Genomic DNA, 56451 nt, shown 5'->3' with positions numbered 1-56451 from the left:
GAGAACCGGGGGCTGATGTGCTGCTGCCGGGCCTGCTGTCTGCTGTTCACGGAGGACGGGGCCCGGCTGCGCTACCGCACGGTGCCCGACCGGTATCTGAGCTTCGACGGGGTGCCGTTGGACGCGCGGGCCTGGGACGAGTTGCAGATCCCGGTGGGGCTCGCGTTCCTGTTCCGCAACTCCGTCCAGGACCGCGTCGTCGCCTTCTACCCCGGCCCCGCCGGTGCGACGGAGTCCGAACTGCCCCTCGACGCCTGGGCGTTGCTGGTCTCGACGGTTCCCGAGCTGGCCGTCGTGTGCCCGGATGTCGAGGCGCTGCTCGTGCGCCGCACCGAGCGGGACGGGCGGGCGGGCGTGGCCTCGTGCCACCTGGTGCCGATCGACGCCTGCTACGAACTCGTCGGCAGGCTGCGGGCGTTGTGGCGTGGCTTCGACGGGGGCCAGGAGGCGCACGCGGCGATGGACGCGTTCTTCGAGCGGGTCGAGAGCCGCAGCAGGCCCGCCCGGGCGGCCACCGGGGACGGTGCCTCATGAGCCGCCCCGCGGTGCCCGGGCCACAGTTCTCGGTGCGGGATGTCGTCGCCGAGCCGTACAGCGCGGCGCCGCAGCTCACGGCGCGGCTGCGGATCGAGGACGCCGAGCCGGTGCACGCGATCGTGCTGCGCTGCCAGGTCCGGGTCGAGCCGCAGCGCCGCCCCTACGACCGGGCCGAACAGGAGGGTCTGCGGGGCCTGTTCGGGGAACGGGAGCGCTGGTCGGACACGTTGCGGCCGTTTCTGTGGATGCAGTGCCACACGACGGTGCAGGGTTTCACCGGCGCCACCGAGGTGGACCTCGCCCTGCCCTGCACCTACGACTTCGACGTCGTCGGCTCCCGCTATCTGCACGCCCTCGGGGCGGACGGCACGATCCCGGTCAGCCTGCTGTTCTCGGGCACCGTCTTCGCCAAGGGCGCGGGCGGGCTCACGGTGCGGCAGGTGCCCTGGGACCGCGAGGCGCGGTACGAGTTGCCGGTCGCCGTGTGGCGGCAGCTCATCGCGTTCCATTTTCCGAACTCCGGCTGGATCAGGCTGGATCACGACATGCTCGCCCGCCTCGCGGACTTCCGGGAGCGGCGCGGGCTGATCAGTTGGGACGACACGGTGCGGACTCTGCTGGACTCGACGGGCGGGGCGGCGAGCGCCGTCGCCGCCGGTGAACTCGACGAGGTGGCCCGGTGATCCCCGCGACCCCGGTGGACCTCGATCAGGTGCGTGAGATCGCCGACGCGGTGCTGTACGAGGGCTATCTGCTCTACCCGTACCGTGCCAGCGCCCACAAGAACCGCTCCCGTTGGCAGTTCGGGGTGCTCGGGCCGCCGTGCGCGAGTGCCGGGAGCTTCGCCGAGGAACCCGACCTGGCGATGCAGTGCCTCATCTCGGTGCCGGCCGACGCGCCGGTCCGGCCCCAGGTGACGGTGCGGCTGCGTTTCCTCCAGCACCAGGTGCGTGAGGTACGGCAGTTGACGGCCGACGGCGACCTGCTCGCCGTTGCCGAACTCACCGTGGCCGGGGTGCGGTTCCTCAGCTGGGACGAGGCCGTCGAGTGCGAAGTCGACCTGGGGGCCGTCCCGTTGAACGGCACGACCCAGCAGCTGTGCACGATCCCCGGCGGCGAGGACAGCGAACCGCTGAGAGACGAGCACGGGGTGACGGTCGGCGCCGTCGTCCGGCGTCGGGAGCCGCTGGCGGCGCGGGTCGTGACCCGCACGACGAAGGACGACGGGTTCGTGCGGCTGTCGGTGTCGGTGGAGAACGAGCACGCGGGGACCGTCGACGGCAAGGACGCGGCGCTGCGGGTCTCGCTGATCGGCACGCATCTGCTGCTCCAGGCCCGGGGCGCCGCGTTCGTCTCCCTGCACGAGCCCCCGCAGGCGGCGGCACCGGCTGCGGCGCGGTGCGTGCAGCGGCGGTGCTGGCCGGTGCTGGCCGGGCCGAAGGGTGCCACGGACACGCTGATCGGCGCCCCCATCATCCTGTACGACCACCCGGAGATCGCCGAGCAGAGCGCGGGCGCCCTCTTCGACTCGACGGAGATCGACGAGATCCTGACGTTGCGCGTGATGACGATGACGGACCCGGAGAAGGCGGAGGCCCGGGCCACCGATCCCCGGGCCCGCGAGATCATCGACCGCTGCGACGCGATGACCCCCGCCGAACTCCAACGGCTCCACGGCCTCCTGCGCGACCCGCACGGCGAACCGACGGCCCCGGCCGTCGGCGGCGACGCGCGGGACGCCGAGCCCGTCGCCTTCGACACCGGTGGCGCCCCCTGGTGGGACCCGGCGGCGGACGCGAGTGTGTCGCCGGGCTCGGACCATGTCGTGATCGACGGGGTGCGGGTCGCCCAGGGAAGTCTGGTGCGGGTGCATCCGGCCCGGCGCGCCGACGCCCAGGACCTGTTCTTCGCCGGCCAGGTGGCGCGGGTGACGGCGGTGCTGTCGGACGTGGACGGCGGCACCCACGTCGCCCTCGTCCTCGTCGACGACCCGGCGGCCGATCTGCACGACTGGTACGGCCGTTACTTCTACTTCACCCCCGACGAACTGGAGCCGCTGCCGGACGGCGACCCCAGGCAACCCCTCACCGATCCATCGGAGTTCCGGAAGGAGAACCCCTCGTGAGATTTCTCGGACTGGTCACCACGGGTGTGGCCGCGGCCCTGGCGGCGGTCGCCGTCGCCGTCGGCGTCCGCTCGATCCCCGACATCCGCAGGTACCTCAGAATGCGCTCCATGTGAGCGAGACCGGTGGCGTGCTCGTCGCGGGCATCGGCAATCTCTTCCTCGGCGACGACGGTTTTGGCCCGGAGGTCGTGCGGCGGCTCGCCGCCGACCCCGGCGCGCCGCTGCCCACCGAGGTCCGGGTCGTCGACTACGGCATCCGGGGCATGCACCTCGCGTACGACCTGCTCGCCGGGTACGACGCGCTGGTGCTGGTGGACGCGTACCCGGGTGGCGGGCCGCCGGGCGAGGTGACGGTGCTGGAGATCGGCCCGGACGACCTCGGCACGGGTGAATTCGACGCGCACGGCATGAGCCCCGTCGCAGTCCTGGCGAATCTGGGCAAACTGGGCGGTACGCTCCCGCTGACCCACCTCGTGGGCTGCACCCCCGCCGAGGTCGACGAGGGCATCGGCCTCAGCGCACCGGTCGCCGCGGCCGTCCCCACGGCGGTGTCGGCGGTCCACGCACTGGTCCGCCGACTGACGGCGACCGAAACCCCCACACCCGCGCCCGCCCGGTCCCGGAGGTCCTGATCATGTGTCTCGGCATTCCCGGCCGGGTCGTGGAGCCGGTCGAGGGATACGGCGGCCATCTCGCCCTCGTCGACGTCCAGGGCGCCCGCCGCCGCGTCAACGTCGGCATGCTCGACACTCCCCCGGCCAGCGGCGACTGGGTCCTCCTCCACATGGGCTTCGCCCTGGAGATCATCGACGCGACCAAGGCCGCCCAGGCGTTGTCGGGCCTGGAGATGATGGGCAGCGGGGAGCGGGCGGAGGCAGCACCGGAGGCGCAGGGTGAGGCGACGGCCGGGGATGCGTTCGAGATCGGGGATGCGTCCGAGGCAGAGGCCGGGGCCGGGGTCGCGGCGGGGGCGGCGGCCGGGGGTGAGGATGCCGGTGCGGTTCAACGGGCTTTTGTGCGGCGGCTGTTCGAGGTGCGCGGGGTGGTCCAGGGGGTCGGGTTCCGGCCGTTCGTCTATGTCACCGCCTCCGGGCTCGGGCTCACCGGGTCGGTGGGCAACACCGGGGCCGGGGTGGTCGTGGAGGTGGAGGGTCCGCCCGAGGCGGTGACGGAGTTCGGGCGGCTGGTGCGGGCCGAGCCGCCGCCGCTCGCGGTCGTGGAGTCGGTGACCGTGACGGAGCTTGCGCCGGTCGGCGGCAGCGGGTTCACCATCGAGGACTCCAGCGTCTCCGGCCGGGTCCGCACGCTGGTCTCCCCCGACATCGCGACCTGCGACGACTGCCTGGCCGAGCTGCGCGATCCGGGCGACCGGCGCCACCGGCACCCGTTCATCACCTGCACCCACTGCGGGCCACGGTTCACGATCGTCACCGGGCTGCCCTACGACCGCGCGGCGACGACCATGGCGCCGTTCGCGATGTGCGAGGCGTGCCGGGCGGAGTACCGCGATCCGCGCGACCGGCGTTTCCACGCCCAGCCGATCGCCTGCAACGCCTGCGGCCCACGCCTCGAACTGGTCACCCAGGACGGAGCGCCTCCCCTGTACGGCGACGAAGCGCTGGGCGGCGCACGGCAGTTGCTCGCCGCGGGGCAGATCGTCGCGGTCAAGGGACTCGGCGGTTACCACCTCGCGTGCGACGCCCGTGACGAGGCCGCCGTGGCCCGGCTGCGGCGGCGCAAGGACCGGGGCGGCAAGCCGTTCGCCGTCATGGTCGCGAACCTCCACGTCGCCGAAGAACTGGTCACTCTGACGGAGGGTCAGGCCGCGCTGCTCACCGGCAGCAGGAAGCCGATCGTGCTGCTCCCGCGCCGTACTCCCGCACCCGGCAAGGGAGTTGCCGACTCGGTGGCGCCCGGCAGCCCGGATCTCGGCCTGCTGCTGCCCTACACCCCCCTGCACGTCCTGCTCCTCGGTCTCGACGGCGACGAACCCGGCCCCGACGCGCTGGTGTTGACCTCCGGCAACCGTTCCGGCGAGCGGATCGTCACCGACGACGCGCGGGCCCTGACCGAGCTGGCGCCGTTGGCCGATGCCTGGCTGCGGCACGACCGGGCGATCCAGGTGCCGTGCGACGACTCGGTGAGCCGGTTCGTCGCCGGCGCCGAACTGCCCGTGCGCCGCTCGCGCGGTGACGCGCCGCTCCCCCTCGCCCTGCCCTTCGAGATCCCGCCGCTGCTCGCGGCAGGCGCCGACCTGAAGAACACCTGCGCGCTGGGCGAGGGCCGGTACGCCTGGGTCAGTCAGCACATCGGCGACCTGGACGACCTCTCCACGGTCGAGGCGCTGACCCGCACCGCGGAGCACCTCGCCCTGCTGACCGGGGTGGCGCCGGAGCAGCTCGTGGCCGACCGGCACCCCGGTTACCGTTCCGGCGCGTGGGCCCGCGCGCACGCCAAGGGCCGGGCGGTGCGGACCGTGCAGCACCATCACGCGCACCTCGCGGCCGTCATGGGCGAGCACGGCCTCGGGCCCGGCGAGCGGGTCATCGGCTTCGCCTTCGACGGCACCGGGCACGGCACCGACGGCGCGGTGTGGGGCGGCGAGGCGCTGATCGCGGGCTACAAGTCGTTCCGGCGGGCGGCGCATCTGGCGTATGTGCCGCTGGCGGGCGGTGACGCGAGCGTGCGGCGGCCGTACCGGATGGCGCTCGCCCAGCTGCGGGCCGCCGACGTCGCCTGGGACCCGGACCTGCCGCCGGTCGCGGCCTGTCCGACGGCCGAACGGGGCGTGCTGGAGCACCAGTTGGCGACCGGGTTCGGGTGTGTGCCGACGTCGAGCATGGGGCGGCTCTTCGACGCGGTGGCGTCCCTCGCGGGCGTGCGGCACGAGGTCGGCTACGAGGCGGAGGCGGCGATCGTGCTGGAGGGGCTGGCGCGGGCGGCGCAGCCGGAGGACGCCGCGCACGCCTACGCCTTCGGCATCCGCCCGGCGCCGGGCCCCGGCGAGGCGGTCGTCGCCGACCCCGGGCCGGTGATCCGGGCGGTGGTGGCCGACGTACGGGCGGGTGTGGCACGGGAGGTGATCGCCGCGCGCTTCCACACGGCCGTCGTCCGGCTCACCGTCGACCTCGCCGAACTGTGCCGGGAGGAGAGCGGCCTCGACGTGGTGGCGCTGGGGGGCGGGGTGTTCCAGAACGCCGTGCTCCTCGAAGCCGTTCAACACGCGCTGTCGGCACGGGACTTCACCGTCCTGCGGCCCCGGCTGCTCCCACCCAACGACGGGGGTCTCGCCTTCGGCCAGCTGCTGATCGCGGCGTCGGGCGGCTGACCCGGCACCCACACCCACCGGGCACCCGGCACCCGGCACCCACACCCGCATCCGACATCCGACGTCCGACATCCGACATCCAGAGCCGACGACTGCACCACCCCCACTCCCACTCCCACCCACACCCACACCCACACCCGACGATCGCAGAGAAGGAAGGCGTTATGTGTCTGGCAGTTCCGGGGTGCGTCCTGAGCACCGCCGAGGTCGACGGGACGCTGATGGCGCAGGTCGACTTCGGTGGCGTGCGCAAGGAGGTCTGCCTCCAGTACGTGCCCGACGCGGCGGTCGGCGAATACGTCGTCGTCCATGTCGGCTTCGCCATCCAACGGCTCGACGAGAAGTCGGCGCTCGACACCTTGGCCACCTTCGAGCGGCTCGGGCTCCTGGAGGAGGAGTTCGGGGACGGTTTCGAACTGGCCGCCAGACAGCGGGACTCGGTGGAAGGAACCGACCGGTGAAGTACCTCGACGAATTCAGTGACCCTCAACTGGCCCAGCGGCTGCTGGACCAGATCCACGCGGCGTCGACCCGCCCGGTGGCGATGATGGAGGTCTGCGGCGGTCAGACCCACTCGATCATCCGGCACGGCATCGACCAACTGCTCCCGGACCAGATCGAGTTGATCCACGGTCCCGGCTGCCCGGTCTGTGTGACGCCGTTGGAGATCATCGACCGGGCGCTGGCGATCGCCGCCCGTCCCGGTGTCATCTTCTGCTCGTTCGGCGACATGCTGCGGGTGCCGGGCAGCGGGCGGGACCTGTTCTCCGTGAAGAGCGCGGGCGGTGACGTCCGGGTCGTCTACTCGCCGCTCGACGCGCTCACCATCGCCCGGGAGAACCCGGACAAGGAGGTCGTCTTCTTCGGGATCGGCTTCGAGACCACCGCCCCGGCCAACGCGATGACGGTGTATCAGGCGCAGCGGCTGGGGGTGCGCAACTTCTCGCTGCTGGTCTCGCACGTCCTCGTCCCGCCCGCGATCGCCGCCATCATGGAGTCCCCCACCTGCCGGGTGCAGGCGTTCCTGGCCGCCGGGCACGTGTGCAGCGTGATGGGCACCTCGGAGTATCCGGCGCTGGCGGCGAAGTACCGCGTGCCCATCGTCGTCACCGGGTTCGAGCCGCTGGACATCCTCGAAGGCATCCGCAGGACGGTCCTCCAGCTCGAAGCGGGCCGGTTCGAGCTGGAGAATGCCTACCCGCGTGCCGTGCGCGCCGAGGGCAACCTCCCCGCCATGGAGATGCTCCGGGACGTCTTCGAGGTCACCGACCGCACCTGGCGCGGCATCGGCATGATTCCCCGCAGTGGTTGGCAACTGTCGGAGAAATACCGGGAGTTCGATGCCGAGGCGCGGTTCGACGTGGGGTCGATCCGCACGTCCGAGTCGTCGCTGTGCCGGTCGGGCGAGGTGCTCCAGGGGCTGATCAAGCCGCACGAGTGCCCGGCGTTCGGCAAGGAGTGCACGCCGAGGAATCCGCTGGGCGCGACGATGGTGTCCTCCGAGGGCGCCTGCGCCGCCTACTACACCTACCGACGGCTGGAACTGGTCGAGGCGACGTGACTGAGACGACGAACCACGCACCGGCCGCCGACACCGTCGCGCCGGATTTCGAGAACTGGGTCTGCCCCGTCCCGTTGCGCGAGAGCCCGACGGTGCTGATGGGGCACGGCGGCGGCGGGGCGATGTCGGCCGAGCTGGTCGAGCATCTGTTCCTCCCGGCGTTCGGCGCGGCGGCCGCGTCCGAGCTGGGCGACTCCGCCGTGCTCAGCGTCGGCGACGGGACCCGGCTGGCCTTCTCCACCGACTCGTTCGTGGTGAAGCCGATGGTCTTCCCGGGCGGCTCGATCGGCGACCTCGCGGTGAACGGCACCGTCAACGACCTCGCCATGTCGGGCGCCGTTCCGCTCTTCCTGTCCTGCGCGTTCATCCTCCAGGAGGGCACCTCGCTGGCCGAACTGGGCAGGATCGCCCAGGACATGGGCGCGGCGGCCCGGGCGGCGGGGGTCCGGCTCGTCACCGGTGACACCAAGGTCGTCGACAGCGGCAGCGGGGACGGCGTCTACATCAACACCTCGGGGATCGGAGTGATCCCGGACGGCGTCGACATCGGCCCGCGCCGTGCCGCGCCCGGTGACGCCGTGCTGATCAGCGGTGACATCGGGGTGCACGGGGTGGCGGTGATGAGCTGCCGGGAGGGCCTGGAATTCGGGACGACGGTGCGCAGCGACACGGCGGCCCTGCACGGTCTGGTCGCCGCGATGATCGCGACCGGCGCCGATCTCCATGTCCTGCGGGACCCCACCCGGGGCGGGGTGGCGGCCTCGCTGAACGAGATCGCCGGTGCGTCGGGCGTGGGCGTGGAACTCGTCGAACGGGACCTGCCGGTGCCGGACTCGGTGCGTGACGCGTGCAGTCTGCTCGGGCTCGATCCTCTCCAGGTCGCGAACGAGGGCAAGGTGATCGCCGTCGTTCCGGCCGAGGCGGCCGAGCGGGTCCTCGCGGCGCTCACCGCCCACCCGTTGGGGCGCGGGGCGCGCCGGATCGGGACCTGTGTGCCGGACCACCCGGGCATGGTGGTGGCGCGGACCGGCCTCGGCGGCTCGCGGGTGGTCGCTCTCCCGGTCGGGGAACAGCTCCCGAGGATCTGCTGACATGAGCGAGCGCGGCGCGGTCCTCTTCGCCCGGTACGCCTATCCGCCCAACGAGCTGGGCTACTGCGGCCCCGCCGACGCCGACGCCCTGTTGCGTGCGGAGGACCCCGGGGTGATCGAGGACCACGCCCGCCGCTTCGAGGGCGCCTGGTGCTACCTGGAGCTGCTCGCCGAGTCGGCCGGTCTCGACGACCCGCTCGACGAACGGGTCGTCGAGGCCTACTGGATCGGCAACGACCTCCTGGAGCGGACCTCGCCGGGCGCCCTGCTGTCCCGGCTCCGGGAACGTTTCGCGGGCCAGCACGGCGGCACCTGGCGCGAGGCGTCCGGTCGTGCGCTGGCCCACCACACCTTCCAGGTCTTCGACGTCTATCCCTGGGCCGCCCTGCTCCCCACCCCGGCGACGCCGACGGCGCTGTCGGTCCTGGACCGCTGCCGTATCCGCACGGGCGTGGTCCGTGCGGTCGACGGCGAGAAGGCGACGGTCACCTCCCGCCCCCTGACCTGGACCGGCACCACTCTGACCCCCGGCCCACCCCGCGACGAACCCGCCCGCTGGTCGGCCGACGGCCACACCCTCCTCCCCGGCCTCACCCCCGGCGACCTGGTCGCCCTCCACTGGGACTGGATCTGCGACGTGATCACCCCCACCCAGGCCAACCGCATCAGGACGACAGAGGAACGACAACTACGGGGGTTGGGGTTGGCCCAGCCTCGTTGAGGCCCATGTCTGCTGGCTCGACAGCTTCTCGGCGTGAAGTGCACCGGAGGTCAGTCGAAGAGGGTGAGCGCGACTCCGTCGGCGATCTCGTCGGCGAAGACGGGGCGTTCCTCGATGCCCAGGGCGCGGAGCAGGTCCACGGTGAGCACGCGATGGCGATGACCGACCCGCCGCGTCTCGCAGGGGAAGGCGTCGAGGGCGATGAGCCGATAGGCCGTGGTCAGGCACATGCCGAACGCCCTGGCCGCCGTTCTCAGGTCGACGCTGACCGGGAGGTCGAAGATCTCCCGGAAGGTGAGGGGGGTCCCGACCCGGTCGTTCATCGGTCCTTCCCGACCCGGCGCAGGGAGATCGTCGCGATCTGACGCCCCCGGCCCGCGTACCGGGTGGCGGTGTCGGAGAGGCCCCAGGCCTGGGCCAGCGCGCCGATCCGTACCCCTTCGGCGCGGTGGGCGGGGACGGTGATCCGCGCACCGGCCGACATCCCGTCCGGTCGTGCGGGCGGCTCGTGGTCCGTCTGCCAGAGACCTTCCGTGTCCGTGCCGGGGCCTTCGGTACCTCCCAGGTCGGCGACGGCCGCCTCGGGACGGGTCCTGCGCCACAGGGCCCACGCGCGCGAGACGGCCGAACGCAGTACCCGTCGGCCGGGGTCGGGGGTGTCCGCTGTGACGTCGGCCAGTGCTTCGAGGTAGCACGTGACGAGTTCGGCCTCGACATCGTCCCGTTCCGCGCAAAAGCGCCGGGTGATGTCGACGGCGTGCCGACGGAGCCCGGGCAGCCCCAGCCACACGACCGCCGTCGGCCAGTCGGACCGGTCGGAGTCGAGGCGCCCGCGCTCCGCGATCTGGTGCCACAGGGTGCTGCGCACGGCGGGCTCCGCGTCACGGTCGTACAGCACTGGACGGACCTGATCCAGGGCGATGGGGGCGCCCGCTCCGTTCGCTCCGTCGGGAATCTGTAGTTCCGGGGCCGGGTTCAGGTCGGCGCACTGCCGCTCGACCGAGGTGAAGAGCCCGGGGCGAGGGGGAAGTGACATCGGTTCCTCCTGGTCAATCCGTGTTCGGAGCAGGGGACTTGGCCTGGCGTCCGGGCCGCGTTCGACGGCCGTGAGGGGAACGCCGGGTTCGTCGGCGGGGACGGGCGTGCCGTCCGAAGGCGGCGCGCCCGTCCCTCTCGTCGGACTTTCGAATGTCGCGGCCGTCCTCACATGGCCGCACCGGGAACCGGGCGTCCCAGTGCGGAGATGCGGTCGCGCAGCAGGTAGGAGATCTCCTTCCGCTCCTGTTCGGTCAAGGTGCCGAGCAGTGCGGCCAATTCCTCCTGCCAGTCGGTGACGGGAGGGCTCAGCAGGGTGGGGTGGTCGACGGCCCAGTCCAGGACCTGGCGGACCTGGTCGGGATGTCTGAGCAGCCAGAGCGCCGCCAGGGAGACCGGCCCCGCGTGCAGCGCCTGGAGGCAGAACTCGTACTCGCCTCGCCGGCTGGGGGTCCACGAGTAGCGGACTCCCTGGCTCTCCTCCTGACCGAGGAGGAGTTCCTCGCCGTTCTCCCGCAGACGTACGTCGAACACCCGGTAGCTCAGGCCCGTTTCCGCCACGCGTTGCGGTGTGCCGAGGTGCTGCATGATCTCCGGCGCGCCGAGCCCGCTGCCCGCCTCCGGCTGGGCATCGGCCAGAGCGCGCAGGGTCGCGGTGAGGTGGGAGTGGACCACGTGCCAGCCGTGTGGGGTTCTCGTCCGCACGACGCGCACCGGATCGTGCACCCACCACGACACCCACAGGTCCACCGATTCCGTGCCGTACACGGTGGGCAGGCCGATGGCCCGGGTGGCTACGTGCTCGGTCACGTCCACGCGGAAGACGTCGGTGTAGTTGCCGCCCATGCCGGGCGCGGCGGCCTCGTCGGAGTCCGGCACGGGTGCGCCGGTGTCCTCCGGATCGCCGCGGTGGCCGAGCAGGAAATAGTCACCGGCGATGTCCCTCAGTACGAGGGACCAGTCCCGTGCGGCGGACCAGCGGTGGCTGAGGATCTCCAGCCAGGGTGCTCGGTCCGTCCGGACGTAGAGACGCTCGGTCGTGTCGTCGCTCATGCCGCCTGCTCCTTCTCGCCGTTGCGCCATGTGTCGAGCGAGGCCCGGGCGATGTCCCGTCCCGCCCAGCCGTCGGTTTCTCTCCGGTCCATCTCGACGAAGAGCCGGAACTCCCCGAACTGCATGGAACGGGCCAGGGCGGCGAACAGGTTCTCCACCGCGCGGAACAGCATTTCGTCCCACTTGCTCCAGTCGGCCCACCGCAACAAGGCGGCGCAGGTCCGGTCGAAGGAGCTGTCCGTGTTCAGCGCCTGTCGCATCACCTCGACGATGAGCAGTCCGTCCACGGTCTCCCGGGCGAGCTGCTCCTGGAACCACTGGGGGGACTGCAACAACTGGCCGAACAGCACGAGCAGTTGTTCCGTGTCGGCGTGCTCCTCGACCAGCCATTCGAGAAGCCGGTCGAAGACGTTCTTCTCGTGACCGGCGTGGAACAGCGTCAGGATCGCCGACCGCGCCGCACGACGAACCCGGACCTGCCCCTCGGGCTCCCCGTCACGGGCCCTCGCCCCGCTCAGCAGGGTGTGGAGCAGACGCAGGGCGAGATCCGGGCGGGACAGCCCGAACTCCGTTCCGCACGCGTTGGCCACCGTGGTTCTCAGGTGGGGGCTGCCCGCCACGCTCCAGTTCCTGAGCCGATGGCGTACCTCCGCGACCAGTACCGGGTCCTCCGCCGCGATACCGAGGGCGTGCGCGGCGATGAGGCGACTGGTGCTGCGGTCGGATTCGGCGAGGGTCTCGACGTGGCGCAGTGCCCGGCGCCCGCCGCCCCAGCTCGTCGCCATCCCCATGACCCGGCCCACCGGTCGGGTCAGTTCCACGTCGCGGCTCACCTTGTTCAGCCACTCGACGAGCAGGTCGGCCAACTGCCCGTACTCGCGCCATACGTGTCTGAGAACGGCTTCGGCTTGTCCGTGCCGGATGAAGGTGACCGCCTCCACGCTGTGTGCGTAGGCCCCAGCCGTACGGATCTCGCTGGGCTGTCGACGGGCACGGACGGCGTGCAGCACCTCGGTCAGGGGGCGCCGGAAGACGAAGTCCGGGTTGGGGCGTTCTGGCTTGTCGCCGCCCTGGGAGCCCTCCGCCTGGAGCACGGCCGTCAGACGCCCGTCGGCCAACTCCAGCAGCCGGTCCGCTTCCTCCCGGACGACACGGTGGTCCAGTCTCTCGTAGACACACGTCGCCAGCAGGAACGCCAGGGCGTCCGGGTCGCCGCGCAACGTCCCGATGAGATCGGGTACTTCCTGCTCGGCCCGGTAACTCAGCCGGGCCTGGAGGCCGCCGAGTGCCTCCGCGTCGCCGTCGGCCGCCACGATGGCCGTCACCAACTCGACCACTTCGGCCGGCACCAGTTCGGGAACCAGGAGTTGCCCCAGCGCGTCGCTGTCCAGCGCGGCCAACAGCCGCTCCCGCTCGTGCTGTGCCGTGACCACTGCCTCGAAACGGCTGCCGAACACCCTGGAGGGAGGCGGCGGTTCGCACATCACGGGACTGATGTGGAGGTCTTGTTCGAGGCGCCGCAGCAGGGCCGCGTCATCGGGCAGGACGATCACCATGTACGCCCTGGCGTCGTTCAGCAGGGACCGCACATGGCCGAGGACGCCGGGCCCGAGCTGCTGGGACGGGAACAGTCCGTCCACGAGGTAGCCGCGTGCCGAGGTGTCGGTGGGTTTCCAGCGGTCCAGTTCGGTGACGCTGTCCACCGCCCGGAGCGGGGCGTCGTCCCCGGCCCGCGCGCGCAGCAGGTTGAGTGCCACGGTGCGACGGCCCGATCCCGGACGTCCGGCAAGGAAGAGCGGTCCTCGCTTCAGCTTCGCCAACGCCGCCCGGAACCAGTCGGGTTCCGCGAACCCGAACGCGGCTGCCGCCACCTCCGTCGGCGGAATCGGCCCCTCGCGGACCCGGGTCTCCCGCTGTGTCCGGGGTCCCTCGGCCGACGCGTTGTGCACACGTTGACCGCCGTAGACGGAGCCCGTGTTGACGTTCGCGTTGGGGGCGAAGAGGACGGACCCCGAGAAGCCGCCCTCGCTTCTGCCCATGGCGTCGAAGAGCTCGGAGACACCGAGCTTCGGTTCCGGGCCCGACGGCTCGTCCTCGGGTGGGATCTCGGGCGGGTTCTCGGGCTTCGTCCGATCGGGGTCGGACGGTTCGTCGGGCACGGCCCCTGTGCCGTCCGCAGTCACGGTCGGCCCTGGTACTTGTTGCCGCGGACCTGGTCGCCCTGGAAGCCGCGTACGCGGTTGGCCTTGTTTCCCTGGACGTGGTCCCCGGCGACGTTGTGGTTGCTGACGCTCTGCCCGCCGTGCACCGTGCCCGTGTTGAGGTTGCCGTGGGGAGCGCTGATCCGCGTGCGCGTGCTCTGCTCCCGGTCGTCGTCCGCGTGGTCGTCGACCTCGGGCTGATGGGTGTTCTGTTGCGCCGGCGCCTTGTCGGGGACGTCGGCCCGGGTCTCCTCGTACAGCGGCCCGGACGGCTGGGGCACGTAGAGCCAGGCCCGCTGGGCGAAGGGCCTGCCGTCCACCGTCGCGGCCACTTCCACGAAGTGGTCGGGGTGCCGGCCGGTGTAGCCGCCGGCGACGGCGTCCTCGTAGCAGCGGTCGGAGAGGATGCCCGCCACGTGCGTGATGTTCTCCTTGTGCGAGGCGAGAACGGCCTTGACGGGGACGGAGTCGAGCAGGCGGTGGGTGTCGTTGCGGGCCGTGCCGTTGCCGCTGAACTCGTCGCCGGTGTCCGGCAGCGGACCGATGTGCAGGCTGGCCCGGAGCCTGATCGGTGCCGCCCCGAGAGACAGGACGTTGTAGTCGGTCAGCACGTCCTGGAGGGTGAGCAGCAGCGGATGGATCACGAAGGGCATCAGCGCGGGGGCGAAGCCGAAGATGTAGCCGTCGCCGGTCGAGGCGGGGAACTTCCGGTCGTTCCAGAGCTCGTCCAGTCCCGCCCTGCTCAGGGCCGTCCTGAGCAGTTCCGGGACGGCGCGGCTGATGGTCTCGTGCTCGATGGCGGGACGCCCCGTGAATCCCTTGGCGTCCACGGCCAGGATGCCCCGGTAGTCGGGGAGCAGACGGCTGCGGCTGTAAGCACTGACGCTTTGCTGGGGCAGTTCACCGATGTGCTCGGGCATGGATCACTCCTCTGTGAAGCTCCGCCCGGCCCTTGACGGTCCGGGCGGAGACGTGTGCGTTCGGCTGGCCGTGCCGCTTGAGCTTCACAGGGGGTGCGCGGGCGTTCCGCTCCGCGAGTGCGGATGGAGTGTGACGTGGAGCACGGTGTCGTCACGTGCCGGTCGGGTCGGGCAGGACCTCTCTCAGCTTGTCGACGCTGGTGATGGTGATGCGGGTGCGCCCTGCCGTCACCCGGGCCGGACCGAGCTGCGTCAGAGCCTTGCCGACGGAGTTACGGCCCACCCCGATGTGCTGGGCCAGTTCTTCCCTGGTGAGGGAGAAGTCGAGGCCGCCGCCGGAGACCTCGACCAGCCGGAGCAACGCCATGGCCAGGCGTTCGTGCACGGCACCGTCGTAGACCTCGGTCTGCTCCCGGAGCCGGCTGGACGCCAGTACGGCAAGGGGGTGCGCCAGCCGGTGCTTGTCCACGAAGCGGCGAAAGTCCTCAGCGAGAACCTCCGACACTTTGCATTTGCTCATCGTCAGAACGTCGGCCAGTCGCAGTCCCCCGTGCTGGAGCGCCATCTCGCCGACGATCTCGCCCGGCCCGCGGAAGGCGAGCAGCCGCTCCCGCCCGTCCCGGTCCCTGCGGACCACCTTGACCATCCCGCTGATCAGAGCCAGGACGCGAGTCCCCTCGGTGCCCTGCTCCAACAACAGCCGGTTCGACACATAGGTCCGGGACGGGTAGCGCGTCAGCCCCGCCCACGCTTCGTCGGACACCAGGTCTCTGAGGGTGGTGACCGAGGAGGCACGATGTTCGCTCATGCGATGAAGTTAGGGGGCCAGGCTCCTCGTTGCGTACGGAATGCCCCAATCCGCACGCGTGGCCGCCCAATGCGGCTGGATCTGTTCCATGCGGCGAGATCGGTACGGTTCTCGCCCGCACGGACCGGCCGGAGCGGTCAGGCCCCCTCCCCCACCCCCGCCTCCAGAACCGACACCAGTGATGCTGATGGGGTGGTGGTGTGGAGGGTCAGGCCGGCCTGGGTGAAGAGGGAGGTGAACTCTTCCAGGCTTCGTTCTCGGCCTGTTGAGAGGGTCATCATGTTGAGGTCCATCAGGGGCTCCAGGCCGGGGGCGCCGACCTGGTCGACGAGGAGTTCCATGACCAGGACGCGGCCGCCGGGGCGGAGGGCCGCTCGGCAGTTGCGCAGGATGCGGACGCAGGAGTCGTCGTCCCAGTCGTGCAGGACGAACTTCAGCAGGTGGAGGTCGCCCGGCGGTATCTCGGTGAAGAAGTCGCCGCCGACGAAGGTGAAGCGGTCCTCGACGCCCAGTTTCGCCGCCGAGGCGTCCGCCTCCGAGGACACGTGCGGGAGGTCGAGGGCGACGCCCCGCAGTTCGGGATGGCGGAGCATGAGGGTCTGGACGAGGTTGCCTCCGGCGCCGCCGACGTCGACGGCGACCTCGGCGCCCTTGAGGTCGATGACGTCGGCGAGTTGATGGGCGAGGCCCTCTGTCATCGCCGTCATGGCGTTGGTGAAGACCTCGGCCTCACCCGGGCTGGTGCTGAGCCAGTCGAAGAACGGGGCGCCGAGCGCGTCCTGCGCCGTGGGGGCGCCGGTGCGCAGCGCGTCGGCCAGCCGGCCCCACGGCAGCCAGTGCGACTCGGCCCCGCCCCACAGCGCCAAGTCCCGCAAGGACCCCGGGGTGTTGGAGCGCAGGGTGTCGAGCAGGGGCGTGCCGACGAAGTGCCGGCCGTCCTGTGAGGTGGCCAGGCCCAGCGAGGCGCACGCCCGCAGGAAGCGGAACGTCGAGCCGGGGTCAAGCGACTCCGCCTCGGCGACCTGCGCCGCCGTCGCCCCGTCGCCGTGCAGATGGTCGGCCACATGCAACTCGGCTGCCGTGCGCACCACTTGGGTGACCCAGTAGCCCGTCATCATCTGGAGCATGCGCCCCGTCTCACCCTCGGGCGCCGCCGTCGATCCCGTCGCCACGAAACGATGCTCGAACAAGGTCATGTGCCGTCTCTTTCGCTCTGCCGTACCTGGATCTCCGTGCGGGGTCCGGCTCCGCCTTCGGCCCGGTCGGCGATGAGTAGGGAAGGGGGGCGTTCGTCCGTCCAGAGCGCCCCACTGGCCAGACGCGGAGATCACGCTCCCCGTTCCCTTCTCGCCGTTCCCTTCTCATCGTCCGGACCGATAGCATTACTTAAGTAAAGCAATGGCTGAAAGTTCTCCTTTGTCGAGCGCGGTGACGGGTACCGTGAGCGCCGGAGGCGGTCGGCTGTTCGAGCCGTGGGTCGTCGGGGAGCATCGGGTGCCGGTCGCCCACGCGGGCACCCACGGCCGTCGGGGCCCTCGGCCGCCTCGCGGCGACGAGCACGGCACACAGCACGAGGAGACGGACAGACCGCATGACTTCCCCCCACGACGAGCCGGTCGCCCTGTCCACGGACGCCGGGGGCGACACGCCTTACGGCTTCGACCCCGACGCCCTGCGCGCGAAGTACCGCGCCGAACGCGAGCGCCGTATCCGGCCCGAGGGGCAGGGCCAATACCGGCGCCCGGACGGGGAGTTCGGGTATTTCGCCGAAGACCCGCACGCCGACCCGGAGTTCACCCGCGAACCCCTCACCGACCGGGTCGAGGTCCTGATCATCGGCGGCGGTTTCGGCGGGCTGCTCGCCGGTGCGCGGCTGCGTCAGAACGGCGTCGAGTCGGTCCGGATCATCGAGAAGGGCGGTGATTTCGGGGGCACTTGGTACTGGAACCGGTACCCGGGCATCCACTGCGACATCGAGGCGTACATCTATCTGCCGCTGCTCGAAGAGGTCGGCTACGTCCCGGAGTGGAAGTACGCGCCGGGCGACGAGATCCGCCGTCACGCCTGCGCCATCGGCCACCGTTTCGACCTCTACCGTGACGTCTGCTTCCAGACCGGGGTGACCGGACTGCGCTGGGACGAGCGGGAGTCGGAGTGGGAGGTGGCCACCGACCGGGGCGATCTGATCCGGGCCCGGCATGTGATCGTCTCCACCGGTACCTTCACCGAGGCCAAGCTGCCCGGCATCCCCGGCATCGAGACGTTCCGGGGGCACACCTTCCACACCAGCCGCTGGGACTACGCCTACACCGGCGGCGACGCGGACGGGAATCTCCACCGGCTCGCCGACAAGCGCGTCGCCCTCATCGGGACCGGCGCCACCGGCGTCCAGGTGGTGCCCCATCTCGGCGCCGACGCCCAGCGGTTGTACGTCTTCCAGCGCACCCCGTCCTCGGTCGGCGTGCGCGGCCAGCGGCGCACCGACCCCGACTGGGCGGCGTCGCTCACCCCCGGCTGGCAGCGCCGCCGCATGGACAACTTCCTGCACCTGGTCACCGGCAACCCGGTCGACGAGGACCTGGTGGCCGACGGCTGGACCAGCACCGCACGGCTGCACAGCAAGGTCATCCCCAACAACGGCTTCGCCGACCTCCCGCCCGAGGAGCGCGAACACCTCTACGAGATAGCCGACTTCGAGCAGATGAACGAGATCCGGGACCGGGTCGCCGCCGTCGTCGAGGACCCGGCGACGGCCGAGGCGCTCAAGCCCTGGTACCGCTTCATGTGCAAGCGGCCCGCGTTCAGCGACCTCTACCTCCAGACCTTCAATCGGCCCAACGTCACCCTCGTCGACACCTCCGACACACACGGCGTCGAGCGGATCACCGAGCAGGGACTCGTGGTCGGCGGCGTCGAGTACGAGGTCGACTGCATCGTCTTCGCCACAGGTTACGAGGTCGGCGCCTCCGGCGTGCTCACCGGGCGGCTGCCCATCCACGGCCGGGACGGCGTGGCGCTCCTCGACCACTGGAAGGGCGGACCGCGCACCCTGCACGGCTTCTACAGCCACGGGTTCCCCAACCTCTTCCAGCTCGCCCCGATCCAGAACTCGACCGCCGCGAATTTCGTGCACGCCCTCGACGAGCGGGCCCAGCATGTCGCCGAGGTCATCGCCGCCGCCCACCAGCGCGGAATCCGGCGGGTGGAGCCGAGCGCGCAGGCCGAGGAGGCCTGGGTGCGGACCATCCGTGAGAAGGCGGCCGACCTGCACGCGTTCCAGGCCGAGTGCACGCCCGGCTACTACAACAACGAGGGCAGGCCCCGGGCCCGCAGCGAGAGTTACGGAGACGGCCCGGTCGCCTTCCACGCCCTGCTGCGGGACTGGCGCGCCAACGGCGGACTGGACGACGTCCTCGCACCGCACCATCGGACGAACGGACACCACGGATGACCGTCAGCAGGTTCGACGCCGGCAGCGCCGCCCCGCCCACCCGCGACCGGTGGCGGGACAGCAGGCTCAACCGGCCCAACCCCCTGTGGGGTTCGAACGGCGTGACCTTCGGACCCGACGGACGGCTGTACATCGCCCAGTACCTCGCCGGGCGGATCAGCGCCCTGGACATCGCCGGCGGGGACCTCGACGACGTCGTACCGATGGGCGGGCCCGTCCAGTCGCCCGACGACATCGCCTTCGGCGCGGACGGCTCCCTGTACGTCGCCGACCTCGTCCCCGGCCTGGTCTGGCGGCGCACCCCCGAGGGCGAGTACAGCGTGGTCTCGGACCAGGTGCAGGCGCCCAACGGCATCACCTGTGTCGGCGACCGGCTCTTCGTCAACGAGATGAAGACGAACGGCCGGGTGCTGGAGCTGTTCCCGGACGGCGGTGAGCCCGTGGTGCTGACCGAGGGCCTCGCCTTCGGCAACGCCATGCAGCTCGGCCCGGACGGCCACCTGTACTACCCGCACATGTGGACCGGCCAGATCTGGCGGGTCTCCCCCGACGGCGGCGCGCCCGAACTGGTCGTCGAGAACGTGCCGACCCCGGTCGGCGTCCGCTTCGACCGCGGCGGCGTGCTGCACGCCCTGTCCCTGGGCATCGAGGGCTTCGTCACCCGGATCGACCTGCACGGCAGCGGCTCACGCACCCTCCTCACCAGCGGGATCACGGGGATCGACAACGCGGCGTTCGACGCGGAGAACCGCATGTTCGTCTCCAGCTACGGCAGCGGCGGCATCACCGAGATGCTCCCCGACGGGCGCACCCGCGATGTCGTGCCGCGCGGCTTCTCCGGCCCCTACGGGGTGACCGTCGACCTCGGCGGCACGGTGTACACCGGCGACCACTACCGCATCGCGAGCCCGCCGGACACCGCGCCCGACGACGCCGTCGTCACCCATCGGCTGCGCCCGTTCGCCCACGGCATCACCGCGTCCGACGGTCTCCTGCACTTCACGTCGCAGTACGGCCAGGTCGAGACGTACGACCCCAGGACCGAGGAGTCGCGGGTGCGGGCGACCGGTCTGGAGCGGCCCACCGGCATCGACGTCCGTGCCGACGGCTGTCTCGTCGTCGCCGAGGCGGACGGGGGCCGGGTGGTCTCCATCGCGCGGGACGACACCGTCACCGTGCTGGTCGAGGGCCTCGACCGGCCGGTGGACGTCGCCCATGATGCCGAGGGCCGGTGTTACGTCAGCGACGAGGCGCGGGGTGCCGTGCTGCGGATCGACGACGGTACGGCGGTGACCGTCGCCGAGGGGCTCGGGGCGCCGCAGGGCCTGGCCGTGCTCGACGACACGCTGTTCACGGTGGATGTCGCAGGCCGAGCACTCCGGTCGATATCCCTGACGACGGGCGCCGCGAACGTCGCGGTGGAGAACCTCGCCGTGGGTGTGCCCCCGGCCGCCGCCGGCCGCCGGGACCCGGCCCTCTTCGTCCTCGGCATGCCGGGCGCGCCCCGCCCCTTCGCCGGTCTGGCCGCCGCCCCGGACGGCACCCTGCTGCTCTCCGCCAACGGCGAGGGGACCGTCGTTCGACTGACCGTGCCCACGGAGCCACGGCGACAGCACACCGGTACGCCCCGCTCGCCCCGGTAACTGCCGGGCGGGCGGGGATCGTTGTTCCCGGTGACGTGAACCCGCCGTTGCCTTCCCCGTCGGCGTCCGTGGCCTGGCTATCCTGCGCGTACATACAGCATGTGATCGTGCTGTCGCTGTCCGCACCGAATCCGGGAGCCGTGGATGCAGGAGCAGAATCGGGAACAGACCGTCGTCCACCGTGGCAGGACGCTGGCGTGGAAGGGGCTCTGCATGGGGCCCGCCCTGCTGTCGCGCGCCCAACTGGAGGAGGTTTCCCGGCAGTTGCTCGGCGTGGACCTGGCCGGTGCGGAGGAGGCCGCCGGGAAGGAACTGCGCCCGTTCGGCGCGCCGCAGGGCGCGGTACCGGCCATCGTGCTGGGCACCGCGTCCACCCTCAAGGGCTGTTTCGAGGCCGATGTGGCCAGCCTGGCCCTGGGCAGGTCGCCGGACGACTTCTCCGCGTACGTGGAGGCCCGGTCGGTGTATCTGGCGGCCCCCGGCGACCTGGTCGTGGGCCGGGGCGAGGCGTGGCGGCAGGCGGTGGCCCGGTCCGAGGCGGTCGGGGTGGAGGTGCCCGAGCTGCGCTACTACTACCTCTCCCACGCCCTGCTGACGATGGCCCTCGCCGCGCCCCAGGACCGGCCGGCCGCACCGTTGGAACGTCTGGTCCGGCAGTTGCGTTCGGCGCCGGAGACGGTGGTGCGGTTGTTCGCGCTGGACTCCGAGGCGCGGGTGCTGCTGCTGTGGCTGAAGCGGGCGGCGGGCCTTGAGCAGTTGCGGGTGGAGGCCAACGGGCCTGAGATCGCGGAGCGTTGGAACCGCAAGACGACGTTGTATCCGACGCCCGAGGAGGCGATCGGCGTTCCCGCGACCGACGGCGACCCGGGCGTTGTGCTGGACGCCGAGGCCGAAGTGACGCCGTTCCACCGGGAGTTCGGGGTGCTGCTGCCGCGGCTTCCCGGGTACTCGATCACCCGACGCGGGGCCGACGAGGCGTTGTTGCGTCAACGGGTGCACAGCGCGGCCCAGTTGCTGCGCGAGCGGTACGGTCTCGAACTGGGCTGCTTCAAGCCCGCCGAGGAACTGACCGGCAACCGCATCCGGATGGGGGTGCCGCTGGGGGACGTGGCGGCGCTCGACGCGTTGGCCCGGCAGGCGATGGAGACGCAGGAGGACTACGTTCTGGAGGCCCACACCCACTATCTGCGCCATGGCATCCCCGGCTACGAGTTCATCCTCGCGCCGTCCGCGCACGTGGTGGCGGGGCGGCCTGCCGAGGGCGGCACCGTGCAGATCACCCGGGGCAGCGTGTGGGAGGGCAGCGTCTATGTCGACGAGGACACATGCGCTCGATTCGGCATCGCGCCGGAGCAGTTCCGTGCCGTGCGGGACGGGGTGGCGGGGTTGCACGGGGCGTTCGAGCGGGCGGGGCGTCAGCTCGGGCGCGACCTGGGGTTCGTCAAGGGGGGTGTGGATTTCGCGCTCGCCCGGCTCGGGGGGCGGTTCGGGGAGCGGACCGTGGTCGCCATGCAGGACCTGAACCTGTCGTCCAACGGGGCGGAGTATGTGCGGGCGTTTCTTGCGGAGGCGCGGGGGCGGCTCGGTGAGGTGCGGGGGGTGTATGCGGCGACGAAGGTCGTGCGGCCTGCTGACCAGACGGATCTGGAACGGTTGTCGGACGGCGTCCGGCGTGTCCGGGCTGGGTCCGCCGGGGGCGCCGGGTCCGCCGGGGGCGGGGGTGACGGGTGGGCGCGGGCCATCACGTCCGTGCCGGGGAGGTGGGGGTTGATCGGGGTGGCTGCGGGGTGCCCTCGGCGGGCTGCGGTGGAGGTGCTGGAGTTGGAGCGGGGGTTGCATGTGGGTGGGTTGCTGCGGGCCAGCTTGCGGGAGGGGTCCGTGGACGCCAAGTGAAGATGCCCCCTCTCGGGGGCGGGGGCCGGGGGGCCGGGGGTTGTCTGTCGGGTGCGGCTCCGTCGTGGCTGGTCGCGCAGTTCCCCGCGCCCCTTAAAAACCGGGCGTTGCCCGGACGTTGGCTGTCAGGCTCGGGTCCGCTGGTCGTGGCCCCGTTTCGGGGTTATGGGTGCTTCTGGGTGGGGTGGGTTGGGGATGGGGGGCGGGGGGTGGGGAGTTGGGGGGTGGGGGCGTCGGGGGTGGGGAGGAGGGGGGACGTCATTACTGTGGTGAGGACTGCCATGACCACCAGGATGGCGTAGAACTCTGCGTCTATGAAGTGGAGTTGGAGGCCCACCGTGAGGATCACCACCTCGGTGAGGCCTCGGGTGTTCATCAGGACCGCCAGGGTGAAGACCTCGGGGCGAGGGAGGCCCGCCGCGACGGCGCCCAGGCCCGCGCCGATCACCTTGGTCGCGACGGCGACCGCCAGCATCGCGGCGAGGCCGCCGAGGTGGGCCGCGCGGAACGTGGAGAGGTCGACGCGGGTGCCGGCGATGACGAAGTAGAGGGGCAGCAGGAGGGGCGTCGCGGACTTCTCCAGGCCGTCAAGCACCGCCACCCGTACCCGTTCCTCCGCCGCCTCCCGTGGCATCACCGCGCCGAAGGCGAACGCCCCGAACACGAAGTGGATGCCGAGCCATTCGGTGGCCGCGCAGGACGCCATCAGCCCGGCGACGACGAGGACGACGGTGCCTGCCGAACCGGGGGCGCCCTGACCGCCGTTGCGGAGCAGGTGGGCGGCGAGGGGGCGGACGACCAGGAGCAGCAGCGCGAGGTAGACCGGCAGGAACAGCATGCGCCAGGCGGCGGCGTCGCTGAAGAGGGCGGCGACGACGGCGAGGCAGGCCCAGGCGATCAGGTCGTTGACGCCGGCGGCGGCCATGGCGACGCGGCCCACGGGGGTGTGGTCGAGCCGTTGGTCGGCGAGGATGCGGGCGAGGACGGGGAACGCGGTGACGGACAGGGCGACGCCGACGAACAGGATGAAGCCGGGGGCGCCCGAGGGGCCGTGGTCGGCGGCGTACGGCAGGGCGACGAGGCTGCCGCCGGCCAGCGGCAGCAGGACCGAACCGGCGGCCACCCACAGGGCCGTTCGGCCGCTGCCGCGCACGAACGCGGGGTCCATCTCGTAGCCGATGACGAACATGAACAGGGCGAGGCCGACGTTGGCCAGGGCGCCCAGGAGCGGTTGGACCTCGGCGTAGGGGACGGCGTCGCGCCAGCCCCAGTTCGGGGAGAGCAGGGTCGAGCCGAGCAGGACGCCGGCGACGATCTCCCCGACCACCTCGGGCTGGCCCAGGCGCCTCGCGCCCGCTCCGCAGAGCCGGGCCACGCCGAGCACGAGGGCCAGTGCGACGAAGAACCACGCGGTCTGATCACCCATCGGAACCTCCTTCCCGCATCATCCCGGGTCCGCCGAGGACGGCGTGACCGATGAGGTCGCGCATCACCTCGCTGGGGCCCGCGGCGATGGTGGCGGCGCGCGCGTCGCGCTGGGCGCGGGCGGCGGCGGACGTCTCCAGGTAGCCGTGGGCGCCCTGCAACTGGAGGGCGGTGTCGGCGAGTCGGCAGGCCAGCTCGGTGGTGTGGAGTTTGGCCATGGAGCATTCCAGGGCGGGCAGTTCGCCGTGTTCGTACAGCCATGCGGTGTGGTGCACGAGGTGGCGGGCCGCTGACAGTTCGGTGGCCAGGTCGGCGACGCGGTGCACGAGGGACTGTCGGTGGGCGAGGGTGTCGCCGGCGACGTGGCGTGCGCGCAGGAAGGCGCGCAGGTCGTCCAGGGTGTGGTCCATGCCGCCGAGGGCGAGGGTGGCGGCGACCAGGCGTTCCCACTGGAGTCCGCGCATGAGGTAGTAGAAGCCGTGGTCGGGGCGGCCGATGAGACTGCCCACGGGGACGCGGACCGCGTCGAGGGTGACGGTGGCGGTACCGGCCGAGCGCCAGCCGACGGTGCGGCACGGGGTGCGGGTGACGCCGGACAGGTGGGTGTCGATCACCAGCAGGGAGAGGCCGGTCGGGCCGCGTCGGGCGGGGGCGCCGGTACGGACGGCGGTGACGAGGAAGTCGGCGGTCATGCCGTTGCTGACCATCGTCTTGGTGCCGTCGACGACGAAGTGGTCGCCGTCGCGGACGGCGGTGGTGGCGAGCGCCGACAGGTCGGAGCCCGCGCCCGGCTCGGTGATCGCCAGGGCGGCGACCTGCTCGCCGCGCACGGCGGGGGCGAGGTGGGCGCGGCGCAGGTCGGGGCCGCCCGCGCGGGCGAGGTAGTCGGTGGCCATGTAGGCGTGGACGGAGACGGCGGCGCGCAGTCCGCCCCAGCCGGTGCGGCCGAGTTCCTCCAGGAAGACGACGGAGGTGAACAGGTCGCGGGCGCCGCCGCCGGACTCCCGTGGGTGCGCCAGGCCCAGGTAGCCGCGTTCGCCGAGGAGTTTCCAGGTCGCGGCGGGCACGGTGTCCTGTTCTTCCCAGCGGGCCGCGTGCGGCAGGATCTCGGCGGCGAGGAAGGCGCGGACCTCGGTGCGGAAGGCGGCGTGACCGTCGTCGAAATAGGGGGACTTCACGATCGGTCGCTCCTTCGGGGCAGGGCCGGGGCCGGGGTGGTCTCCTCAGCGAGCAGCGCGAGCAGGTCCGGGGTCCGGGTGAACGGGAAGAAGTGGCCGCCGTTCAGGGCGTGTTCGCGGTGTCCGTGCGGGGCGAGGGAGCGCCAGGCGGCGACCGCGTCCGGGGGTGCGACGTCGTCCTCGGTGCCGCTGAACACCGTTGCCGGGCACGGGAGTTGGGATGGTGCCGGGTGGGTCCAGGTCTCGGCGAGGCGGATGTCGGCGCGGAGCATGGGGGTGAGCAGCGCCATCAGCGCTCGGTCGGCGAGGACGTCGGCGGGGGTGGCGGTGAGGCGGCCGAGTTCGGCGTGGAACTCCTCGGGCGGCAGGGCGTGCAGGGCGGGCAGCGCGCGGGGTACGTGCGGGGCGCGGCAGCCGGACAGCAGAACCCGCTCAGGCAGCCGGGTGAGCGGGCCGACGACGCTCTCGTAGGCGAGCATGGCGCCCATGCTGTGCCCGAACAGCAGGTAGGGCGAGGGGATGTGGGCGTCGAGTGCGGCGGTGAAGTCCCCGGTCAGCGACGGCCAGTCGGCGAGGGGTGGTTCCCGCAGCCGGTTCTCCCGCCCGGGCAGCCGAACGGCGATCAGCTCGACGTCGGCGGGCAGCCGCGCGGCCCACGGCCGGAACACCCCGGCCCCGGCCCCGGCGTAGGGCACGCACACGAGCCGGAGCCGGGCGGCCGGGCGGGGCAGCGGGCGGTGGAACCAACGTGCCGCGCCCGTGGTGCCGTTCATCGATGCGCTGTCCTCTCGGGTGCGCCGCTCGCCGCCACGGCTGCGGCCAGTGCGCCGAAGGTGGGGTCGGTGAAGATCAGGTCGGGGGTGAGGGCGTCCTCGCCGAGTTCGCTCTCCAGGGTCGCCATCAGGCGGACGGCGGTGAGGGAGTCGCCGCCGAGGTCGAAGAAGTCGGCGTCCGGGCGGACGGCTTCGGGGCCGAAGAGCTGCGCCCAGATCCGGGCGAGGACGCTCACCCGCGGTGAGGTGTCGGTCGGGCGTGCCACCGGCTGGGGGTCGTGGTCGCCGGTGAGGGCGGCGACGACCGTGTACCGGCTGGGCGGGGTGGCCGAGGGGAGGCGTCGGGCGGTGAGCCGGCGGAGTTCCTCCTCCAGGCGGCGCAGGGTGGGGCCGTCGTCGGACACCGGTGTCGGTACCGGGGCGGTGTCGGTGTCGGGGCGGCGGGCGTAGACGTTGTGGCAGGGGGTGCGGGTCAGGCGGGGGTCCTGGTCGGTGGTGGTCCAAAAGCCCCGGGCGCGCAGCCGGGCGACGACGTCCGCGAGGCGGCCCTCGACGTCGTGGACCTCCATGACGATCCGGTCGATGCGTGGCCAGACGGTGTCGTCGATGCCGTCGAGGACGTCGGCCTCGGCCTTCTCGACGTCGATCTTCAGCAGGTCGATGCGGTCGAGGTGGTGGGTGTGGACGACGGTGGTGAGGGTGGTCACCGGGACCCGGCGGGGGCGTGCCGTCATCCGGTCGGCGGCCATCCGGTCCAACTGCGTTCCCTGGTAGGCGTTCTCGCCGGTCAGGAGGTAGCCCTTGAGGACGTCGAGATCCTCGTCCGGGTCCGCGAACCGGCCCGACATGACGCTGTTGTGGGGGTAGAAGGTGAACGCGGTCTCGCCCTCGGCGCGGCCCAGCGCGCAGCGCAGCACGGTGGCGTCCACGTCGTGGAGTTCGGCGTTGAGGGCGACGGCGTCGGCGAGTTCGGCGACCGGTTCGACGGCGATGATCCGGGCGCCGGGGCTCTGGCGGGCGACGCGGAGGGTGAACATGCCGATGTTGGCGCCGACGTCGACGACGACGGCGTGCGGGGGCAGCGCGATGCCGTGCCGGAAGTAGGCGTTGTCGGTGAAGAGTTCACGGTGCAGGAAGTCGGTCTCGCTGCGGTTGAGTCCGGCCACCCGGAGCGCCCCGGCGGGTTCGTGCCAGGTGAGGGGGCCGAGTCGGCCGGCCGCTTCGAGGGCGGCGGAGCGGTGCAGGACCCGGGCCGCGCGGGGGTCGGCGACCAACCGGGCCTGAACGCCGGGGCCTTCGGGGTCGGCGGTGACTAACGCCTCGGCCACGGCGGGGTGTTCGCCGAGCACGGCGGCCAGGTGCTCGGTGCGGGAGTTGTCGTTCATGTGCCCTTCCGGTCGGGGACGGTCACGGAGTCCAGGAACTGCCGGGCCAGCGTGAGGAGTTCACCGCCCGCGTCGAAGGCGGTGAGGTGGTCGCCGGTGGGCAGCCTGCGCAGCTCGGCGCGGGGCAGGTGCCGGGCGACGAAGGCGGAGCCGGCGGGGTGGGCGGTGGCGTCCTGGTCGCTGGTGACGACAAGGGCCGGCTGCGGGACGTCGAGCAGCTGGCGGCAGTCGGCGGTCATGAGGGCGCCGTTCAACAGGCCGTAGCGGTGCAGGAGTTCGGGGGTGGCGTAGGGGTGGATGAGGTAGTGGGCGAGGTCGGGGCGGAGCGCCGACAGGGCGGTGGGGCGGCTCATCAGGCGGTGCATGGAGGCCGCCTGCGGTCGGCCGCGGGCGACGAGGGCGAGCAGGGCGGCGATGTCGTGCTGGTGGGGCGTCTTGGGTGCCTCGTCGCCGAGTTCGTAGTCGCCGTGCCACAGGCTGAGGGAGGTGACGCGGTCGGAGCGGGCGGCGGCCGCGAGGGCGATCACCGCTCCCCCGCACAGGCCGAGCGCGTGGGCGTGGGTGATGCCGAAGCCGTCGAGGACGGCGAGGACGTCGTCGCTCTGGGCGGTGAGGCTCGGGTCGGGCGGCGGGCCGAGCCCGGTGCCGTCGTCCGGCGCGAACAGGCCGCGGCTCTCCCAGGTGAGGACGCGGTAGCGGGTGGACAGGGCGGCGAGCCAGGTCACCGTGAGGCCGACGGGCATGCCGCAGGCGCTGACGACGATCACGGCGGGGGCGTCCTCGGGTCCGGCGGCCCAGCACCTGAGCGGCGTGCCGTCCAGGGCGGGCACCAGCACGGCGGGCCCGGGGAACGCGGCCAGGGCCGACCGGGCCGCGCGCTCCGCCTCCCCGTCGGCCACCGCACCGGGTGCGCGCAGCGCCAGCCGCCTGCTCACCGCCAGCTCCACCGCCGTCAACTCCTCGGCGTCGCCCACCACTTCGGGTCCGGGCAGGCCGAGGGCGCCGCCGATCCGGTCGAGCAACTCCTGCGCCGACGCGCGCTGTTCGGAACGGAGCGGCTCGACGGGGGCCACCCGCACCCGGTCCGGCATGATCCGGGTGAGGGAGGCCGTGTCGAGCAGGGCGGCGGCGAGCGCGGCCGGGGTACCGGCCGCGGGCACCGTCGGCATCACCTGCCGGCCGGGGGCTGGGTGGTGAAGGGGTGGTCGCGGGTGGTGCGGTCGGCGATCCGGTTGTGCCCGTGCTTGTCGGCGCCGCTGACCAGGACCGCGCCGTACCGGTCGAGGCTGACGCGGCCGCCGTACTCCTCGATCGCCTCGGTGCCGGGGTAGACCTCGACGGCGGTCGGCACATAGCGGGAGGCGAAGCCCATGCGCATGTCGCGGGTGCGGCCCTGGTGCGGGTGCGAGGCGTGCATGAGGGTGGACCAGAACATGATGAACTGCCCCGCCCGCATCTCCATGGAGACGGCCTCGGACTCGTCGGGCTTCCAGTCGGGGTCGATCTGGAGTTCGCGGTAGTCGTAGCCGAAGAAGCCGCGCCGGACGCCGTCCTTGTCGACGGCGGTGTTGCGGCCCGGCGCGTAGTGCATGCGCTTGGTCTCGTCGTAGAACATGGTGCGGTGCGTGCCGGGGATGAACTGGAGGCAGCCCATCTCGGCGCTGGCCTCGGTGAACGCGCACCAGACGGTGATGGTGCCGCCGAAGTCGGAGCCGCCGGGCCACTGGATCTGCGGGGTGCCCGACGCGTTGGCGAAGGTGTCCGCCTGGTGCCAGTCGGTGCCCTCGTCGCCGGGGTGCTTGGGGAAGAACTCGGTGCGCCAGCACAGGACGTCGGGGCCGAGGACGGAGGCGACGCGGTGCACGATCTCCGGGCGGGTGATGTGGTCGGCGAGGAAGGGGTGGTCGAGGTGGCGGTCGTAGTTGGAGATGTTGGTGGCGGCGGAGACGGCCGCGTCCTCGCTGTAGACGGCGGAGCTGCGGTCGAGGAGTTCGAGGCGGGTGCGGCCCCAGCCTTTCTTGATCTCGTCGGGCTGGTAGAGGGTGAAGGGGCCCGCGTAGCCGTTGCGGTGGAAGGCGGCGAGGTCGTCGGGGCTCAGGGAGAAGTCGGGCTGTGCGGTCATGGGTGGCTCCGGGGTCGAGGGGGTGTGCGGCAGACCGGTGTGCCCGGGGTTCACAGCGCGGCGTCGATGTGGCGGGCCAGCGCGGCGACGGTGGCGCCGTCGATCAGCACGGTGATGTCGAGGTCGGTGCCGAAGGCGTCGTTGGTCGCGGCGAACATGCGCAGCAGGGACAGCGAGGTGCCGCCGAGGTCGAAGAAGTCGGACTCGGTGTCGACCTCGGGGAGGTCGAGGACGGTCCGCCAGATCTCCGCGATCCGCCGTTCGGTGTCCGTGAGGTGAGGGGTCCCGTCGGTCTCGACGGCGATCGGGGCGTGGACGGTGTCGGCCGTGGGCTCGGGCAGCCGGGCGCGGTCGACCTTGCCGTTGAGGGTGAGCGGCAGCTCGGGCAGGACGAGGTACGCGGAGGGGCGCAGGTGCGGCGGCAGCAGGGTCGCGGCGCGGGCGCCGAGCCGGGGTGCGAGGTCCCGCCCGGTGAGGTCGGAGGCGACATAGGCGAGGAGGCGTACGTCGTGGTCGCCGTAGGAGTGGGCGACGGCGACGGCCGCGGAGACGGCGCCGTCGGCGAGGAGGACGGCCTCGACCTCGCCGGGTTCGACCCGGTAGCCGCGGATCTTCAGCTGGTCGTCGGTGCGGCCGAGGTAGCCGTGGTCGCCGTCGGCGAGGGCGACGACCCGGTCCCCGGTGCGGTAGCAGCGCCGTACCGTGCCGTCGGGGTCGGCGAGTTCGAGGAAACGTTCCTTGTCCAGTTCGGGCCGGTCGAGGTAGCCGCGGGCCAGTCCCGCGCCGGAGAGGTACAGCTCGCCCGGGGTGCCGTCGGGGACCGGGCGGCCGTTGTCGTCGAGCACATGGAAGGCGAGGTCGCTCAGGGGCGCGCCGATCGGGCTGATGCCGGGCACCTCGGCGTCGGCGGTGGTGAGCGGCCGGTAGGAGGCGTGCACGGTGGCCTCGGTGATGCCGTACATGTTGACCAGGCGCGGGAGTTGGTCGCCGTGGCGGGTGAACCAGGCGCGCAGGGCGGCGGGTTCGAGGCGCTCGCCGCCGAAGATGACCAACCGGAGTTCGGTGAGCGGGAGTTCGGCCCTGGCGTCGGTCTCGGCGAGCCGGGCGAACGCGGACGGCGTCTGGTTGAGGACCGTCACCCGCTCCCGGCGCAGCAGTTCGTGGAAGGCCTGCGGGGAACGGGCGGTCTCCTGCGGGACGACCACGAGCCGCCCGCCGAAGAGCAACGGCCCCCAGAACTCCCAGACGGAGAAGTCGAAGGCCGCCGAGTGGAACAGCGTCCACACGTCCCGCTCGTCGAAGCCGAACGCGTCCCGGGTGACGCCGAAGAGGCGGACGACCTGGCGGTGTTCGACCTGGACGCCCTTGGGCACGCCCGTGGAGCCGGAGGTGTGGATGACGTAGGCCAGGTCGTCCGCGCCGACGCCGGCCCCCTCCGCACCCGTGCCGGTCCCTTCCCTCTCCGCGCCGACGGCGGCCCCTGGCCTCTCCGTGCCGGTGCCGGTCCCGTCCGGCTGTGCGCCGGTGCCGGTTCCTTCCGGCTCGGCTGCGGTGGCTGAGTCGTCGGCCAGGACGATCTCGATGCCCTTCAACTCGCCCAGCTCCGCAGCGAGTTCGGGGGTGGTGACGAGGCGGGTGAGGTGGCTGTCCTCCAGCGTCCAGGAGATTCGTTCCTGCGGGGAGCCGGGGTCCACCGGGACGTAGGCGGCACCGGATTTGAGGATGCCGATCAGACCGACCGCGAGCGCGCTGGTGCGCGGGGCGAGGAGGCCCACCCGGGAACCCGGCCCCGTCCCTTTCTCCCGCAGGCGGCGGGCGAGGGCCGTGGCGCGGTCGTCGAGCGCCCGGTAGGTGAGGTCCCGGTCGTCGGCCGTCACCGCAACCCGGTCCGGGAAGCGTGCGGCGACTCCTTCGAAGAGTTCGATCAGTGTGTGTTGCCCTGACTCCACGCTGAATCCATCCTGGTCGACGGAACGTTGGGCGGCGCCGTGCCTCCCGCCGGGGCGGGCACGCGCCAGAATGTGATGCCTTTCGGACGGGCGCACCACGAAACGGACCAGGGCGTCCCGCCAATGTTCCAGGTGGGCGCCTCGGTCACGATTGCTCATCTTCATCGGGCCGCACCGGCTGCACAAGAGCGCACTTGAGTATTCCGTCTTCCCGCCCGCGCCCACGGCAATTCCAGCCAGTGGGTCCTTTTTCAACTCGGTTACAGCAAGCGGATGTTGGTACCCAATGACGTGTGGTGAGGGGTTAGACTCCTGGTGCGTGAGTGACCGATAACCGCGACCGTTTCACGCCGTTCAAAGAATGTCGCATTTCTTTTCCCGGCCGTTGAACATGTAAAGACATCAGACCGCTGCGCATTTCATTTGGTCCGGTCATTTGGTCCGGTGCGGAATGAAATTTCCGCGGCCGATAAAATGCGGGAACTGGCATGCCGGGACAGACCCGGCGGACCCGGCCCGTCCCAGGGGAGGGGCGGCGACCGAGGTGGACGAGGGGCGAGGGCCCGAAGGACGGTGGAGCATGGCGCCCGGCGAGCAGACGGAACCGGACGCCCGGCTGCGGCTCGACGCCCGCGCCCTGGCGGAGCTGCTCGCCTCGCAGCGCCGCCGGATCGGGCAGTACACGGCCCGGACGCACCGGCACCACCCGAGGGTTCTCGGCCACCGGGCGGCCGAGGAGGCCAAAAGCACCTCCGACCTGTACGCCGAGGCGGGCGCTGTCGATCCGCGTGATCTGTTCGACGCGCTGCCGCTCGCCGCGCTGCTGGTCAAGGCCGTGTGCGACGGGGCGGGCCGGGTCGTCGACTTCCACTACGTCACCCGGAACGAGGCGGCGGCGCGTTACGCGCACACGGTGATCCCGCCCCAGGCGCCGCCCCCGTGGCCGGAGCACCCGTTCTCCCTCTTCGACCGGTTTCCGAACATGGCGGACACGCCGGTGCCCCGGATGCTGCGGGACGCCCACACCACCGGGCGGCCGCAGGGCCCCGAGCCGGTCGAGTGGCACCTCCCGCTGGCGGACGGGCAGGCGGTGCGCATCCACGACGAGGTGACCGTCACCCGCTGCGGCGCCCATCTGCTGATCTCCTGGGAACGCGGCCACCGCACCCAACTCGCCCGTACCGCACAGCAGTTGGCGCGGGTGTGCTGGGCCGAGTGGAACCTCGGCGACGACTCCGCGCACGGCTCCTACGGTCTCCGGCACGTCCTCGGACTGCCCGAGGACGCCCCCGTGCCCACCCTGCCGCAGCTCGCCGCCCTCACCGCACCGCCGAGCCATGACGCGCTCTACCAGTTGCTGTACGACGTGTTCCTGCGCGGCCGGCGTGCCGAGTGCGACCTCGAACTGCGGGCCACCGGGCACGTCCTGCACTGCGTCGCCGAGCCGGTGCGGCTGCCCGGCGGGCCGGTGTGGAGCGTGCGGGCGGTGCTGAGGGACGTCACCGGGGAGCGGCACATCCGGGAGCGGGCCGCGCGGGCCGAGCGGGACGCCCAGCTCCAGCGCGCCCAGGTGCACGCCCTCGCCGATATCGCGGGGACGCTGCGGGACGCCGTTCTGCCGCATTTCGAGGGGGAGTTGAGCCCGTACGGGCTGGAGGCGGCGGCGGTGTACCGGCCGGACTCGGGGTCCGGGGTCGGGGGCGACTGGTTCAAGGTGCGGGTGCTGCCCAGCGAGCGGGTCCTCATCGCGCTCGGCGACGCGCGCGGCCACGGGCTCCAGGCGGTGACGCTGATGGCGAAGCTGCGGTACGCGCTGGCCGGGCTCGGCTTCACCGGCCGCAAGGTGGAGCAGCTCACGGCGTGGCTGAACAACGTGGCGTGCGACGACGGCGCGGAGTCGACGGCCACCGCCGTCATCGCCCGCTACCACCCCGAACGGTGCCTGCTGCGCTGGACGTGCGCGGGGCATCCGCGTCCGGTGCTGCTGCGCGACGGCCGGCCGCGCACCCTGGACGAGGCCGACGACGCCTGCGGTCCGCCGCTCGGGGTGATCCCCTACCAGCTCTACCGGGCCACGGAGACCACGCTGCTGGACGGGGACATCGTGCTCCTGTACTCCGACGGGCTGGTCGAGCGGCGGGACCACGACCCCGACGCGGACACCGCCCGGCTGCTCGACGAGGTGCGGCGCGCGGCCGAACGCGGGGTCGGCCCGGGAGCGGCCGGCCTGGAGCAGTTCGCCCAGGACGTCGTGCAGGCCCTCACCGGGCCCCAACAGACCGACGACGCCACCCTGTTGGCGTTCCGGCATCTGCACGGCACACCCGGCTAGATCTGGCGGACCCGGTCAGGACGCCAGGCATGGGCATCGTGTGCGTGAGATGTGACGCGCCGGTGTATGACGGGTGCTCACTTGGGTAGGACATGACGCCACCACTCAGATTATTTTAAGTTAGGCTCGCCTAAGTAATGAGTTGGCCAAGCCGCCCTGTGCGGTGGCTTTGTCACGTCCGCCTCCTCCCAGGGGAACAGGTATGTCTGTAGAGCCGAGCCGCTGGCCCCACCGTCTGTCGGCCGTGGCGGCCACCGCGTCGCTGCTGGTCCTCACCGCCTGCGGTGCCTCCGACGACTCCGCCACCACCTCGGGCAAGGGCTCCTCCGGGGGCGCCTTCCCGGTCACCCTCAAGAGCGCCCTGGGCAGCGCCACCGTCAAGAGCGAGCCGCAGCGCATCGTCACCCTCGGCCAGGGCTCCGCCGAGACCGCGATCGCCCTCGGGCACACCCCGGTCGGCGTCGAGGAGTACGCGTGGGGCAGCGACAAGACCGGCTATCTGCCCTGGGTCCACGAGGCGGTGAAGAAGTCGGGCGACCCGCTCCCCCAGCAGTTCACCGGCGGTGAGGAACTCGACATCGAGGCCATCACCGAACTCGCCCCCGACCTGATCCTCGCCCCCTGGTCCGGGCTCACGCAGAAGCAGTACGACGTCCTCAAGGACATCGCGCCGACCGTCGCCTACCCCGACAAGGCGTGGAGCACCGACTGGGACGAGCAGATCGGCATCATCGCCACCGCCCTCGGCACCCCCGCCAAGGGCGACGACCTGGTCAAGAAGATCAAGACCCAGCTCGCCGACGCCGCCGCCACCCGCCCGAACTACAAGAACGTCAGCTTCTCCTACATCTACACCTCGGGCCCCGGCACCCTCGGCGTCTTCAACGGCACCGAGCAGCGGGTGGAGATGGTCTCCTCGCTCGGCCTGAAGGTCGACCCGGTGTGGAAGAGGTTCAAGGAGACCGAGGGCACCGACTCCTCCCTGATCGGTCTGGAGAACGCCGACAAGCTGAAGAACAGCGACCTGCTGTTCACGTTCTACGCGGACGCCAAGAGCAAGAAGGAGATCGAGGCCCAGCCGCTCTACGCGGCGATGCCCGCCGTCCAGAAGGACGCGCTGGTGACGAGCGACTCGAACGCGTTCGTGACGGCCTCCTCGATGCTGAACCCGCTGACCGTGCCGTGGAGCATCAAGCGCTATCTGCCGCTGATCGACGCGGCCGTCGAGAAGGCCGGCAAGTAGGGGCGGCGGGGAGTACTCCATGACCACCGACACCGCGTCCGTCCCGGCGACCGCGCGCCCGGGACGGACCACCCGGCGGTCCCGTCGGCTGCCGCTGCCGGCCTTGCTGGCGGCGGCCCTCGCGGCGCTCGTGCTGGTCTGCTTCGCCAGCGTCATGTACGGCAGCAAGTCGCTGACCGCCGCCGAGGTGGGGGACGCGCTCGGCGGCCACGGCGACCTGTACGCCATCGCCGTCGTCGAGAGCCGTTACCCGCGCACGGTCCTCGGACTGCTCGCGGGCGCGGCGCTCGCCGTCGCCGGCATCCTGATGCAGGCCGTCGCCCGCAACCCGCTGGCCGAACCGGGCCTGCTCGGCATCAACACCGGGGCCGCGGCCGCCGTCGTCACCGGCACCGCGCTGGGCCTCGCCTCCGGGCAGGCGGCGATCCTCGCCTGGGCGCTGCCCGGCGCCGTCCTCACCGGCCTCGTCGTGCACGTGATCGGCACCGCGGGCACCACCGCGAGCCCGGTACGCCTGGTCCTCGCGGGCGCCGTCCTCAGCGCCGTCCTCAGCGCGTACATCCAGGCGCTGACGCTGAGCCGGCCCCGGGTCTTCGACAGCTACCGGTTCTGGGTGGTCGGCGCGCTCGGCGGCCACAGCATGGACGCGGCCCGCACGGTGGGGCCGCTCGTCGTGCTCGGGCTGCTGGTCGCGCTGGTGCTCGGGCGGGGGCTCAACGCCCTTGCGCTGGGCGACGATTCGGCCGCCGGGCTCGGCGCGCGCCCCGGCCGGGTGAAGGCCGTGGGGCTGCTCACGGCCACCGTGCTGAGCGCCGCCGCGACCGCCGCCGTCGGCCCGATCGCCTTCGTGGGCCTGGCCGTTCCGCACCTGGTGCGGGCCCTGGCCGGGGTCGACAAGCGGGGCCAGATCGCGCTGGCCGTGCTCCTCGGGCCGACGCTGCTGCTCGCCGCCGATGTCGCGGGACGGCTGCTGCTGCGCCCGCAGGAACTGATGGTCGGCGTCGTGACCGCCTTCGTCGGCGCCCCCGCCCTGCTCCTCGCCGTACGCACCCTGAAGGCCGGCCGATGACGTCCCCGCACCGCACCGCGCCCCGCCGACAGATCGTCAGGATCGGCGGCTCCGTCACCTTGCTGACCCGGCCCCGGGTGCTGTGGATCGGCGTGGCCCTGGCCGCCCTGACGCTCCTCACCGCTGTCGTCACGCTCACCACCGGACGGCTCGGCATCGCCCTGACCGAGCTGCCGAACGCCCTGTTCGGCGGGGCCACCGGCGTCGAGGCGTTCGTCCTGGACCGGCTGCGCGGGCCGCGGCTGTCGGTGGCCGTCGCCGCGGGAGCCGCCCTCGGTCTGTCCGGCGCCCTGTTCCAGAGCGTGACCCGCAACCCCCTCGGCAGCCCCGACGTGATCGGCGTCGGCCCGGGAGCCGGGGCGGGCGCCGCGCTCGTCGCCCTCTTCCTGCCGCCCGGTGTCCCCGTGGTCCTCGGCGCGCTGGTGGGCGCGGGGGCGGCCGTGCTGCTGGTGTACGTGTCGACCGGGGCCGGGTTCCGCAACCCGGGGCGGATGGTGGTGGCGGGCATCGCAATCGCCGCGATGGCCACCGCGCTGACCCAGTACGTCGTCTATGCCGTCGAACGCGATCAGGCGACCGTCCTCAGCTCCTACCTCAACGGCAGCCTCACCGCGCGTTCCTGGGACGACGCCCGGGTGATCTGGCTGGTGCTGCTGGTCGCCGTACCGGCCGCGGTCCTGCTGGCCAGGCCACTGGCGCTGAGCGAGATGGGGGACACCACGGCGGAGGCGCTCGGGGTCAGCCCGCGCCGCACCCGGGGCCGTTCGATCGTGCTGTCCGTGCTGCTGTCGGCGGGCGCGGTCGCCGCCGCCGGGCCCATCGCGTTCATCGCGCTGACGGCCCCGCAGATCGCCCGCCGCCTCACCGGCGCGAGCGGCCCGCACCTGACCCTCTCCGCGCTGACCGGCGCCTGGCTGCTCCCGCTGGCCGACCTGGCCGCGCAGCGCTCCCCGTTCCTCGCCGACCTGCCCGTGGGCATCTGGACCCTGGGCATCGGCGGCCTCTACCTGGGCAGCCTGCTACTGCGGGAGTGGCGCAAGGGAGCCCTGTGACGGCCCGGCGCCGCCAGGCCCGAAGTCGAACGGCCCGAGGTCGAACGGCCCGGCGCCGCACGGGAGTCGGCCGCCGCGACCGCTCCCGGCGGCACCGGGCTCTCCCCCGTCACGATCCCGTCGGTGTCACCAACCCCGTCTCGTAGGCGACGACGACGGCCTGGGCGCGGTCGCGGAGGTTGAGCTTGGTGAGGATGCGGGAGACGTGGGTCTTGACCGTGGCCTCGGAGAGGTGGAGGCGGGCGGCGAGTTCGGCGTTGCTCAGGCCCTGGGCCAGCCGTCCCAGCACGTCCAGTTCGCGGGGCGTCAGGGTGGCGAGGTCACGGTGGAGGGAGGGGCCCTGCGGGTCCCGGCGGGCGAACCGTTCGACGAGGCGCCGGGTGATGGCGGGGGCGAGCAGCGCGTCGCCGGTGCGGACCGTGCGGACGGCGGCCACCAGGTGCTCGGGCGTGACGTCCTTGAGGAGGAAGCCGCTGGCCCCGGCGGAGAGCGCCGCGTAGACGTACTGGTCGAGATCGAACGTGGTCAGCATGACGACCCGGGGGTCGTCCGGGGTCCCGCCGAGGATGCGCCGGGCGGCCTCCAGGCCGTCCATCCTGGGCATCCGGATGTCCATCAGCACCACGTCGGGCCGGGTGGCGCGGACCGCCTCGACGGCCTCGGCGCCGTCGGTGGCCTCGGCGACCACGTCCATGCCGTCGGCGCTCAGGATCATCCGGAACCCGGTCCGCACCAGCGCCTGGTCGTCGGCGACCACGACCCGCAGCGGTTCGTTCACATGTCCTCCAGAGGAATCAGGGCCTGCACCCGGTAGCCGCCCAGCGGGCGCGGGCCGGTGCGCAGGGTGCCGCCGTACAGGGCGAGCCGTTCGCTGGTCGCGGTGGCCAGGCTCGGGGTCCTCAACGGGGTCGTCCTGGACACCCACGAGCGCATCCGCGACCTCGGCGTCAGCAAGGCGTTCGGGATGACACCCCGGCAGACGATCACCATGGTGGTGACGTCGGTGACGCCGGCGGGGCTGCTGGGCGGGGTGCTGGGGGTGCCGATCGGGTGAGCCCTGCACGACGCGGTGATGCCGGCGATGGGCCGCAGCGCGGGCCTGAAGCTGCCGGATTCCGTGATCGCCATCTACGAGGCACCCGAACTGCTCCTGCTCGGCCTCGGCGGCCTGGTCATCGCCGTCCTCGGCTCCCTCCTCCCAGCAGGCTGGGCGGCCCGCACGAGAACGGCAACGGCACTGCGGACGGAGTGAGGGGCGGGGGCCGGACATCAGGGAGTTGCTGCCCGAGGAGGAGTGGCCGCAGTCGGTGACGTTCGCCGACGGCAGCCCCGTGCCGGCCGCGTACGTCAGGCACGTAAAGGAGACCGGCCTGCGGCTCGCGGTCGACGTCGGCTGGAACGCCGGTGACCTGCTGCTCGTCGACAACGTCCTCGTGGGCCACGGCAGGCGCCCCTTCACCGGACCGCGCCGGGTGCTGGTGGCCATGTCCGACTGACCGGGCGGCCACCCTCGACCACGGCCCGGCGTGGCCGTCGTTCACCGCTGGACGGTCGATGGCGGTCACGGCCCGGCGTGGCCGTCGTTCACCGCTCGACAGCCGATGGCGCCTCCCCCGCGCCGCGCGACGCCGTGAGAGACGGCGAGCGCGTGGCACGTCAGGCGCTGGCCCTCGGTCCGGAGGGCTCGGCGGGATTCCGGCGCCGCCCTCGCCGCGTCCGCTCCGGATCTGTCCGCCGGGGTCGCCGTCCCGGCCGACGGCGGTGCGGAGGCCGACGCGGGCCGGGCGGAGCACCCGCCGACCCACCGCCGGCCGGTCAGTTCCCGGCGGTCAGCTCCCCGCTCAGCCGTCTGTGCAGCCGGGCGCTCGGTTCGTTGAGGCCGGTGATCTCGACCGTCTTGCCGCGCTGCGCGTACTTGGTCTCGACGGCGTCCAGGGCGGCCACCGACGAGGCGTCCCAGACGTGCGTGGCGGACAGGTCGATGACGATCCGCTCCGGGTCACCCGCGTAGTCGAACCGTCCGACCAGGTCGTTGGCGGAGGCGAAGAACAGTTCGCCGGTGACCCGGTAGACGGCGGTGGTGCCGTCGGGGTCGATGACGGAGGTGACCTCGGCGAGGTGGGCGACGCGCTTGGCGAAGACGACCATGGCGGTGACCGAGCCGACCACGACACCGACGGCGAGGTTCTCGGTGGCGACCACGCAGACGACGGTGAGGACCATCACGGTGATCTCCCCGGCGGGCATCCGGCGCAGGGTCTTCGGGGCGATCGAGTGCCAGTCGAACGTCGCGAAGCACACCATGACCATCACCGCGACCAGCGCGGCCATCGGGATGTCCGAGACGACCGGCCCGAAGACCACGCAGAGCACCATCAGGAACGTGCCCGCCAGGAACGTCGACAGGCGGGTGCGGGCGCCCGACACCTTCACGTTGATCATCGTCTGGCCGATCATGGCGCAGCCGCCCATGCCGCCGAAGAAGCCGGTGACGATGTTGGCGATGCCCTGCCCGACGGACTCGCGGGTCTTGGAGGACCGGGTGTCGGTGATCTCGTCGACGAGCTGCGCCGTCATCAGCGACTCCATCAGCCCGACCAGCGCCATCGCGAGCGCGTACGGGGCGATCGTCGTCAACGTGTCGAGAGTGAACGGCACATCGGGCAGCCCCGGCAGCGGCAGCGCGGACGGCAGCTCCCCCTTGTCCCCGACCGTCGGGACGGCGATCCCGGCGGCGACCGTGACGGCGGTGAGGACGACGATCGCCACCAGCGGCGCCGGGATCACGGCGGTGACCTTCGGGAAGAACACCAGCAGCGCGAGCCCGGCCGCGAACAGCGGGTAGACCGGCCAGGGCACGTCGGTCAGCTCGGGCAGCTGCGCCAGGAAGATGAGGATGGCGAGGGCGTTGACGAAGCCGACCATCACCGCGCGCGGCACGAACCGCATCAGCTTCGCCACCCCCAGCGTGCCCAGCACGATCTGGAGGACCCCGGCCAGGATCACGGTCGCGACGAGATAGCCGAAGCCGTGCTCGCGGTTCATGGGCGCGATCACGAGGGCGACGGCGCCGGTGGCGGCGGAGATCATCGCCCGGCGGCCGCCGACGACCGAGATGGTGACGGCCATGGTGAACGAGGCGAACAGTCCGATCGCGGGGTCGACACCGGCGATCACCGAGAACGAGATGGCCTCGGGGATCAGCGCGAGACCGACCACGAGACCGGCGAGTATCTCGGTGCGCCAGACCTTCGGATCACGCATCCAGTCGGGCGCGAGAGCGCGCAGCCGGGTGGCGGGGGACAGAGCGGGGGAGGACAAGGGAGCGACAACCTGTTCGTGCTCGGGCGCGCCCGGGGAGCGGGGGAAGGACGCGGCGGACGGCGGGCATCGGGGACCCACCCGGATACGTCGCCGGGGGCGGCATCGGCCCCGACACGGCGGTGGACGGCCCGCACGGCCGTCCGGCAACGCGAACAACCCTACCCTAACGTTAGGGTAGGGATCGGCGGCCGGACGAGGCTCCGGGGCCGCCCGCGGACGAGAGAGGCCTGAACAGGGACGTGAACGGCAAGCACATGCAGATCGGCGAGGTCGCCGCGCGGACCGAGCTGTCTCTGCGCACCATCCGGCACTACGAGGACACCGGTCTCGTCGTCCCGTCGGCGCGCTCGCAGGGCGGGTTCCGCCTCTACACCGAGATGGACGTGGCCCGCCTGATGGTGATCCGCCGGATGAAACCGCTGGGCTTCAGCCTGGACGAGATGCGGGCCCTGCTCGCCGCCACCGACCGGCTCGACTCGGGCGCCGACCTGCCGCCCGAGGAACACGCCGAACTGCTGGAACGGGTCCGCGGTTTCGAGGCGGCGGCCCAGCAGCGCGTCGCCGACCTGCGCGTCCAACTGACCCGCGCGGAAGAGTTCGCCAGCCACCTCCACGCCCGCCTCCCCCACCCCCCGGAGCAGCACCGGCCCGCGTGACAGACGGCACTGGTCTCCTCGGCAGGCCCGCGCACGGCCACGAAGGAGGGGCAACGGCGGTGAGGGCGCCGGCCGGGGCAGGGCCTGGTCGGCGCCTCGCCGTGCGTCATGCCTTGCTGTCGGTCTTCTTGAAGTAGTGCGCCTCGGCGTCCTTGAAGTAGTGCCCCTCGTCGAGGTCGGCGAGCAGGCCCTGTCGGGTGGGCTGCCAGCCGAGGAGTTCACGGGTGAGGGCGCTGGAGACCGGGGCGTCCACGCCGATGAACCCGGCGAGCGAGGCGAACCGCTCCGCCGCCTGCTCGGGGGCCACGGAGACCGCCGGCACCCCGAGGTGGCGGCCGATCACCTCGGCGACCTCGCGGATCGGCACGCCTTCCTCGGCGACGCCGTGCAGCACCGACCCGGCCGGCGCCTTCTCGACCGCGAGCCGGAACAGGTGCGCCACGTCGATGTGGTGGACGGCGGGCCAGCGGTTGGCGCCGTCACCGAGGTATCCGGCGGAGCCGCTCTGCCGGGCGAAGTCGACGAGCATGTGCATGAAGCCGCCGTCGCCGTCGCCGTGGCAGGTCGGGGGCAGCCGCACCACCGACGAGCGGACGCCCCGCGAGGTGAGGTCGAGCACCGCCCGGGCGGTGGACATCCGGGTACCGACCGGGCCGGTGGTCGACGGCATGTCCCGCTCGGTCGCCGGCTCCCCCGTCTTGAGCCCGAGCGTGCCGGAGGCGAGGACGAACGGCCGGTCGCTGCCGACCAGCCCCTCGGCGAGGGCGTCGACGGCCAGGCGGTCGGCCTGGGAGGCGGCCTCGAAGTTCCCGGGGCCGGTGAAGGCGATGTCGTGCTTGAAGGCGAGGTGGATCACGCCGTCCGAGTCGGCGGCCGCCGAGCGCAGGAGGCCGAGGTCGTCCAGGGTGCCGCGGACCGACTCGGCACCGGCCGCGGCGAGCGCGGCGGCGGAGGTGTCGGACCGGGCGAGCCCCACGACCTGGTGGCCCGCCCCGAGGAGGTCCTGCACGAGGGGAGTGCCGATCCAGCCGGACGCGCCGGTCACGAAGATACGCATGAGGGTTCCCAACGATCGATGTCAGTGACTGACATCAAACGTAGCACCGATGTCAGTCACTGTCATCGCGTACGATCTGACCATGGGTAGATGGGAGCCGAACACGCGTCAGCGCCTCGCGACGGCCGCGTTGGAGCTGTACTGCGAGCGCGGCTACGAGCAGACGACGGTCGCGGAGATAGCCCGACGCGCGGGGCTGACGGAGCGGACGTTCTTCCGGTACTTCGCGGACAAGCGCGAGGTGCTGTTCGACAGTGCGGGCGCGCTCCAGCAGGAGTTCGCCGGCGCGGTGACCGGGGCGCCCGCGGCCGCAGGCCCGATCGACGCGGTGCTGGCCGGTCTGGAGGCGGTCTCGACGCTGTTCGTCGACCGCAAGGCCTTCTCCCGGCAGCGGCAGGCCGTCATCACCGCCACCGCGACCTTGCGGGAACGCGAGCTGATCAAGCTGGCCGCCCTCTCGGCCGCCGTCGCCGACGCCCTGCGCGCACGCGGCGTCCCGGACCCGGCCGCGAGCCTCAGCGCCGAGGCCGGCATCGCCGTCTTCAAGGTCGGCTTCGAACGGTGGATCGCGGAGGACGGGGAACGCCCGATGGCCGACCTGATGCGCGAGTCCCTGGCCGAACTGAGGGCGGTGACGTGCGGGGCGGGGGACGGAGGCGCCTGCACGAGCATCGCCCACGGCGGGCGCCCGGCGGGGGCGACAGGGTCGGCCGGGTCAACTCGGGCTTCGAGCAACGTGAGTTGAGGGGCCAGTCGGACATCGGCGGGCCGACCGGGGCTCGCGGTCGGCCCGGTTGAGGGTGGACGGGGTCGAACAGGGCTGCCGCCGCTGCCAGTTCCGGGGCTGACGGCCCTGTCGGTCAGGGGCTGCCCGGGTCCGGTGCCTCCGTCGGGGCGATCGGATAGCGGTGGACCGGCGGGACAGCGGGGAGTACGCCGGGCCAGATCGTGTCGATGACATGGGCGCTCGGCGTGAACAGGGGCTGCGCGAGGTCGGCCAGGTCGGCGACGTCGTGCCATTCCCAACGGCGGATCAGATGCGGCTCCGTGACGACCGGTCGGCCGGTGTGGGCGGTGACCCGGACGGCCGCCGTCATCCGGGGGATGCCGTGCACGGAGTCCATGAGCAGCGCCGCCAGTCGCGCGTCGGCCACCTCCGCCACCAGCCCGGTCTCCTCCGCCAACTCCCGCACGGCCGTGGCCCGGAAGTCCTCCCCCGCGTCGTTCTTGCCGCCGGGCAACTCCCAGACCCCGCGCACCGACCAGCCCAGCAGCACCCGCCCGCCCGCGTCGGTGACGACGACTCCCGCGCCGGTGAGGGCGTGCGGCGAGGGGCGCCCCTTGTCGGCGCAGGCGGGGCGCGCGAGGTCGGGTTCCCTCGGGTCTCTCAGGAAGAGAACGGCGAGTCCGTCGGCGTCGTGGCGTTCGGTGGCCGTCCAGCCCGCGCGGAGCAGGTCGATCTCCGCCTCGTCGAGGGCGATGTGGCGGCGGTCCTCCGGGACGGCGGCCACGACCGGGGTGATGACACAGAGGACACCGCCGGGGCGTAGGCGTTCGCGGAGCCGGTTCAGGACCCGGGTACGGTCGTAGACGAACGCCCAGCTGAGCCGGAACACGATCAAGTCGTAGGCGTCGTGGGGGAGTTCGGCGGGGTCGTCGCGCTCGATGTCGTGGACGCGGTAGTCCACGCCCGGCGATTCGAGGTGGTCACGGTGGCCGGTGCGGGCGCGGTCCAGGGCGGTGGCCGCGCAGTCGACCGCGTCCACCTGATAGCCCGACTGGGCCAGGTGCCGGGCGAGTTCACCGAGTCCGCAGCCCACGTCCAGGGCGCGTCCGTCCTCGGGGGCCGGGGCGTGCCGGGCGAGGAGCCGGCGTTCGGTGTCGTCGAGGGGGCGGAAGGTCGTGCCGTCCGCGTAGTGCCTGGCCCACTGGTCGGGCGTGAGGTGCTTCATCCGGGGTCTCCTTGGCGGCGTGGCCGGGGTGCGTCGGGAACAAGGGTGCCGGGGGCGCCGAACGCCGGGTGCGGTCGGCGCACGGCGCCCCCTCCAGGGCTCCCCTAGGGCATCGGCCCCTCGGCCCCCACCCCGGCGATCTGGGCGTCGGCCGCCGCCCAGGTCCGGTCCGGGCCCGGGCGGTGGGCGACCGGGTCGCCCGGGTGCTGGAAGTGCGTGACGACGTGGGCGCCGGTCAGGTACCCGTCGAGCCCCGCCCAGCAGTAGGCGACCATCGGTTCCGGCAGCGCCGCCGGGCCGAACCAGCCCATGCCGTCGCACCGGTCGGGCTCCATGATGCGGGGCTCACCCCGCCAGCGCCGGGTCTCGAAGAAGACGCCGATCCGGGCCACACCGCCCGGCGCCCGGTGGTGGACGGTGACCGCCGCCCGCAGATCCCCGCGCCCGACGACCACGCCGGTCTCCTCCCGTGTCTCCCGGATCACCGCGTCGGCGACGTCCTCGTGCGGTCCGTCCAGCCGCCCGGACGGCAGATGCCACAGCCCGGACGCGTACACAGGCCCGGCCCGGCGCGAGAGCAGGAACTCGGGCGCACCGGCGCTCCCCCGCCGCAGAATGACATGCACATCGACCGGAACGGCATACTCCGCCCGCCCCCTCACCGGAGCACCCCCGCACGCCGAGCCGGGGACGCGGAGGCGGAGACGAGCACGGGCACGAGCACGGGCGCGAGGGCGGACTCGGCTGCGGGCGCGGACGAACGCTCCCCCGCCGCACCGCCGTCGAGACGGCGCCCGCTCCTCCCGCGCCCGATCCTCCCGCGCCCGGCGCTCCCGCACCCCGGGCTCCCGCACGCGCCCCCGTCCGCCCGCGCCCCCGCGCAGGTCGCCCCCTGTCGTCGGCGGCGTGCCCGCAGAAGGGCTAATGGGTGGGCGGCTCCGGGCTCGGCGCCCAGGCTGGGCGGGTGAACGAGAGCGAGGGGGGACCCGGGCCGCGGAATCTGGCGCGGCTGATCGCGTTGTCCGACGGGATCTTCGCCATCGCGATGACGCTGCTGGTCCTCGACATCCAGGTCACCGGCGATCTGGACGACGCCGGTTTCCGCCGCATGCTGCACGCGCTGCTGCCGAACATCGGCGCCTACGTGCTGAGCTTCGCGATCCTCGCCGGTTTCTGGCGCGACCACCGGCGCATCCTCCAACTCGCCGACCGGGTCGAGGGGTTGTCGCTGCGGTTCGCGCTGGCCGGGCTCGGTGCGATCGCGTTGCTGCCGTTCCCGACCACGCTGTTGTCCGAGTACGCCTCCCAGTCCCTCGCGGTGGCCCTGTACGCGGGCACCGTCCTCGTTATCGACCTGCTGCAACTCGCGATGCTGTGCACCATCCGGCGCGAGCGGCGCGTGTCGGGCGCCGGGGCGCGGCACGCCGAGCGGGATGTCGTCACGGGTCTGGTCGCGAACGTGGTGGTGTTCGGCGCCACCGTTCCGATCGCGTTCGTCTCCGCGCGGGCGGCGCTGTGGAGCTGGCTGGTGCTGATCCCGATCGGGGTCGTGCTCAGCCGTCGCGCGCGGGCGCACACCCGCGCCGACGCCCGCTGAACCGTCGCCGGGGGCCGGGACAGGGGTGGGTTTCATGGTTCCTCCAGCTGGGGCGGAAGTCTCCGGGCGCGGGTGACGATGCCCGGAACAACGACCCGCTCCCCCGGATCGAACACACGTGTTTCAGTCGTATCCCCGACCGCCCGCGCCCGCCCCGCTCCCCCTCCCACCCCGGGTCCCGCCCGGCGCGCGCCCCTCGACAGGTGGCCGAATCTCCACGCTCCCCGGGCGCAGGGGAGCCGTCGGCCTCAGCCGGGCTCCCCCACCGCAGCCCTGCGCACGAAACGGATCACCGGGTGCCCGGGATCGTGGCTCACCTCGGCGCGGACGCCGTAGACGTCGGCGATCAGGGCCGGGGTCAGGACGTCGGCCGGGGTGCCCTCCGCGATCACGCGGCCCGCGCGGAGCACGAGGAGGCGGTCGCAGTACATCGCGGCGAGGTTGAGGTCGTGCAGGGCGATCACCGTGGTGACCGGCAGCTCGGCGATCAGGTCGAGCAGGTCCAACTGGTGCTGGATGTCGAGGTGGTTGGTCGGCTCGTCGAGCAGGAGTTCCCGGGGCTGCTGGGCCAACGCCCGGGCGATCTGGGCGCGTTGGCGTTCGCCGCCGGAGAGGGTGTGCCAGGACTGGGCGGCCCGGTCGGTGAGGCCGGTGCGCTCCAGGGCGTCGGTGACCGCCCGGGCGTCGGTCGGGGACGCGGGTGTCCAGGCGCGCCGGTGCGGGATGCGGCCGAGGGCGACGACATCGCGGACGGTCAGTTCGGTGAGGGTGTGGGTGTGCTGCTCGACGGTGGCGACCCGGCGGGCGGTGGCCCGGCGCCCCAGCTCCGGCAGCGGGCGCCCGTCCAGGGTGACGACGCCCGTGCTCGGGGCGAGGACACCGGCCAGCATCCGCAGCAGGGTCGACTTCCCGGAGCCGTTGGGCCCGAGCAGCCCGACGGTCTCCCCGGCGTCGGCGGTGAGGGTGACGCCGTCGACGATGACCCGGCCGTCGAGGCGGCGGGTGACGCGGTCCGCGGCGAGGCCGGTCATGCCTTGCCCCGGCCCCGGTGGAGCACCGCGACGAACACGGGCACGCCGATGAGGGACGTCACCACGCCCACCGGCACCTCCTGCGGGTCGAGAACGGTACGGGCCGCCGTGTCCACCCACACCAGGAAGACGGCGCCGGTCAGCGCGGTGACCGGCAGCAGCCGGGCGTGCCCGGAGCCGGTGAGGGCGCGGGTGAGGTGCGGCAGGACCAGGCCGACGAAGCCGATCGCGCCGGCGCAGCTGACCAGGACCGCCGTCAGCAGCGCCGTCACGGAGAGCAGGACCAGCCGGGTCCTGGCGACATGGACGCCGAGCCCGGCCGCGGCCTCCGCCCCGAAGGCGAACGCGTCGAGGGTGCGGGCGTGCCCGAGGCACACCACGAGGGTGCCGGCGAGGACGGCGGCGCACAGCGCGACCTGCCCCCAGTCGGCGCCGGTGAGCGAGCCGAGCAGCCAGAACAGGACGCCCCGGGTGGTCTCGGCGTCGGCGGAGGTGAGGACGACGAACGAGGTCAGCGCGGAGAACAGCTGCATCGCGGCGACGCCGGAGAGGACCACGCGGTCGGTGGAGCCGCCGAGGGTGTGGCTGAGGATCAGCACGAGGCCGAAGGAGAGCACCGCGCCGAGGAACGCGCCGGACGACAGCGACACCGCTCCCCCGCCCACGCCGAGGACGACGACCGCGACCGCGCCGGTGGAGGCGCCGGAGGAGACGCCGAGGACGAAGGGGTCGGCGAGCGGGTTGCGCAGCAGGGACTGCATGACCGCGCCGCACACCGCGAGCCCGGCGCCGCACACGGCGGCGAGCAGGGTGCGCGGCATCCGCAGGTCCCACACGATGCCGTCGCGCAGCGGGGCGAGGCCGCTGTCCCCGATGCCGAGGTGGGCGGCGACGGCCGTCCACACGTCGCCGGTGGAGATGTCGGCGGGCCCGATGGTGACGGCGACGGCGATGGACACGAGCAGCGCGGAGAGTCCCCCGGCCGACAGCAGGGCGACGCGGACCCTCACTGGCTGAGCCCGAACTCCCGCAGGGCGGCGGCGACCTGCTCGATCCCCTCGACGGTACGGATGGAAGGGTTCATGGCCTGGCCGCTGAGTCTCACGAACCGCTTCTTCTTGACGGCGGTGAGGTTGCGGGTGACCGGGTTGGTCTCCAGGAAGCGGATCTTGGCCGCGGCGGTCTCGGCGGTCTGCTGCTTGCGGGTGAGGTCGCCGAGGACGATGACGTCGGGGTTCCGGTCGGCGATGGTCTCCCAGTTGATCTGGGGCCACTCGTCGTGGGTGTCGGCGAAGACGTTCTTCGCGCCGACCGCGCGGGTGATGGCGCCCGGGGCGCCGCAGCAGCCGGCGAGGTAGGGCGACTGGGAGTTGGCGTACCAGTACATGACGGAGACGTCGGAGGCGTGCAGGCCGGTGGTGGCCTTGGTGACCCGCGCCTTGAGCCGTTCGACGAGCTTCTCGCCCCGGGCCTCGACGCCGAAGGCACGGGCGAGGTCGCGGATCTCGCCGTACACGGCGTCGAGGGTGAGCGGCTTGCTGCGGGAGCCGTCGCCGCCGGTGTCGTTGTCCTTGCCCTCGGAGCAGTCGGACGGGGAGACATAGGTGGGCACGCCGAGCTTCTCGAACTGTTCGCGGCTGGCGACGCCGCCCTTGCCGAGGGTGGAGACGAAGGAGGCGGTGACGAAGTCGGGCTCGGCGGCCAGCACCTTCTCGAACGAGGGGTTGTTGTCGGCGAGGCGCGGGACGCTCGCGTTGGCCTTCTCCAGGCCCTTCATCACCGGGTCGGTCCACGTGGCGGTGCCGGCCATGCGGTCGGCGAGGCCGAGGGAGAGCAGGATCTCGGTGGTGCCCTGGTTGAGGGAGACGGCGCGCTTCGGTGCCGTTTCGAGGGTGACCTTGTGCCCGCAGTTGGTGAGGGTGACCGGGAATCCGGCGGCGGCGGACGCGCCGTCCTCGGCGGTGCCGCTTCCGGAGCCGCCGCAGGCGGTGATCAGGACGGCGGGGGCGAGCAGGAGCGCCGCGGTACGGCGGGCGGAACGGAACACGGGTACGCCTCGGTGGTCGGGGCTCGTACGCGGAGCCTTGCCTACGGGTGCCCTCCGCGGGGGTGCGGAGGTGCCAGCAGGTCTTCGGACTCGGGTTCGTCCGGCCGGGGCGCCTTCCCGGTCTCCCAGTGGCTGTCGTGCCCCGCCCGTCCCCCTCACCGCTGCGCGTCAGTTCCGGGTTCGCACCGGATTCCCTGGCCTCGGGTGTGGCTCGACTGGCGCCCCGAGGCTATCAACACGCCGGTGCGGGGCGGGATGTCGGGTACGTGACGCACCTCTCGGTCCGGGGAGGTCCCGGGAGGTCGCGGGGAGGGTCGCAGGGGTCGCAGGGGTCACAGGGGTCGCAGGGGGTACGGGTAAGGGCCCGCGGACGGGTCCGTGGGCCCTTTGCACGGGGTCGCCCGTGGCCGGTTCAGTGGGCGGCGGGGACGGCCGTACCGGCGGCGACGGTGGCGGGCTTCGGGTGGAGGACCCGTTCCGCGAGTTCCCCGAAGAGGAGTCCGAAGCCGGTCCACAGGCTGATCTGGATGGCGAGCGCGGCGAGCCGGAACCGCCACAGGACGCTCGCCGGGAAGTCCGCGGGGACCTCGTCGACGACCGGCAGGAACGCGAAGGCGAGGCCGATCACGACGGCGAACGCGGTGATCGCGGCGACCGTGGCCCACCAGTTCCCGAGCCTCGGGGCGAGCCGCTTGCCCAGCAGGGTCGCGGCGATCGCGAGGAGCACGCTGAGGAGCATCATCAGGAAGTACAGGGTGGTGCGCCGGCCGATGGTGTCGGGGTTGCCGACGGCGGGCGGGTTGGCCGGGTACTTCAGGAACGGCACGACGTAGACGGCGAGCAGGGCGCAGCCGGAGAGCAGCAGCGCGGTGGCCCGGGGGCCGAAGCGGCCGACCCGGCCGAGGGCGAAGCAGTAGGCGAGCGCGGCGATGCCGCCGAAGGCGACCCCGTAGACCAGGACGCCGGTGGCGAGTCCCGCGGTGGACTGGAGGGAGCGGGAGACTACGGCCATCTCGTGCTCGTGGGAGTGCGCCGCCTCGAAGCCGATCGCCTTGTCGACATACGGCTCGCCGAGGAGATAGGCGACGACCAGGGCGAGCAGTCCGGCGCCGAGGCCCGCGAGCATGCCGCGGACGAGGAGGTTTCTTACCGTTGCGGAGTTCATGGGTGTGCGGCGTCCCTCGGTCAGTGGCAGGGGAAGCCGAGCAGGTGGCGGGCGTCGTGGACCCACTCGTGGACGTCCTCGCCGGAGACCACGGAGGTGGCGCCCTGTTCGGCGCCGACGAAGTACAGCAGGACCAGCATGAGGACGCCGAAGAACACCGCCCACGGAACGATGTCCCGCAGGGGCAGCTTGGCCGGGGCCAGGGTGGTGGTCGGCGGAGCGACGGTCTGCGCCATGGCAGGACCTCCTCTGGGAGTTCGCGTCCCAACTCGGTGGTGCACAGGACGACGGACACGGGTCTGACTCACGGCCGCCCGGGTCGGGGCGGGGCGTTCACAGTGGCGCGACCGTGCCGGATTCACACCGGCTTCCGCATGCTGTCGTTCGATTTCGGTGTGACGCTACCCCGTGACACGGGCATGGCCAAGACCACCCCGTGTCACATCAGGGCAAACCCTCGTGGTCAGTCGAGTTCGACGAGGAGGTCGCCGCCCTCGACCTGCTGAATCCGGGTGATGGCGAGGCGGGTCACCCGGCCGCCCCGGGGTGCGGTGATCGAGGCCTCCATCTTCATCGCCTCGATGGTGGCGACGGTCGCCCCGGCCGCGACCTCGTCGCCCTCGGCGACGGAGAGGGTGACGACTCCGGCGAACGGCGCCGCGACATGGCCGTCGTTGCCCCGGTCGGCCTTCTCGGTGGCCGGGATGTCGGAGGCGGCGGCCCGGTCGCGGACCTGGATGGGCCTCAACTGTCCGTTGAGGGTGGACATCACGGTGCGCATCCCGCGTTCGTCGGCCTCACCGACCGCCTCCAGCTCGATCAGCAGCCGGACGCCGGGGTCGAGGTCGACGGCGTACTCCTTGCCGGGGCGCAGCCCGTAGAAGAAGTCCTTGCTGTCCAGGACGCCGGTGTCGCCGTAGGTCTGGCGGTGGGTGTCGAAGTCGCGGGTCGGGCCGGGAAACAGCAGCCGGTTGAGGGTGGCACGCGGGGTCTTCTCCAGGCCCTCGCGGTCCTCGTCGGTCAGTTCCTGGACGGGCTTGGCGGCGGCGCGGCCCTCCAGGGCGCGGCTGCGGAACGGCTCGGGCCAGCCGCCGGGCGGGGTGCCGAGGTCGCCGCGGAGGAAGCCGATGACGGAGTCCGGGATGTCGTACCGGCCCGGCGTGGCCTCGAAGTCGGCCGGGTCGACCCCGGCGCCGACCAGGTGCAGGGCGAGGTCGCCGACGACCTTGGAGGACGGGGTGACCTTGACGAGGCGGCCCAGCATCCGGTCGGCCGCCTCGTACATGGACTCGATGTCCTCGAAGCGGTCACCGAGGCCGAGCGCGACGGCCTGGGTGCGCAGGTTGGAGAGCTGCCCGCCGGGGATCTCGTGGTGGTAGACGCGCCCGGTCGGGGAGGCGAGCCCCGCCTCGAAGGGCGCGTAGATCCGCCGGACGCTCTCCCAGTACGGTTCCAGGTCCCCGACGGCCTGGAGGTCGAGCCCGGTGGGCCGCGCCGAGTGGTCGGTGGCGGCGACGATCGCGGAGAGCGACGGCTGTGAGGTGGTCCCGGCCATGGAGGCGACGGCGCCGTCGACCGCGTCCGCGCCCGCCTGGATCGCGGCGAGGTAGGTGGCGAGCTGACCGCCGGCCGTGTCGTGGGTGTGCAGATGGACCGGCAGCTCGAACTCCCGGCGCAGCGCGGCGACGAGGGTGGCGGCGGCCGGCGCCCGCAGCAGTCCCGCCATGTCCTTGACGGCCAGGACGTGCGCGCCGGCGTCGACGATCCGCTCGGCGAGGCGCAGATAGTAGTCGAGGGTGTAGAGCCGCTCGTTCGGGTCGGACAGGTCGGCGGTGTAGCAGAGGGCGACCTCGGCGACGGCGGTCCCGGTGGCCCGGACGGCGTCGATGGCGGGGCGCATCTGGCCGACGTCGTTGAGGGCGTCGAAGATGCGGAAGATGTCGACGCCGGTGGCGGCGGCCTCCTGCACGAAGGTGTCGGTCACCTCGGTCGGGTAGGGGGTGTAGCCGACGGTGTTGCGGCCGCGCAGCAGCATCTGGAGGCAGAGGTTGGGCACCGCCTCGCGCAGTGCGGCCAGCCGCTCCCAGGGGTCCTCGGCGAGGAAGCGGAGGGCGACGTCGTAGGTGGCGCCGCCCCAGCACTCCAGGGAGAGCAGTTCGGGCAGGGTGCGGGCGACGACGGGGGCGACGGCGAGGAGGTCCTTGGTGCGCACCCGGGTGGCGAGCAGCGACTGGTGGGCGTCGCGGAAGGTGGTGTCGGTGACGCCGAGGGTCGGTGATGCGCGCAGGGCGCGGGCGAAGCCTTCGGGGCCGAGTTCGACGAGCCGTTGCCGGGAGCCTGCGGGCGGTTCCCCGGCGGGCAGCGGCGGCAGCTTGGTGGCGGGGTCGATCAGCTCGGGCCGTTCGCCGTGCGGCTTGTTGACGGTGATGTCGGCGAGGTAGGTGAGCAGCTTGGTGCCCCGGTCGGCCGAGGAGCGGGCGGTCAGCAGGTGCGGGCGCTGCTCGATGAACGACGTCGTCACCCGGCCCGCCCGGAAGTCCGGGTCGTCCAGGACGGCCTGGAGGAACGGGATGTTGGTGGCGACGCCCCGGATGCGGAACTCGGCGACGGCGCGCCGGGCCCGGCCGATCGCGGCCGGGAAGTCCCGGCCCCGGCAGGTGAGCTTGACCAGCATGGAATCGAAGTGGGCGCTGATCTCGGTACCGGCGTGGGTGGTGCCGCCGTCGAGCCGGATGCCGGAGCCGCCCGGGGAGCGGTAGGCGCTGATCCGGCCGGTGTCGGGGCGGAAGCCGTTGGCGGGGTCCTCGGTGGTGATCCGGCACTGGAGGGCGGCGCCGTGCAGGGTGACGGTGTCCTGGGAGAGGCCGAGGTCGGCGAGGCTCTGGCCGGAGGCGATGCGCAGTTGGGCCTGGACGAGGTCGACGTCGGTGACCTCTTCGGTGACCGTGTGCTCGACCTGGATGCGCGGGTTCATCTCGATGAAGTGGTGGTGGCCGTCGCGGTCGACGAGGAACTCGACGGTGCCCGCGTTGCGGTAGCCGATCCGGCGGGCGAAGCGGACGGCGTCGGCGCACATCCTCTCGCGGAGGTCGGGGTCGAGGTGCGGCGCGGGCGCCATCTCGATGACCTTCTGGTGGCGTCGTTGGAGCGAGCAGTCGCGTTCGAAGAGGTGGATGACCTCGCCGTGGCCGTCGGCGAGGATCTGCACCTCGATGTGGCGGGGTTCGACGACCGCCTTCTCCAGGAAGACCGTCGGGTCGCCGAACGCGGAGGCGGCCTCGCGGGCCGCCGCCTCGATGGACTCGCGCAGGGTGGCCGGGTCCTCGACGCGCCGCATGCCGCGGCCGCCGCCGCCCGCGACCGCCTTCACGAACACCGGGAATCCGATCTCACCTGCGGCGCGGACGAGTTCGTCGACGTCGGTGGAGGGCGGGCAGGAGCCGAGCACGGGGACGCCGGCCTCGCGGGCGGCGGCCACCGCGCGCGCCTTGTTGCCGGTCAGTTCCAGGGTCTGGGCGCTGGGGCCGACGAAGGTGATGCCGGCCTCTTCGCAGGCGCGGGCCAGTTCCGGGTTCTCGGACAGGAAGCCGTAGCCGGGGTAGACGGCGTCGGCGCCCGACTCGCGGGCCGCGCGGACGATCTCCTCGACGGAGAGGTAGGCCCGCACCGGGTGGCCGGGTTGGCCGATCTCGTAGGCCTCGTCGGCCTTGAGCCGGTGCAGCGAGTTGCGGTCCTCGTGCGGGAAGACGGCGACCGTGCGGGCGCCCAGCTCGTAGCCGGCGCGGAACGCCCTGATCGCGATCTCACCCCGGTTGGCGACCAGCACCTTGCGGAACATCGCGGCTCCCTTCAGCCTGCCGGTGGACGTGCACCATGGTGTCGGTGACCCGGGGGCCACGCCATGTGAGCCACGCCACTCGGCGCGGTGCAACTCCTTCGCAACGTCGGCCGTGGTGCCGTGGGCGGTATGGACGAGCAGACGCCCCGCGTCGAACTGACCCCGGCCGCCGCCGATCTGCTGCGGCGGCTGCACGCGGTCCACGGCCCGCTGATGTTCCACCAGTCGGGCGGCTGCTGTGATGGCAGCGCCCCCATGTGCTATCTGGCCGGTGAGTTCCGCACCGGCGGCTCCGATGTGCTGCTGGCGCGGCTGCGGGTCGACGGGGTCGAGGAGCCGGTGCCGTTCTGGATGGCGCGGGACCAGTTCGCGCGCTGGAGCCACACGCGGCTGATCATCGACGTCGTAGCGGGTCGCGGCGGCGGTTTCTCGCTGGAGGCGCCCGAGGGGGTGCGGTTCCTCACCCGTTCTCGTGTAGTCGGCGCATAGGAAGCTCCCGCGCCGCCCCTTTCTGCTGCACTTCCCTTGAGACCCAAGCGAGTTGACGCGACTTCAAGGGGAGACATGACGCACCGTCAAAGACGTTTCGGGGCGCACCGCGTGGTGGCCGTCCTTCTCACCGTGCTCGGGCTGCTGGCCGGTGCCGCCCTGGTGGGCGCGGCACCGGCCGGTGCCCTTCAGCGCGGTACCGCGCTCGCCCGGGGCGTCGGCTACTGGCAGTACGACCTCCAGGGGGCCCAGGGCACCGTCCACGCGCATGTGCTGTCCGTCGATCTGCGGGCCGCGCGGGCCGGTCTGCTGTACCCGGGGAAGGTGGCCGCGCGGGCCACGGTGTCCGCGATGGCCGACACCCAGGGCGCGGTCGCGGGCGTCAACGGCGACTTCTTCAACATCAGCGAGGCCCAGCATCCGGGCGTCGAGGCGACCGGCGCGGCCGTCGGACCGGCGATCGCTGAGGGCCGGGTGCTGAAGTCGGCGGTGCCGGACGGGCAGCGGTTCGGTCCGGCGCTGCCGCCGGGTGCGACGACCCGGGACGTGTTCGGGGTGGGCGTCGACGGCCGGGCACGGCTCGACCGGCTGAGCCTCGCCGGGTCGGTGCGTACACCCACCGAGCGGCTGCCGCTCGGCGGTCTCAACCAGTACGCGCTGCCGGTGGACTCGATCGGCGCGTTCACCAGCGACTGGGGGGAGGCCTCCCGGGTGCGGGCGACCTGCGGCACGGACACCGACCGGGCCGCCGGATGCAGCACGGACACCTCGGAGGTGACGGTCCGCCGGGGCCGGGTGGTGTCGGTGACCGACCGTCCCGGTGGGGGTGCGATCGCGGCCGGGACGACGGTCCTGGTCGGGCGGGAGGCGGGCGCGCGCGAGCTGCGGACGTTCGTCGTGGGCGAGCGGGTGGCGGTGACGCACCGGCTGGTCGCGGCCGGCTCCGGGGTGCCGTACCGCTTCGCGCTCGGCGGGTATCCGGTGCTGCGCGGCGGGGTGCCGGTGGCCGGGCTCGACGACCGGACGTCCGCCGTGCGCACCGCGGTGGGCACGGCGGACGGCGGACGGCGGCTGCTGCTGTTCGCGCTCGACGGCGCCCCCGCCTACCGCAGCGGACTGACCCTGGCCGAGGTGGCCTCGGCGCTGCGGGCGGCGGGCGCGGTGGACGCGTTCAGCCTGGACGGCGGCGGTTCGACGACGCTGGTGGCGCGGGAGCCGGGCGCCGCCGGGGTGTCCGTGCGCAACCATCCGACGGACGCCCCGGAGCGGGCCGTCGCGGGCGGCATCGGGGTGTTCGCCCGGCCGTGACCGCGCCCGGCGTCACGGGTGCAGGCTGCCGACGAGGTCGGCGGTGGCCGTGACGCCGCTGTGGATGGTCGGGCCGAGGCTGGTGCCGGCCAGGAAGAACCCGAACAGCGCGCAGATGATGCCGTGCGAGGTCTTCAGACCGTTCTTCAGGAAGATCACCACCAGGATCAGCAGGAACAGCACCGCAGAGATGGAAATCGCCATCGTCGCCCTCCTCCGCCACGCCCGTTTCGCGGCATTCGGCCGCAAGTGTGACGTAGCGGAGGGTCCCTCGGGGCCCGCGACCTGTCCTCCGAACGTGTGGTTCTACCGCGCGGGGGAGGCGTCCAGGAACGTTTCGAGCCCGGCGAGGTCGTCGGTGTTGAGGTGGTCGACACCGGCGGCCAGCAACGCGCCCCACAGCGCGTCCCGGGCGGGCCCGGCGACATCGGGGGTGGCCCACAGCCGCACCCGCTGCCCACGGGCGTGCGCGGCGGCGACGATGCCGCGCAGCCTGGTCCGTTCGGCGTCCGGGAACGCGCCCTCGCCCAGCCAGCTGAAGTTGCTGGTCCAGTTGTCGCTGATCAACGGGATGAGCGAGGCCGGCGCGGAGGTGCCGAGGTCGGCGAGGCGGCCGTCGTAGAAGGCGAGCCGGACGGTCTGCGCCTCCAGGGGGACGCGGGCCGCCCGGTCGCCGGAGATCACGGCGGTGACCGGCCCGGGGTGGACGCGGCCGTGCGCGTAGCTGGTGAACAGGTGCCGGTAGCGGCGCAGATGGCGGTCGAGTTCCCGGTAGGTGGCCGCGCCCTCGGTCTTGATGTCGATGAGCAGTTGGAGCGGCCTGCGGTGGCCCCGGTAGACGGAGCCGTGGTGGGCCTCGACCAGGGCGGCGAGGGAGTCGAGGTAGAGGGACTCCAGGGTGCGGGTCGGGTCCAGGTCGGCGGGGTCGTGGGCGACGAGGAGCTGGTCGCCGACGAGGTAGATGTCGGCCTCGACGCTGCCGAAGCGGTGGTCGAGGGCGTCGAAGAGGGGGCGCTCGTGGTCGTAGTCGTTGTGGGCGTGGGCGTTCCACAACGGGCCTCGCGGGCGGGGCCGTCGGGCGGCGAAGGCG

50 protein-coding genes, 2 pseudogenes and 2 riboswitches (2 of these 54 cut by a window edge) are annotated in these 56451 nt (G+C 72.5%); of the genes and pseudogenes, 24 read left to right on the top strand and 28 right to left on the bottom strand.

Annotation, left to right across the window (positions count from 1 at the left end; all coding sequences use genetic code 11):
• From ACIQOU_RS00525 to ACIQOU_RS00480, 10 genes are all read left to right on the top strand, one after another.
• A protein-coding gene (locus ACIQOU_RS00525; protein WP_401532627.1) for a DUF5947 family protein crosses the window boundary here: on the top strand, nucleotides 1–534 show its 3' portion. 144 nt of this gene lie to the left of the window's left edge; 534 of the gene's 678 nt are visible here — the last part of the coding sequence; its start codon lies beyond the left edge, outside the window; the stop codon is at nucleotides 532–534.
• Entirely contained in the window at nucleotides 531–1220 is a 690-nt protein-coding gene (locus tag ACIQOU_RS00520) for a DUF6084 family protein (protein ID WP_401532626.1), read from the top strand. Before ACIQOU_RS00525 ends, ACIQOU_RS00520 begins: the two co-directional genes overlap by 4 nt.
• Nucleotides 1217–2662 (top strand): hypothetical protein, encoded by a 1446-nt coding sequence (locus tag ACIQOU_RS00515; protein ID WP_401532625.1) that lies wholly within the window; start codon nucleotides 1217–1219, stop codon nucleotides 2660–2662. The genes ACIQOU_RS00520 and ACIQOU_RS00515 overlap by 4 nt, the downstream gene beginning before the upstream one ends.
• On the top strand, nucleotides 2659–2778 hold the full coding sequence (locus ACIQOU_RS00510) for a DUF6893 family small protein (RefSeq protein ID WP_401532624.1): 120 nt from the start codon (nucleotides 2659–2661) through the stop codon (nucleotides 2776–2778). Before ACIQOU_RS00515 ends, ACIQOU_RS00510 begins: the two co-directional genes overlap by 4 nt.
• A complete protein-coding gene (locus ACIQOU_RS00505) occupies nucleotides 2775–3296 on the top strand; it encodes a hydrogenase maturation protease (protein WP_401532623.1) in 522 nt (173 codons plus the stop codon). Before ACIQOU_RS00510 ends, ACIQOU_RS00505 begins: the two co-directional genes overlap by 4 nt.
• Before the next feature lie 2 nt (nucleotides 3297–3298).
• Nucleotides 3299–5992 carry a carbamoyltransferase HypF gene (hypF, locus tag ACIQOU_RS00500; RefSeq protein ID WP_401532622.1) on the top strand — a complete coding sequence of 898 codons (2694 nt, stop codon included), beginning with the start codon at nucleotides 3299–3301 and terminating at the stop codon, nucleotides 5990–5992.
• A gap of 164 nt (nucleotides 5993–6156) precedes the next feature.
• Nucleotides 6157–6453, top strand: coding sequence for a HypC/HybG/HupF family hydrogenase formation chaperone (locus ACIQOU_RS00495; protein ID WP_401532621.1), 297 nt, complete (start codon nucleotides 6157–6159; stop codon nucleotides 6451–6453).
• Nucleotides 6450–7553, top strand: a complete 1104-nt coding sequence (hypD, locus tag ACIQOU_RS00490; RefSeq protein WP_401532620.1) for a hydrogenase formation protein HypD — start codon at nucleotides 6450–6452, stop codon at nucleotides 7551–7553. The genes ACIQOU_RS00495 and hypD overlap by 4 nt, the downstream gene beginning before the upstream one ends.
• Entirely contained in the window at nucleotides 7550–8644 is a 1095-nt protein-coding gene (hypE, locus tag ACIQOU_RS00485; RefSeq protein WP_401532619.1) for a hydrogenase expression/formation protein HypE, read from the top strand. Before hypD ends, hypE begins: the two co-directional genes overlap by 4 nt.
• Nucleotide 8645: 1 nt before the next feature.
• Nucleotides 8646–9365 carry a DUF6390 family protein gene (locus ACIQOU_RS00480; protein WP_401532617.1) on the top strand — a complete coding sequence of 240 codons (720 nt, stop codon included), beginning with the start codon at nucleotides 8646–8648 and terminating at the stop codon, nucleotides 9363–9365.
• A gap of 50 nt (nucleotides 9366–9415) precedes the next feature.
• Here the strand turns inward: ACIQOU_RS00480 and ACIQOU_RS00475 are convergent, their stop codons facing one another.
• From ACIQOU_RS00475 to ACIQOU_RS00445, 7 genes are all read right to left on the bottom strand, one after another.
• The gene (locus ACIQOU_RS00475) at nucleotides 9416–9688 is read right to left on the bottom strand and encodes a DNA-binding protein (RefSeq protein ID WP_401532615.1); all 273 of its coding nucleotides are present in this window, start codon (nucleotides 9686–9688) and stop codon (nucleotides 9416–9418) included.
• Nucleotides 9685–10401, bottom strand: a complete 717-nt coding sequence (locus ACIQOU_RS00470) for a hypothetical protein (protein ID WP_401532614.1) — start codon at nucleotides 10399–10401, stop codon at nucleotides 9685–9687. Before ACIQOU_RS00470 ends, ACIQOU_RS00475 begins: the two co-directional genes overlap by 4 nt.
• A 167-nt stretch (nucleotides 10402–10568) precedes the next feature.
• Complete coding sequence (locus tag ACIQOU_RS00465; protein ID WP_401532612.1) at nucleotides 10569–11453, bottom strand: hypothetical protein; 885 nt, start codon at nucleotides 11451–11453, stop codon at nucleotides 10569–10571.
• Entirely contained in the window at nucleotides 11450–13612 is a 2163-nt protein-coding gene (locus ACIQOU_RS00460; protein WP_401532610.1) for a hypothetical protein, read from the bottom strand. Before ACIQOU_RS00460 ends, ACIQOU_RS00465 begins: the two co-directional genes overlap by 4 nt.
• A 20-nt stretch (nucleotides 13613–13632) precedes the next feature.
• Nucleotides 13633–14574, bottom strand: a complete 942-nt coding sequence (locus ACIQOU_RS00455; protein ID WP_401532608.1) for a hypothetical protein — start codon at nucleotides 14572–14574, stop codon at nucleotides 13633–13635.
• Between the two features lie 151 nt (nucleotides 14575–14725).
• A complete protein-coding gene (locus ACIQOU_RS00450; protein ID WP_401532607.1) occupies nucleotides 14726–15382 on the bottom strand; it encodes a Crp/Fnr family transcriptional regulator in 657 nt (218 codons plus the stop codon).
• A gap of 137 nt (nucleotides 15383–15519) precedes the next feature.
• A complete protein-coding gene (locus ACIQOU_RS00445) occupies nucleotides 15520–16578 on the bottom strand; it encodes a methyltransferase (protein ID WP_401532606.1) in 1059 nt (352 codons plus the stop codon).
• 395 nt (nucleotides 16579–16973) lie between these two features.
• Here ACIQOU_RS00445 and ACIQOU_RS00440 point away from each other — a divergent pair, with 395 nt between their 5' ends.
• The 3 genes from ACIQOU_RS00440 to ACIQOU_RS00430 all read left to right on the top strand — a co-directional run bounded on the left by ACIQOU_RS00440 (nucleotide 16974) and on the right by ACIQOU_RS00430 (nucleotide 22369).
• Nucleotides 16974–18833 (top strand): flavin-containing monooxygenase, encoded by a 1860-nt coding sequence (locus ACIQOU_RS00440; RefSeq protein ID WP_401532605.1) that lies wholly within the window; start codon nucleotides 16974–16976, stop codon nucleotides 18831–18833.
• Nucleotides 18830–20476, top strand: a complete 1647-nt coding sequence (locus tag ACIQOU_RS00435; RefSeq protein ID WP_401532604.1) for a hypothetical protein — start codon at nucleotides 18830–18832, stop codon at nucleotides 20474–20476. Before ACIQOU_RS00440 ends, ACIQOU_RS00435 begins: the two co-directional genes overlap by 4 nt.
• A gap of 144 nt (nucleotides 20477–20620) precedes the next feature.
• Entirely contained in the window at nucleotides 20621–22369 is a 1749-nt protein-coding gene (locus ACIQOU_RS00430; RefSeq protein ID WP_401532603.1) for a hypothetical protein, read from the top strand.
• Nucleotides 22370–22532: 163 nt separating this feature from the next.
• On the opposite strand, the gene ACIQOU_RS00425 is transcribed toward ACIQOU_RS00430, so the two are convergent.
• From ACIQOU_RS00425 to ACIQOU_RS00395, 7 genes are read right to left on the bottom strand one after another with little or no spacing between them, the layout of a single operon-like run.
• Nucleotides 22533–23795 (bottom strand): cation:proton antiporter, encoded by a 1263-nt coding sequence (locus tag ACIQOU_RS00425; protein WP_401532602.1) that lies wholly within the window; start codon nucleotides 23793–23795, stop codon nucleotides 22533–22535.
• Complete coding sequence (locus tag ACIQOU_RS00420; protein ID WP_401532601.1) at nucleotides 23788–24972, bottom strand: acyl-CoA dehydrogenase family protein; 1185 nt, start codon at nucleotides 24970–24972, stop codon at nucleotides 23788–23790. The genes ACIQOU_RS00425 and ACIQOU_RS00420 overlap by 8 nt, the downstream gene beginning before the upstream one ends.
• Entirely contained in the window at nucleotides 24969–25745 is a 777-nt protein-coding gene (locus tag ACIQOU_RS00415; RefSeq protein ID WP_401532599.1) for a thioesterase II family protein, read from the bottom strand. Before ACIQOU_RS00415 ends, ACIQOU_RS00420 begins: the two co-directional genes overlap by 4 nt.
• Entirely contained in the window at nucleotides 25742–27130 is a 1389-nt protein-coding gene (locus ACIQOU_RS00410) for an FkbM family methyltransferase (protein WP_401532598.1), read from the bottom strand. Before ACIQOU_RS00410 ends, ACIQOU_RS00415 begins: the two co-directional genes overlap by 4 nt.
• Nucleotides 27127–28299, bottom strand: coding sequence for an alpha/beta fold hydrolase (locus ACIQOU_RS00405; RefSeq protein ID WP_401532595.1), 1173 nt, complete (start codon nucleotides 28297–28299; stop codon nucleotides 27127–27129). The genes ACIQOU_RS00410 and ACIQOU_RS00405 overlap by 4 nt, the downstream gene beginning before the upstream one ends.
• Nucleotides 28299–29252 (bottom strand): chlorinating enzyme, encoded by a 954-nt coding sequence (locus tag ACIQOU_RS00400; protein ID WP_401532593.1) that lies wholly within the window; start codon nucleotides 29250–29252, stop codon nucleotides 28299–28301. The genes ACIQOU_RS00405 and ACIQOU_RS00400 overlap by 1 nt, the downstream gene beginning before the upstream one ends.
• A gap of 50 nt (nucleotides 29253–29302) precedes the next feature.
• Nucleotides 29303–31201: an amino acid adenylation domain-containing protein gene (locus tag ACIQOU_RS00395; protein WP_401532591.1), complete on the bottom strand. Its 1899-nt coding sequence runs from the start codon at nucleotides 31199–31201 to the stop codon at nucleotides 29303–29305.
• 580 nt (nucleotides 31202–31781) lie between these two features.
• Between ACIQOU_RS00395 and ACIQOU_RS00390 the strand changes: the two genes are divergently transcribed.
• From ACIQOU_RS00390 to ACIQOU_RS00375, 4 genes are all read left to right on the top strand, one after another.
• Nucleotides 31782–33533 carry a PP2C family protein-serine/threonine phosphatase gene (locus ACIQOU_RS00390; RefSeq protein ID WP_401532590.1) on the top strand — a complete coding sequence of 584 codons (1752 nt, stop codon included), beginning with the start codon at nucleotides 31782–31784 and terminating at the stop codon, nucleotides 33531–33533.
• Between the two features lie 202 nt (nucleotides 33534–33735).
• Nucleotides 33736–34776: an iron-siderophore ABC transporter substrate-binding protein gene (locus ACIQOU_RS00385; protein WP_401532589.1), complete on the top strand. Its 1041-nt coding sequence runs from the start codon at nucleotides 33736–33738 to the stop codon at nucleotides 34774–34776.
• A 19-nt stretch (nucleotides 34777–34795) separates the two neighbouring features.
• Nucleotides 34796–35845, top strand: a complete 1050-nt coding sequence (locus ACIQOU_RS00380) for a FecCD family ABC transporter permease (protein ID WP_401532587.1) — start codon at nucleotides 34796–34798, stop codon at nucleotides 35843–35845.
• Nucleotides 35842–36897 (top strand): FecCD family ABC transporter permease, encoded by a 1056-nt coding sequence (locus tag ACIQOU_RS00375; RefSeq protein WP_401532585.1) that lies wholly within the window; start codon nucleotides 35842–35844, stop codon nucleotides 36895–36897. Before ACIQOU_RS00380 ends, ACIQOU_RS00375 begins: the two co-directional genes overlap by 4 nt.
• A gap of 109 nt (nucleotides 36898–37006) precedes the next feature.
• Here the strand turns inward: ACIQOU_RS00375 and ACIQOU_RS00370 are convergent, their stop codons facing one another.
• Nucleotides 37007–37675 (bottom strand): response regulator, encoded by a 669-nt coding sequence (locus tag ACIQOU_RS00370; protein ID WP_401532584.1) that lies wholly within the window; start codon nucleotides 37673–37675, stop codon nucleotides 37007–37009.
• On the bottom strand, nucleotides 37672–37800 hold the full coding sequence (locus tag ACIQOU_RS00365) for a hypothetical protein (RefSeq protein WP_401533657.1): 129 nt from the start codon (nucleotides 37798–37800) through the stop codon (nucleotides 37672–37674). Before ACIQOU_RS00365 ends, ACIQOU_RS00370 begins: the two co-directional genes overlap by 4 nt.
• On the opposite strand from ACIQOU_RS00365, the pseudogene ACIQOU_RS00360 reads away from it, so the two are divergent.
• A pseudogene (locus ACIQOU_RS00360) lies at nucleotides 37769–38149 on the top strand (FtsX-like permease family protein); the annotation flags it as partial. The gene ACIQOU_RS00365 and the pseudogene ACIQOU_RS00360 overlap by 32 nt on opposite strands.
• Nucleotides 38150–38174: 25 nt before the next feature.
• Nucleotides 38175–38393 (top strand): TauD/TfdA family dioxygenase, encoded by a 219-nt coding sequence (locus ACIQOU_RS00355; RefSeq protein WP_401532583.1) that lies wholly within the window; start codon nucleotides 38175–38177, stop codon nucleotides 38391–38393.
• Nucleotides 38394–38712: 319 nt separating this feature from the next.
• Here ACIQOU_RS00355 and ACIQOU_RS00350 read toward each other — a convergent pair whose 3' ends face one another.
• Complete coding sequence (locus ACIQOU_RS00350) at nucleotides 38713–40161, bottom strand: SulP family inorganic anion transporter (protein WP_401533599.1); 1449 nt, start codon at nucleotides 40159–40161, stop codon at nucleotides 38713–38715.
• A 299-nt stretch (nucleotides 40162–40460) separates the two neighbouring features.
• Between ACIQOU_RS00350 and ACIQOU_RS00345 the strand changes: the two genes are divergently transcribed.
• Nucleotides 40461–40877 carry a MerR family transcriptional regulator gene (locus ACIQOU_RS00345; protein ID WP_401532581.1) on the top strand — a complete coding sequence of 139 codons (417 nt, stop codon included), beginning with the start codon at nucleotides 40461–40463 and terminating at the stop codon, nucleotides 40875–40877.
• Between the two features lie 106 nt (nucleotides 40878–40983).
• Here the strand turns inward: ACIQOU_RS00345 and ACIQOU_RS00340 are convergent, their stop codons facing one another.
• On the bottom strand, nucleotides 40984–41934 hold the full coding sequence (locus tag ACIQOU_RS00340) for an SDR family oxidoreductase (RefSeq protein WP_401532580.1): 951 nt from the start codon (nucleotides 41932–41934) through the stop codon (nucleotides 40984–40986).
• A gap of 82 nt (nucleotides 41935–42016) precedes the next feature.
• Here ACIQOU_RS00340 and ACIQOU_RS00335 point away from each other — a divergent pair.
• A pseudogene (locus ACIQOU_RS00335) lies at nucleotides 42017–42580 on the top strand (TetR family transcriptional regulator); the annotation flags it as partial.
• Between the two features lie 214 nt (nucleotides 42581–42794).
• On the opposite strand, the gene ACIQOU_RS00330 reads toward ACIQOU_RS00335, so the two are convergent.
• Together ACIQOU_RS00330 and ACIQOU_RS00325 are read right to left on the bottom strand one after the other, a co-directional pair.
• Nucleotides 42795–43886: a bifunctional class I SAM-dependent methyltransferase/NUDIX hydrolase gene (locus tag ACIQOU_RS00330; protein ID WP_401532579.1), complete on the bottom strand. Its 1092-nt coding sequence runs from the start codon at nucleotides 43884–43886 to the stop codon at nucleotides 42795–42797.
• 104 nt (nucleotides 43887–43990) lie between these two features.
• The gene (locus ACIQOU_RS00325) at nucleotides 43991–44548 is read right to left on the bottom strand and encodes an NUDIX domain-containing protein (RefSeq protein WP_401532578.1); all 558 of its coding nucleotides are present in this window, start codon (nucleotides 44546–44548) and stop codon (nucleotides 43991–43993) included.
• Nucleotides 44549–44850: 302 nt separating this feature from the next.
• Between ACIQOU_RS00325 and ACIQOU_RS00320 the strand changes: the two genes are divergently transcribed.
• Nucleotides 44851–45483: a TMEM175 family protein gene (locus ACIQOU_RS00320; RefSeq protein ID WP_401532576.1), complete on the top strand. Its 633-nt coding sequence runs from the start codon at nucleotides 44851–44853 to the stop codon at nucleotides 45481–45483.
• Nucleotides 45484–45731: 248 nt separating this feature from the next.
• On the opposite strand, the gene ACIQOU_RS00315 is transcribed toward ACIQOU_RS00320, so the two are convergent.
• The 6 genes from ACIQOU_RS00315 to ACIQOU_RS00290 all read right to left on the bottom strand — a co-directional run bounded on the left by ACIQOU_RS00315 (nucleotide 45732) and on the right by ACIQOU_RS00290 (nucleotide 53564).
• Nucleotides 45732–46514 carry an ABC transporter ATP-binding protein gene (locus tag ACIQOU_RS00315; RefSeq protein WP_401532574.1) on the bottom strand — a complete coding sequence of 261 codons (783 nt, stop codon included), beginning with the start codon at nucleotides 46512–46514 and terminating at the stop codon, nucleotides 45732–45734.
• The gene (locus tag ACIQOU_RS00310) at nucleotides 46511–47524 is read right to left on the bottom strand and encodes a FecCD family ABC transporter permease (RefSeq protein ID WP_401532572.1); all 1014 of its coding nucleotides are present in this window, start codon (nucleotides 47522–47524) and stop codon (nucleotides 46511–46513) included. Before ACIQOU_RS00310 ends, ACIQOU_RS00315 begins: the two co-directional genes overlap by 4 nt.
• Nucleotides 47521–48561, bottom strand: coding sequence for an ABC transporter substrate-binding protein (locus ACIQOU_RS00305; protein WP_401532571.1), 1041 nt, complete (start codon nucleotides 48559–48561; stop codon nucleotides 47521–47523). Before ACIQOU_RS00305 ends, ACIQOU_RS00310 begins: the two co-directional genes overlap by 4 nt.
• Before the next feature lie 57 nt (nucleotides 48562–48618).
• Nucleotides 48619–48796, bottom strand: a riboswitch (cobalamin riboswitch).
• 177 nt (nucleotides 48797–48973) lie between these two features.
• On the bottom strand, nucleotides 48974–49726 hold the full coding sequence (locus tag ACIQOU_RS00300) for a CbtA family protein (RefSeq protein ID WP_401532570.1): 753 nt from the start codon (nucleotides 49724–49726) through the stop codon (nucleotides 48974–48976).
• 20 nt (nucleotides 49727–49746) lie between these two features.
• The gene (locus tag ACIQOU_RS00295) at nucleotides 49747–49962 is read right to left on the bottom strand and encodes a CbtB-domain containing protein (protein ID WP_401532569.1); all 216 of its coding nucleotides are present in this window, start codon (nucleotides 49960–49962) and stop codon (nucleotides 49747–49749) included.
• A 41-nt stretch (nucleotides 49963–50003) separates the two neighbouring features.
• Nucleotides 50004–50152: riboswitch (cobalamin riboswitch) on the bottom strand.
• A gap of 37 nt (nucleotides 50153–50189) precedes the next feature.
• Complete coding sequence (locus ACIQOU_RS00290) at nucleotides 50190–53564, bottom strand: pyruvate carboxylase (RefSeq protein ID WP_401532568.1); 3375 nt, start codon at nucleotides 53562–53564, stop codon at nucleotides 50190–50192.
• A 129-nt stretch (nucleotides 53565–53693) separates the two neighbouring features.
• Between ACIQOU_RS00290 and ACIQOU_RS00285 the strand changes: the two genes are divergently transcribed.
• Entirely contained in the window at nucleotides 53694–54053 is a 360-nt protein-coding gene (locus ACIQOU_RS00285; protein WP_401532567.1) for a DUF779 domain-containing protein, read from the top strand.
• A gap of 75 nt (nucleotides 54054–54128) precedes the next feature.
• Nucleotides 54129–55361, top strand: a complete 1233-nt coding sequence (locus ACIQOU_RS00280; protein WP_401532565.1) for a phosphodiester glycosidase family protein — start codon at nucleotides 54129–54131, stop codon at nucleotides 55359–55361.
• A 12-nt stretch (nucleotides 55362–55373) separates the two neighbouring features.
• On the opposite strand, the gene ACIQOU_RS00275 is transcribed toward ACIQOU_RS00280, so the two are convergent.
• Both ACIQOU_RS00275 and ACIQOU_RS00270 read right to left on the bottom strand, forming a co-directional pair.
• Complete coding sequence (locus tag ACIQOU_RS00275) at nucleotides 55374–55565, bottom strand: hypothetical protein (RefSeq protein WP_401532564.1); 192 nt, start codon at nucleotides 55563–55565, stop codon at nucleotides 55374–55376.
• A gap of 102 nt (nucleotides 55566–55667) precedes the next feature.
• Nucleotides 55668–56451: the 3' portion of a phosphatidylinositol-specific phospholipase C/glycerophosphodiester phosphodiesterase family protein gene (locus tag ACIQOU_RS00270; protein ID WP_401532563.1), read on the bottom strand. 80 nt of this gene lie beyond the right edge of the window; only the last 784 of its 864 coding nucleotides appear in the window; its start codon lies beyond the right edge, outside the window — the gene reads right to left on this strand; it ends in the stop codon at nucleotides 55668–55670.

The sequence above is a fragment of the Streptomyces sp. NPDC091279 genome, assembly GCF_044757465.1.
Classification (GTDB): Bacteria; Actinomycetota; Actinomycetes; order Streptomycetales; family Streptomycetaceae; genus Streptomyces.
The sequence above is the reverse complement of the archived record's forward strand: the minus strand, read 5'-3'. Positions and strand labels throughout refer to the sequence as shown.

Coding starts and splice junctions, on each gene's coding strand:
- ACIQOU_RS00445 (WP_401532606.1), bottom strand. CDS start 16,578: ATGACCTTGTTCGAGCATCGTTTCGTGGCGACGGGATCGACGGCGGCG.
- ACIQOU_RS00450 (WP_401532607.1), bottom strand. CDS start 15,382: ATGAGCGAACATCGTGCCTCCTCGGTCACCACCCTCAGAGACCTGGTG.
- ACIQOU_RS00385 (WP_401532589.1), top strand. CDS start 33,736: ATGTCTGTAGAGCCGAGCCGCTGGCCCCACCGTCTGTCGGCCGTGGCG.
- ACIQOU_RS00300 (WP_401532570.1), bottom strand. CDS start 49,726: ATGAACTCCGCAACGGTAAGAAACCTCCTCGTCCGCGGCATGCTCGCG.
- ACIQOU_RS00400 (WP_401532593.1), bottom strand. CDS start 29,252: ATGACCGCACAGCCCGACTTCTCCCTGAGCCCCGACGACCTCGCCGCC.
- ACIQOU_RS00425 (WP_401532602.1), bottom strand. CDS start 23,795: ATGGGTGATCAGACCGCGTGGTTCTTCGTCGCACTGGCCCTCGTGCTC.
- ACIQOU_RS00280 (WP_401532565.1), top strand. CDS start 54,129: ATGACGCACCGTCAAAGACGTTTCGGGGCGCACCGCGTGGTGGCCGTC.
- ACIQOU_RS00435 (WP_401532604.1), top strand. CDS start 18,830: ATGACCGTCAGCAGGTTCGACGCCGGCAGCGCCGCCCCGCCCACCCGC.
- ACIQOU_RS00440 (WP_401532605.1), top strand. CDS start 16,974: ATGACTTCCCCCCACGACGAGCCGGTCGCCCTGTCCACGGACGCCGGG.
- ACIQOU_RS00330 (WP_401532579.1), bottom strand. CDS start 43,886: ATGAAGCACCTCACGCCCGACCAGTGGGCCAGGCACTACGCGGACGGC.
- ACIQOU_RS00470 (WP_401532614.1), bottom strand. CDS start 10,401: ATGTCACTTCCCCCTCGCCCCGGGCTCTTCACCTCGGTCGAGCGGCAG.
- ACIQOU_RS00340 (WP_401532580.1), bottom strand. CDS start 41,934: ATGCGTATCTTCGTGACCGGCGCGTCCGGCTGGATCGGCACTCCCCTC.
- ACIQOU_RS00415 (WP_401532599.1), bottom strand. CDS start 25,745: ATGAACGGCACCACGGGCGCGGCACGTTGGTTCCACCGCCCGCTGCCC.
- ACIQOU_RS00430 (WP_401532603.1), top strand. CDS start 20,621: ATGCAGGAGCAGAATCGGGAACAGACCGTCGTCCACCGTGGCAGGACG.
- ACIQOU_RS00465 (WP_401532612.1), bottom strand. CDS start 11,453: ATGAGCGACGACACGACCGAGCGTCTCTACGTCCGGACGGACCGAGCA.
- ACIQOU_RS00380 (WP_401532587.1), top strand. CDS start 34,796: ATGACCACCGACACCGCGTCCGTCCCGGCGACCGCGCGCCCGGGACGG.
- ACIQOU_RS00475 (WP_401532615.1), bottom strand. CDS start 9,688: ATGAACGACCGGGTCGGGACCCCCCTCACCTTCCGGGAGATCTTCGAC.
- ACIQOU_RS00315 (WP_401532574.1), bottom strand. CDS start 46,514: ATGACCGGCCTCGCCGCGGACCGCGTCACCCGCCGCCTCGACGGCCGG.
- ACIQOU_RS00375 (WP_401532585.1), top strand. CDS start 35,842: ATGACGTCCCCGCACCGCACCGCGCCCCGCCGACAGATCGTCAGGATC.
- ACIQOU_RS00520 (WP_401532626.1), top strand. CDS start 531: ATGAGCCGCCCCGCGGTGCCCGGGCCACAGTTCTCGGTGCGGGATGTC.
- ACIQOU_RS00405 (WP_401532595.1), bottom strand. CDS start 28,299: ATGCCGACGGTGCCCGCGGCCGGTACCCCGGCCGCGCTCGCCGCCGCC.
- ACIQOU_RS00390 (WP_401532590.1), top strand. CDS start 31,782: ATGGCGCCCGGCGAGCAGACGGAACCGGACGCCCGGCTGCGGCTCGAC.
- ACIQOU_RS00295 (WP_401532569.1), bottom strand. CDS start 49,962: ATGGCGCAGACCGTCGCTCCGCCGACCACCACCCTGGCCCCGGCCAAG.
- ACIQOU_RS00480 (WP_401532617.1), top strand. CDS start 8,646: ATGAGCGAGCGCGGCGCGGTCCTCTTCGCCCGGTACGCCTATCCGCCC.
- ACIQOU_RS00275 (WP_401532564.1), bottom strand. CDS start 55,565: ATGGCGATTTCCATCTCTGCGGTGCTGTTCCTGCTGATCCTGGTGGTG.
- ACIQOU_RS00455 (WP_401532608.1), bottom strand. CDS start 14,574: ATGCCCGAGCACATCGGTGAACTGCCCCAGCAAAGCGTCAGTGCTTAC.
- ACIQOU_RS00290 (WP_401532568.1), bottom strand. CDS start 53,564: ATGTTCCGCAAGGTGCTGGTCGCCAACCGGGGTGAGATCGCGATCAGG.
- hypF (WP_401532622.1), top strand. CDS start 3,299: ATGTGTCTCGGCATTCCCGGCCGGGTCGTGGAGCCGGTCGAGGGATAC.
- ACIQOU_RS00350 (WP_401533599.1), bottom strand. CDS start 40,161: ATGCGTGATCCGAAGGTCTGGCGCACCGAGATACTCGCCGGTCTCGTG.
- ACIQOU_RS00495 (WP_401532621.1), top strand. CDS start 6,157: ATGTGTCTGGCAGTTCCGGGGTGCGTCCTGAGCACCGCCGAGGTCGAC.
- ACIQOU_RS00410 (WP_401532598.1), bottom strand. CDS start 27,130: ATGAACGACAACTCCCGCACCGAGCACCTGGCCGCCGTGCTCGGCGAA.
- ACIQOU_RS00285 (WP_401532567.1), top strand. CDS start 53,694: ATGGACGAGCAGACGCCCCGCGTCGAACTGACCCCGGCCGCCGCCGAT.